This window comes from Photobacterium minamisatsumaniensis, from assembly GCF_050336695.1.
GTDB classification, from domain to species: domain Bacteria; phylum Pseudomonadota; class Gammaproteobacteria; order Enterobacterales; family Vibrionaceae; genus Photobacterium; species Photobacterium minamisatsumaniensis.
Map to the genome: position 1 here is coordinate 1 of NZ_JAKJSI010000052.1, position 55,801 is coordinate 55,801.

At 45.3% G+C, this 55,801-nt stretch carries 51 protein-coding genes; 30 read left to right on the forward strand and 21 right to left on the reverse strand.

Translation table 11 applies throughout. The features are described 5' to 3' along the window. Positions 1-1,233: 1,233 nt before the first annotated feature. Both L4D78_RS24000 and L4D78_RS24005 read right to left on the reverse strand, forming a co-directional pair. The gene (locus L4D78_RS24000) at positions 1,234-1,536 is read right to left on the reverse strand and encodes a DUF3301 domain-containing protein (protein ID WP_428459175.1); all 303 of its coding nucleotides are present in this window, start codon (positions 1,534-1,536) and stop codon (positions 1,234-1,236) included. Positions 1,537-1,554: 18 nt separating this feature from the next. Next, entirely contained in the window at positions 1,555-2,607 is a 1,053-nt protein-coding gene (locus L4D78_RS24005) for a DUF3549 family protein (protein ID WP_428469269.1), read from the reverse strand. A 95-nt stretch (positions 2,608-2,702) separates the two neighbouring features. Between L4D78_RS24005 and L4D78_RS24010 the strand changes: the two genes are divergently transcribed. The 3 genes from L4D78_RS24010 to L4D78_RS24020 all read left to right on the forward strand — a co-directional run bounded on the left by L4D78_RS24010 (position 2,703) and on the right by L4D78_RS24020 (position 4,322). Next, a complete protein-coding gene (locus L4D78_RS24010; protein ID WP_428459173.1) occupies positions 2,703-3,023 on the forward strand; it encodes a YqcC family protein in 321 nt (106 codons plus the stop codon). 5 nt (positions 3,024-3,028) lie between these two features. Beyond that, positions 3,029-3,775 carry a tRNA pseudouridine(65) synthase TruC gene (gene truC, locus L4D78_RS24015; RefSeq protein WP_428469270.1) on the forward strand — a complete coding sequence of 249 codons (747 nt, stop codon included), beginning with the start codon at positions 3,029-3,031 and terminating at the stop codon, positions 3,773-3,775. Between the two features lie 85 nt (positions 3,776-3,860). After that, positions 3,861-4,322, forward strand: a complete 462-nt coding sequence (locus L4D78_RS24020) for a flavodoxin (protein ID WP_428469271.1) — start codon at positions 3,861-3,863, stop codon at positions 4,320-4,322. Between the two features lie 48 nt (positions 4,323-4,370). On the opposite strand, the gene L4D78_RS24025 is transcribed toward L4D78_RS24020, so the two are convergent. From L4D78_RS24025 to map, 3 genes are all read right to left on the reverse strand, one after another. Then, positions 4,371-4,751 (reverse strand): DUF3461 family protein, encoded by a 381-nt coding sequence (locus L4D78_RS24025; RefSeq protein ID WP_428469272.1) that lies wholly within the window; start codon positions 4,749-4,751, stop codon positions 4,371-4,373. Between the two features lie 72 nt (positions 4,752-4,823). Next, positions 4,824-7,442, reverse strand: a complete 2,619-nt coding sequence (gene glnD / locus L4D78_RS24030; RefSeq protein ID WP_428469273.1) for a bifunctional uridylyltransferase/uridylyl-removing protein GlnD — start codon at positions 7,440-7,442, stop codon at positions 4,824-4,826. A 113-nt stretch (positions 7,443-7,555) separates the two neighbouring features. Continuing rightward, positions 7,556-8,383: a type I methionyl aminopeptidase gene (gene map / locus L4D78_RS24035; RefSeq protein ID WP_428469274.1), complete on the reverse strand. Its 828-nt coding sequence runs from the start codon at positions 8,381-8,383 to the stop codon at positions 7,556-7,558. 325 nt (positions 8,384-8,708) lie between these two features. Here map and rpsB point away from each other — a divergent pair, with 325 nt between their 5' ends. From rpsB to L4D78_RS24135, 20 genes are all read left to right on the forward strand, one after another. After that, positions 8,709-9,437: a 30S ribosomal protein S2 gene (gene rpsB, locus L4D78_RS24040; RefSeq protein ID WP_428469275.1), complete on the forward strand. Its 729-nt coding sequence runs from the start codon at positions 8,709-8,711 to the stop codon at positions 9,435-9,437. A gap of 110 nt (positions 9,438-9,547) precedes the next feature. Continuing rightward, on the forward strand, positions 9,548-10,396 hold the full coding sequence (gene tsf / locus L4D78_RS24045; protein WP_428469276.1) for a translation elongation factor Ts: 849 nt from the start codon (positions 9,548-9,550) through the stop codon (positions 10,394-10,396). 91 nt (positions 10,397-10,487) lie between these two features. Then, entirely contained in the window at positions 10,488-11,216 is a 729-nt protein-coding gene (gene pyrH / locus L4D78_RS24050) for a UMP kinase (protein ID WP_428459165.1), read from the forward strand. 57 nt (positions 11,217-11,273) lie between these two features. Next, a complete protein-coding gene (gene frr, locus L4D78_RS24055) occupies positions 11,274-11,831 on the forward strand; it encodes a ribosome recycling factor (protein ID WP_428469277.1) in 558 nt (185 codons plus the stop codon). 76 nt (positions 11,832-11,907) lie between these two features. Then, positions 11,908-12,672, forward strand: a complete 765-nt coding sequence (uppS, locus tag L4D78_RS24060) for an undecaprenyl pyrophosphate synthase (RefSeq protein ID WP_428469278.1) — start codon at positions 11,908-11,910, stop codon at positions 12,670-12,672. A 152-nt stretch (positions 12,673-12,824) separates the two neighbouring features. Beyond that, on the forward strand, positions 12,825-13,673 hold the full coding sequence (locus L4D78_RS24065) for a phosphatidate cytidylyltransferase (protein ID WP_428469279.1): 849 nt from the start codon (positions 12,825-12,827) through the stop codon (positions 13,671-13,673). Positions 13,674-13,786: 113 nt separating this feature from the next. Then, entirely contained in the window at positions 13,787-14,986 is a 1,200-nt protein-coding gene (gene ispC, locus L4D78_RS24070) for a 1-deoxy-D-xylulose-5-phosphate reductoisomerase (RefSeq protein ID WP_428469280.1), read from the forward strand. Then, positions 14,980-16,335, forward strand: a complete 1,356-nt coding sequence (rseP, locus tag L4D78_RS24075) for a sigma E protease regulator RseP (RefSeq protein ID WP_428469281.1) — start codon at positions 14,980-14,982, stop codon at positions 16,333-16,335. Before ispC ends, rseP begins: the two co-directional genes overlap by 7 nt. 38 nt (positions 16,336-16,373) lie before the next feature. Then, the gene (bamA, locus tag L4D78_RS24080) at positions 16,374-18,782 is read left to right on the forward strand and encodes an outer membrane protein assembly factor BamA (RefSeq protein ID WP_428469282.1); all 2,409 of its coding nucleotides are present in this window, start codon (positions 16,374-16,376) and stop codon (positions 18,780-18,782) included. Between the two features lie 19 nt (positions 18,783-18,801). After that, positions 18,802-19,311, forward strand: coding sequence for an OmpH family outer membrane protein (locus tag L4D78_RS24085; protein WP_428469283.1), 510 nt, complete (start codon positions 18,802-18,804; stop codon positions 19,309-19,311). Between the two features lie 224 nt (positions 19,312-19,535). Next, complete coding sequence (gene lpxD, locus L4D78_RS24090; protein WP_428459157.1) at positions 19,536-20,564, forward strand: UDP-3-O-(3-hydroxymyristoyl)glucosamine N-acyltransferase; 1,029 nt, start codon at positions 19,536-19,538, stop codon at positions 20,562-20,564. Positions 20,565-20,661: 97 nt separating this feature from the next. Next, complete coding sequence (fabZ, locus tag L4D78_RS24095; protein ID WP_428469284.1) at positions 20,662-21,114, forward strand: 3-hydroxyacyl-ACP dehydratase FabZ; 453 nt, start codon at positions 20,662-20,664, stop codon at positions 21,112-21,114. Beyond that, positions 21,114-21,902, forward strand: coding sequence for an acyl-ACP--UDP-N-acetylglucosamine O-acyltransferase (gene lpxA, locus L4D78_RS24100; RefSeq protein WP_428469285.1), 789 nt, complete (start codon positions 21,114-21,116; stop codon positions 21,900-21,902). The genes fabZ and lpxA overlap by 1 nt, the downstream gene beginning before the upstream one ends. 1 nt (position 21,903) lies before the next feature. Next, positions 21,904-23,070 (forward strand): lipid-A-disaccharide synthase, encoded by a 1,167-nt coding sequence (gene lpxB, locus L4D78_RS24105; RefSeq protein ID WP_428469286.1) that lies wholly within the window; start codon positions 21,904-21,906, stop codon positions 23,068-23,070. After that, on the forward strand, positions 23,045-23,650 hold the full coding sequence (gene rnhB / locus L4D78_RS24110; protein ID WP_428469287.1) for a ribonuclease HII: 606 nt from the start codon (positions 23,045-23,047) through the stop codon (positions 23,648-23,650). The genes lpxB and rnhB overlap by 26 nt, the downstream gene beginning before the upstream one ends. Before the next feature lie 128 nt (positions 23,651-23,778). Further along, entirely contained in the window at positions 23,779-27,258 is a 3,480-nt protein-coding gene (dnaE, locus tag L4D78_RS24115) for a DNA polymerase III subunit alpha (protein ID WP_428469288.1), read from the forward strand. A 56-nt stretch (positions 27,259-27,314) separates the two neighbouring features. Beyond that, the gene (gene accA / locus L4D78_RS24120) at positions 27,315-28,274 is read left to right on the forward strand and encodes an acetyl-CoA carboxylase carboxyl transferase subunit alpha (protein ID WP_428469289.1); all 960 of its coding nucleotides are present in this window, start codon (positions 27,315-27,317) and stop codon (positions 28,272-28,274) included. Positions 28,275-28,409: 135 nt separating this feature from the next. Continuing rightward, positions 28,410-29,729, forward strand: a complete 1,320-nt coding sequence (gene tilS, locus L4D78_RS24125) for a tRNA lysidine(34) synthetase TilS (protein WP_428469290.1) — start codon at positions 28,410-28,412, stop codon at positions 29,727-29,729. A gap of 96 nt (positions 29,730-29,825) precedes the next feature. Further along, on the forward strand, positions 29,826-30,134 hold the full coding sequence (locus L4D78_RS24130) for a c-type cytochrome (RefSeq protein ID WP_428469291.1): 309 nt from the start codon (positions 29,826-29,828) through the stop codon (positions 30,132-30,134). A gap of 215 nt (positions 30,135-30,349) precedes the next feature. After that, the gene (locus tag L4D78_RS24135; RefSeq protein WP_428469292.1) at positions 30,350-31,561 is read left to right on the forward strand and encodes an aromatic amino acid transporter; all 1,212 of its coding nucleotides are present in this window, start codon (positions 30,350-30,352) and stop codon (positions 31,559-31,561) included. A 122-nt stretch (positions 31,562-31,683) separates the two neighbouring features. Here L4D78_RS24135 and L4D78_RS24140 read toward each other — a convergent pair whose 3' ends face one another. The 9 genes from L4D78_RS24140 to metN all read right to left on the reverse strand — a co-directional run bounded on the left by L4D78_RS24140 (position 31,684) and on the right by metN (position 39,702). Beyond that, positions 31,684-31,872, reverse strand: a complete 189-nt coding sequence (locus tag L4D78_RS24140) for a DUF4250 domain-containing protein (RefSeq protein ID WP_428469293.1) — start codon at positions 31,870-31,872, stop codon at positions 31,684-31,686. Further along, positions 31,872-32,078 carry a YaeP family protein gene (locus L4D78_RS24145; RefSeq protein WP_428469294.1) on the reverse strand — a complete coding sequence of 69 codons (207 nt, stop codon included), beginning with the start codon at positions 32,076-32,078 and terminating at the stop codon, positions 31,872-31,874. Before L4D78_RS24145 ends, L4D78_RS24140 begins: the two co-directional genes overlap by 1 nt. Positions 32,079-32,217: 139 nt before the next feature. After that, positions 32,218-33,072, reverse strand: a complete 855-nt coding sequence (locus L4D78_RS24150; RefSeq protein WP_428469295.1) for a GGDEF domain-containing protein — start codon at positions 33,070-33,072, stop codon at positions 32,218-32,220. 91 nt (positions 33,073-33,163) lie between these two features. Continuing rightward, positions 33,164-34,288 (reverse strand): patatin-like phospholipase family protein, encoded by a 1,125-nt coding sequence (locus tag L4D78_RS24155; RefSeq protein ID WP_428469296.1) that lies wholly within the window; start codon positions 34,286-34,288, stop codon positions 33,164-33,166. A gap of 147 nt (positions 34,289-34,435) precedes the next feature. Continuing rightward, entirely contained in the window at positions 34,436-36,151 is a 1,716-nt protein-coding gene (locus L4D78_RS24160) for a proline--tRNA ligase (protein WP_428469297.1), read from the reverse strand. Positions 36,152-36,285: 134 nt separating this feature from the next. Then, positions 36,286-36,984 carry a tRNA (N6-threonylcarbamoyladenosine(37)-N6)-methyltransferase TrmO gene (gene tsaA, locus L4D78_RS24165; RefSeq protein ID WP_428469298.1) on the reverse strand — a complete coding sequence of 233 codons (699 nt, stop codon included), beginning with the start codon at positions 36,982-36,984 and terminating at the stop codon, positions 36,286-36,288. A gap of 113 nt (positions 36,985-37,097) precedes the next feature. Then, the gene (locus L4D78_RS24170; protein ID WP_428469299.1) at positions 37,098-37,913 is read right to left on the reverse strand and encodes a MetQ/NlpA family lipoprotein; all 816 of its coding nucleotides are present in this window, start codon (positions 37,911-37,913) and stop codon (positions 37,098-37,100) included. Positions 37,914-37,991: 78 nt separating this feature from the next. Continuing rightward, complete coding sequence (locus L4D78_RS24175; protein ID WP_428469300.1) at positions 37,992-38,678, reverse strand: methionine ABC transporter permease; 687 nt, start codon at positions 38,676-38,678, stop codon at positions 37,992-37,994. Beyond that, on the reverse strand, positions 38,668-39,702 hold the full coding sequence (gene metN, locus L4D78_RS24180; RefSeq protein WP_428469301.1) for a methionine ABC transporter ATP-binding protein MetN: 1,035 nt from the start codon (positions 39,700-39,702) through the stop codon (positions 38,668-38,670). Before metN ends, L4D78_RS24175 begins: the two co-directional genes overlap by 11 nt. A gap of 328 nt (positions 39,703-40,030) precedes the next feature. Here metN and gmhB point away from each other — a divergent pair, with 328 nt between their 5' ends. Together gmhB and L4D78_RS24190 are read left to right on the forward strand one after the other, a co-directional pair. After that, positions 40,031-40,585: a D-glycero-beta-D-manno-heptose 1,7-bisphosphate 7-phosphatase gene (gene gmhB, locus L4D78_RS24185; RefSeq protein WP_428469302.1), complete on the forward strand. Its 555-nt coding sequence runs from the start codon at positions 40,031-40,033 to the stop codon at positions 40,583-40,585. Between the two features lie 216 nt (positions 40,586-40,801). Next, a complete protein-coding gene (locus L4D78_RS24190; RefSeq protein WP_428469303.1) occupies positions 40,802-41,107 on the forward strand; it encodes a hypothetical protein in 306 nt (101 codons plus the stop codon). Positions 41,108-41,209: 102 nt separating this feature from the next. On the opposite strand, the gene L4D78_RS24195 is transcribed toward L4D78_RS24190, so the two are convergent. The 7 genes from L4D78_RS24195 to L4D78_RS24225 all read right to left on the reverse strand — a co-directional run bounded on the left by L4D78_RS24195 (position 41,210) and on the right by L4D78_RS24225 (position 48,878). Beyond that, positions 41,210-42,430, reverse strand: coding sequence for a hypothetical protein (locus tag L4D78_RS24195; protein WP_428469304.1), 1,221 nt, complete (start codon positions 42,428-42,430; stop codon positions 41,210-41,212). Between the two features lie 9 nt (positions 42,431-42,439). Then, positions 42,440-43,072, reverse strand: coding sequence for an energy transducer TonB (locus L4D78_RS24200; RefSeq protein WP_428469305.1), 633 nt, complete (start codon positions 43,070-43,072; stop codon positions 42,440-42,442). Between the two features lie 4 nt (positions 43,073-43,076). Continuing rightward, a complete protein-coding gene (locus L4D78_RS24205) occupies positions 43,077-43,484 on the reverse strand; it encodes an ExbD/TolR family protein (protein WP_428459134.1) in 408 nt (135 codons plus the stop codon). Between the two features lie 26 nt (positions 43,485-43,510). Beyond that, a complete protein-coding gene (locus L4D78_RS24210) occupies positions 43,511-44,038 on the reverse strand; it encodes a MotA/TolQ/ExbB proton channel family protein (protein ID WP_428459133.1) in 528 nt (175 codons plus the stop codon). A 9-nt stretch (positions 44,039-44,047) separates the two neighbouring features. Next, entirely contained in the window at positions 44,048-45,409 is a 1,362-nt protein-coding gene (locus L4D78_RS24215; RefSeq protein ID WP_428469306.1) for a MotA/TolQ/ExbB proton channel family protein, read from the reverse strand. Continuing rightward, positions 45,409-46,176, reverse strand: a complete 768-nt coding sequence (locus L4D78_RS24220; protein WP_428469307.1) for a DUF3450 domain-containing protein — start codon at positions 46,174-46,176, stop codon at positions 45,409-45,411. The genes L4D78_RS24215 and L4D78_RS24220 overlap by 1 nt, the downstream gene beginning before the upstream one ends. 68 nt (positions 46,177-46,244) lie before the next feature. After that, positions 46,245-48,878 carry a TonB-dependent receptor gene (locus tag L4D78_RS24225; protein WP_428469308.1) on the reverse strand — a complete coding sequence of 878 codons (2,634 nt, stop codon included), beginning with the start codon at positions 48,876-48,878 and terminating at the stop codon, positions 46,245-46,247. Between the two features lie 833 nt (positions 48,879-49,711). Here L4D78_RS24225 and L4D78_RS24230 point away from each other — a divergent pair. The 5 genes from L4D78_RS24230 to L4D78_RS24250 are packed head-to-tail and all read left to right on the forward strand — an operon-like array spanning position 49,712 to position 55,406. Beyond that, positions 49,712-50,737, forward strand: coding sequence for an ABC transporter permease subunit (locus L4D78_RS24230; RefSeq protein ID WP_428469309.1), 1,026 nt, complete (start codon positions 49,712-49,714; stop codon positions 50,735-50,737). Between the two features lies 1 nt (position 50,738). Then, complete coding sequence (locus tag L4D78_RS24235; RefSeq protein WP_428469310.1) at positions 50,739-51,779, forward strand: ABC transporter permease; 1,041 nt, start codon at positions 50,739-50,741, stop codon at positions 51,777-51,779. 38 nt (positions 51,780-51,817) lie between these two features. Then, positions 51,818-53,653, forward strand: a complete 1,836-nt coding sequence (locus tag L4D78_RS24240) for an extracellular solute-binding protein (protein WP_428469311.1) — start codon at positions 51,818-51,820, stop codon at positions 53,651-53,653. 13 nt (positions 53,654-53,666) lie between these two features. Beyond that, positions 53,667-54,533, forward strand: a complete 867-nt coding sequence (locus L4D78_RS24245; protein WP_428469312.1) for an ABC transporter ATP-binding protein — start codon at positions 53,667-53,669, stop codon at positions 54,531-54,533. 36 nt (positions 54,534-54,569) lie between these two features. Then, positions 54,570-55,406 carry an ABC transporter ATP-binding protein gene (locus tag L4D78_RS24250; RefSeq protein WP_428469313.1) on the forward strand — a complete coding sequence of 279 codons (837 nt, stop codon included), beginning with the start codon at positions 54,570-54,572 and terminating at the stop codon, positions 55,404-55,406. Positions 55,407-55,801 lie beyond the last annotated feature (395 nt).

The following is a 55,801-nucleotide window of genomic DNA, read 5'->3' on the forward strand; positions in this document are numbered from 1 at the left end:
TATCGTAAGAAAAAAGCGTAATCTGCGTAATCTTATTGGTGTCGGAAGGAACTGACGGAACGGAACAGGAAAAAGCCACGGAGTGGTAGTCTTAGGATGAGACCGGTGTACTAGGATGGTATATCGAACATGGACTGTGAAGGGATAGCCTAGGATAGGCAAAACAGTAAGCAGGATGTTTACTGGTCAGGATGACAAAAGGATCACTTCAGGACGAAGTTAGGGACACCTCCAGGACGGATGATGAGAATCAGGACAGGATGTGCTGATGGGTCAGGAAGGCCGAAGGACAACTTCAGGATGAAGTCAAAAGGACAATGCTGACGGATTACAGCAGTCAACGGAATGATGCAGGGAGCACCATAGTAGCGGGATTGCTGCACGTAAGACCTAAGGGCGCAACGCAAGTTGCGCCCGCTCTTTTTTCGGCCTCGCTTGTTTCTGCTTCAACTACCCAGTTCGCCCCCTTTATCTCCAACGCGTTATTCCAGAACCACTCAAACTTACACACCAGCCATACCTCGTTGTATTTGAATTTTTATTTCTACCTCTACCTCTACCATACGCCTATCTGGCTGTTAGCTTACCGCATGGTTTTCAGCTTTAATCGCACTAGCTTGTGAGAGATCTCTTACAACAGCGTGGGATAAATCCGGTTCTACAATCAGATATAATCATTCGATTAAGTGTAACTTGTTGATTTTATAACTATTGGCATGGTTGTGGTTGAATAACTATTTTATTACAGCGGATAAAGTTGTTTTGAGTGGGTTCATTCTTTTAGTCAAAAGCGTAATCTTATTGGTGTCGGAAGGAACTGACGGAACGGAACAGGAAAAAGCCACGGAGTGGTAGTCTTAGGATGAGACCGGTGTACTAGGATGGTATATCGAACATGGACTGTGAAGGGATAGCCTCGGATAGGCAAAACAGTAAGCAGGATGTTTACTGGTCAGGATGACAAAAGGATCACTTCAGGACGAAGTTAGGGACACCTCCAGGATTGGATGATGAGAATCAGGACAGGATGTGCTGATGGGTCAGGAAGGCCGAAGGACAACTTCTGGACGAAGAATTAAAGGAATTTGCTGACGGATTACAGCAGTTCAATGGATTGATGCAGGGAGCACCGTAGTAGCGGGATTGCTGCAAGTAAGACCTAAGGGCGCAACGCAAGTTGCGCCCGTTCTTTTATGGGCGCAATTTGTTATAAGAGCAACTTGGGCTTAGCCGTTAATCAGGCATCCGATGAGGTGGTACATTAAATGCGACGGGTCTAAACCCTTTCATAACGACATGCCCTTGATAAGCATCTTGCCCATCCGCTGAAAACTCGAACCAATACAACGTGTGCCAGCACCAGTTTCCATCCTTATCACGCAGTTTGTGCGAGCCTCGGGCTGTATTCAAAAGCTGTAAACCAAGCCGCTCACACCGCAAGTTTATAAACTGCTGTGCCAGCTCGGTTTGTCGGCGTTGCTGCCAAAATAAATAACCGAGCAGTGTTAGCCCTAAAATCCCCAGTAAATTATCCATAATATATACCGTAATCCTTTATGGTTGCTGGCTTCGAGTTTGCTGTTGTAACTTGGCAATGGCTTCAACAAGCGCAGGGTTTGCTTGGCTGTGCAGTACTTGCAGCATGATCCCCCTTAGAATAGGTAGCATCACCAAATCAGAAAATAGTTGGTTAAACAGGGTTTGATCGCCTGTTTCAGCTAAGCGTAACAGGAACAGGCCTGCTGTCTCGGTAGTTGCTAAGCCATTCCAACAGCGTCCTGCAATAGCCACCATCACTTCTGGATGGCACAGCGCAGGTCGAGCTAATACGCGCTCTAGCGTTTGGCCAAGCAATGCATTGTTTGCACCTGATAGCGAACGTAGTAGTGCGCTGACGAGGAAGAGATCGACTTCTTCTGCGGCTATTTCAGTCTCAATACGCTCGGCAATGCGAGAAGATAAACTATCGGGTAGTTCGCAATGCTCTAGGCAACCGAGCAGGGCATATAATGGTGTTAGCGGAAGGTGGTTGAGTGACTTGCGAAGTAGTGTCGTGTTGTTCGCTTGCTTCATTCGTGCACAAACATCAGCCAATCCTTGAAGACCAATACCTTGCCATTTATCCCAGCCGAGTTCTCCGCTTAAAAAGTGCTGCGCATGTTCATAGTAATGGCTGGCAGATAGTGATAACTCTTGGCGGATCTGGGCGTGGAAAATTGCCATTTTGTCATCATTGGGTTTAAAGGTGTAAGGGTTTGCTGCGAGCTTTTCCTGTTCTTCTTCGGTTGGCGTGGTGTTAAGTGTTGCGCCCATCGCTTCAATGACATATTTGATGAAGTCGCCAACAGCAGCCTGCTTTAGAAGGCCACGCTCGTCGAGTGGTAAGCGCAAGAACCAAATCCATGGTGGGGTATTTTCCTGCCAAAACGAGATGGAGAGATTAGCATGTTGCTGCAATGGCCATGGATAGGGCTGGCGGTTGTCTTCAACGGCCTTGAATTGTTCGACGTCGATCTCAGCTACGCGGCGGCCAAGGTCAAAAATTTTATAATGACAGCCAGCATTGTCTAATAGTTGGGTGAGGGTATGAAAATTATCCATGGACATCTTTGATTACTCCTAAATGGTTTTTTGATTATATGGACTCTGGGTGCGAGATGGTATCCTTGCGCGCCTGAATTCATCGAGCTGGGAGTAAAAAGGTGAATAAGTACCTTTATTGCCAACAATTGTTGGTGAAACTGCAACAGACTATGCAACAACAGCAGCTATGGGAAACAACGGAACCAAGTGCGCAGGCGTTAGCCAGTGTTGAACCATTTGCGATTGATACCTTATCGTGTGCCCAGTGGTTACAGTGGATTTTTATTCCTAAAATGAATCAACTTGTTCAGCTGGGGTTGCCGTTGCCAACTCAATTTGAGATCGCTCCATACGTGGAAGAAGCGATGAAAGAAATTGTAGGGGGCGATGCCGTTATAACGGTGTGTCATGAATTCGATAATTTAATGAAAGCGAAGTGAGTGCAATGGAACTCGAAATTTTATTCCAAGATGAATATTTAGTGGCGGTGAATAAGCCCGCGGGTATGTTAGTGCACCGTTCTTGGCTTGATAGCCATGAAACACAATTTGTGATGCAAACCCTGCGTGATCAGATTGGTCAGCATGTTTTCCCTTTGCACCGCCTTGACCGTCCTACTTCTGGTGTGCTGATTTTTGGTTTATCCAGCGAAATTGCGGCACAGATGATGCCACTGTTTGCTGGTCGTGATATTCATAAAACTTACCATGCCGTCGTGCGTGGTTGGATTAAAGAAGCGGCGGTATTGGATTATCCGTTGAAGAAAGAGTTAGATAAAATCGCCGATAAAAATGCGAGTGAAGAGCAAGAAGCGCAAGAGGCGGTTACTGCTTATCAGCCGTTGGCGACGGTGGAAACCAATATTCCGGTTGGGCGCTATAATACCAGTCGTTACTGCTTGGTAGAAATGAAGCCAGAAACAGGCCGCAAGCACCAGTTACGTCGTCATATGCACCATTTAAGCCATCATATTATTGGTGATGTTAACCATGGTGACGGTCGCCATAATCGTATGTTCCGTGAAAATTATGATTGCCACCGTTTGATGCTACATGCATCGCGTTTGCAGTTTGAGCACCCAGTTACTGGGGAAGCTTTAGATATTCGAGCAACGGTGGATGAGCCTTGGCTACGGGTGATGGATGCTTTTGAGTGGGATAATGTATTGATGAGTCCTGATAAAAAACAATAAATTTGCATCAAACCGTATCAACGGCCACAGTTATTATTAGTTGGTTAACTAAATTGCTTAATCGCACAAAGGATGGTGTTGCATTATGGCTAAAATAGGTGTGTTTGTTGGTTCGGTATTTGGTGGTGCTGAAGAAGTTGCCGAGGACGTTACGCGGTATTTAACTGAGGTTGGGCATCAAACGCAGCTATTTATTGAGCCAACGTTAGAAGAATTTCTGGCTTATCAACGCGATCTCATTTTAGTGATCACCTCGACCACAGGACAGGGGGAAATCCCCGATACTCTGCTTCCGCTTTATCAGGCACTCAATGATACTTTTCCGCTAATGCCACAATTACGCTACGGGATCATTGCCTTGGGTGACTCCAGTTATGGCGAAGATCGGTTTTGTGGTGGCGGGCGGCAATTTGATGAATTATTGCAACAATTACAGGCTAAGCCATTAGCAGAGCGCTTAGATGTGGATGCCTGTGTTCATTTTGATGCGCTGGAAGTCGCAATGCCTTGGGTAGTCGGTTGGACGAAGTTGGCGGATGCGGCTTAACAGTGACAGAGGAGCCCAGTGCAGGGCTCTTCTCTAATTAGGTTTCGATCACTTTAATTTATCCAGATCAGCTTCGATCTCGGCGATCTTATGGGTTACGACTTGTTCTAAATGACGTAAATCACCCAATATTTTTTTCTTAATATCAACATCACTGTGTTTACGATTAGTAATTTGGTCGAGCTCATCAATGATAAACGTTAAGCTACGGTTGATTTCAGTTACTTCCTTGTATTCACGGCTGCCGCTGTTTACCACGACAGTCTTTCGTTGGCGGGGAAATTTAAACTTCACGCTTTTGGCGAATAGCTCCCCTTTTTGCTTAGTAAAATAGATCTTTAGAATGTCGTTTGTCGCTTCTTGGCGAAGGCTGTAACGTTCAATACTTTCTGGCTTTTCAATGCCGATACTGGTGAGGTTTGGGTACATACAGGCCTCATAAGGTTATTGGTTTCACTATATTGGAGAAGCAGAGGTGTTTAGCCTCTGCTTAACGTTTTATTATTTTTTCTCTAGCTGAGTAAACAAAGCCTCTTTTAACTGTGCTTGCTGCTCTTCGGTAAGTTGTGCGCCTTCTTGGTTGGTGACAATGAAGAAATCTTCTGCGCGTTCACCAATAGTGGTAATTTTAGCAGCCTGTAGGCTGATATTTTGCCGTGCAAAGACAGCGCTAATCCGAGCCAATAGGCCTGGCATATCCAGTGCAACAAGTTCAATCATGGTTTTCTTACCAGACTTGGTTGGCAAAAAGTGCACCTGAGTTTTTACATTAAAATGCTGTAGTTTGTGTGGTGATCTTTTTTTCTTGCGGTCTGACTTCAGGTGGGTCAGGGCGCTGACTAATGCGCGGCGTACGGTATTATGCCGATTCTCATTGAGTGCTTTACCGCTAGGATCAAGCACCATGAAGGTATCAAGAGCGTAACCGTCTTTGCTTGTCATAACCTGGGCATCATGTACGCTTAAGTTCTTCTTATCGAGCTCTGAAACCACAAGTGCGAACAGCTTGGTTTTATCCTTACAATACACAAATACTTCAGTACCGCCGCGTGTTGGTTTCTTGCTGAGCAAGATCAGCGGCTTTTCATGATCGTCATGATTAAGGATAGCCTCTGCATGCCAAGCAATTTGCTTGTGGGTATGGCGTAAGAAGTAATCTGCTTTGAAGCGTTGCCACAGTACTTCAATGTCACGCGGGGCAAAATTTTGACTGCGTAATAGGGCTGAAGCCATTTGTTGATTATGGCGGATTCGCTCACGTACATCTGGTGGATTTTCCAGCCCTCGTCGTAACGCTTTTTGGGTGGAGTAATAGAGTTCGGCCAGTAGAGTGCGTTTCCAACTGTTCCATAACTCTTGGTTCGTGGCACAAATATCGGCTACGGTAAGGCAGATAAGGTGGTCAAGGCGCTCTTCATCACGAACGGTTTTGGCAAATTCCGTGACGACTTCAGGGTCATATATATCACGACGCTGAGCGGTTACCGACATCAACAAATGCTGGTTCACTAACCATTTCACTAAATTGGCTTCTGGTTTTGATAGCCCATGCTGGATACAGAAATCGTAGGCATCGACACCGCCTAATTCGGAGTGATCGCCACCACGGCCCTTAGCGATATCATGGAACATCGCGGCAAGGATCAAAATTTCTTTTTTGGCTATTCGCGGGTAGGCCTCGCAACAAATAGGGTGCCGCTCGCGATTTTCTGGATCGTTAAATTTATTGAGGTTCTTTAAGACCCTGACGGAATGTTCATCAACGGTGTATACATGGAAAAGGTCGAATTGCATTTGCCCGACTATCTGGCTCCACTGGGGCAGGTAGGCGGAAAGCACCCCGTGGCGATGCATTAGGCGAAAGGCTTTCTGCAAGCAGTTCGTCTGGCGAACCAGCTCCATGAACTTATCTCGCGCTTCTGGAATATCGATAAGAAACCGGTTAAGCCGTCGGCGAGCAGTACGCAGTTGGCGTAATGTTGGTGCGGCAATGCCTTCGATATCTGAGTTGCGGGCGATGTGCAGGAACATGTCCAAAATTGTTTCAGGGCGTGCTTGAAAAAGAGCAGGCTTGGTGGCTTCAATTAAATGGCCCCTAAGCTGAAAATCCTCATCAAGCAGGGTCGGGGCTAGCACTGTATCTTGGGGTAATATTGCTTGGTCGAAAAGCTGCAGTAGCATTTTGTTCAATTCGGCGACCCGGCGCAAAGTGCGGTAGAAATCTTTCATCATCATTTCTACCGCTCGATTTCCTTCACCGGTATAACCGAGCAGCTCTGCGACAGAAGCTTGATGGCCAAAGGTAAGGCGGTTGTCGTAGCGGCGTAATTCACAATGCAAGGCAAAGCGGATCCGCCATAATGAATCTTGGCATTCCACGAGCTCACGGTATTCGGCATCGGTTAGGAAGCCAAATCGACTCATTTCGAGCAGGCTGGTGGCACCAAAATGGCGGCGGGCTACCCAACTAAGGGTGTGAATATCACGTAGACCGCCAGGGCTCGATTTTATGTCAGGCTCAAGATTGTAGGTGGTATCGTGATAGCGGGCATGGCGTGTTTTTTGTTCATTGAGCTTTGCTTGATAAAACTGCTCACTTGGCCAAAAATGACCGGCATTAATTTGTTCTTCCAACTGTTGGAAGAGATCACTGTTTCCACATAACCAGCGTGATTCTTGTAGATTGGTCGCGACGGTGAGATCTTCCATGCCGATTTGAATGCAGTCGGCTATGGTTCGGACGCTGTGGCCAATATCTAATTTGAGATCCCACAAGAGGGTGATAAAGGCACTGACTGTTGCTCCGGTCGCGTCGTCGAGTTGTCCTTCACTTAATATTAAGATGTCGACATCAGACAATGGGTGTAATTCACCACGGCCGTATCCACCAACGGCAATTAAGGCCAGCTCTGGTTTGTTAAATAAACCAAAGTGCTCCCATAAACGTTTGAGCAAATTATCAATGTAATGTGAGCGCGCCTCAACCAAGGTGGTTATTGGAGCGTGCTCAAGAAATTGCTGTTTTTGTTGCGCTGTAAAGTGCTCAAGTTCTTGACGCAAATATTCCGGTGAAAAGGCATCGGCCGTATCGGATGCTGGAATGAAGGAAGAGTCTGTCATTGCCGTCCATGCATGTTGTGGAGTCTTGTATTAACATTATCACGGATATTATGATAAATCTTGGATACAAAAAAACCGACCTAAGGTCGGTTTTTTTATTATTAAAGGGTGCTTTAGTTATGCATGACGCGCGGGATAGTTTCGTCTTCGCGCAATGTTAGCACTTCACAACCGGTTTCAGTCACAAGCAGGGTGTGTTCCCACTGTGCTGATTTTTTGCCATCAACGGTGTACACCGTCCAACCATCGCTATCATCGACATCACAGCCAAACTTGCCAGCATTGATCATCGGCTCGATGGTGAAACACATACCGGCTTTGAGTACGGTACGATCGTTGTTCTTATAGTGAACGACTTGCGGTTCTTCATGGAATTCGTTACCGATGCCGTGACCGCAGAAATCTTTTACAATCGAGAAACGGCTGTTGCCATTTTTGATGAATTTTTGGATCGCTGTACCAATTTCACCAAGTTTTGTACCTGGTTTCACTTTTTTCATCGCTAGGTACAAGCTTTCTTGGGCAATTCGACATAAGCGTTTGTCTTCGAGTGACACTTCGCCAACTTCAAACATCTTCGAAGTATCACCATGGTAACCATCTTTGATCACTGTGATATCGATGTTAACGATGTCGCCGTCTTTCAAAACCGCGGGCTTATTGTATTTACCGTTAACGGCTACATCTTGCTCAGCAGGGATACCGTGGCAGATCACATGGTTAATCGACGTACAGATTGATTTCGGGAAACCATGATAATTAAGCGGTGCAGGAATCGCACCTTGCTCAGTAGTAATGTATTCGTGACAGATACGGTCGAGTTCTTCAGTCGTTACGCCCGCTTTTACGTGCGGCTCGATCATCTCAAGTACGTTGGCAGCTAAACGACCTGCAACGCGCATTTTTTCAATTTCATCAGCCGTTTTGATCTTGATGCTCATTCAATCTTCTCTGCATTGACTGTTTTCTATTCTTTACATGTTAACAGTGAGGGAGCTTGATGGAAACCAAGTTTAGGCTGGTTAGTAACATTTAAACTGGATTTCGTTTGCTAAAATATGGTATAAAGCGCGCCGTAATTGGGTAATTCGATCTCGATTTGGTTATTCAGATTACACTTAAACTTTATTATTAATCACTCACACATATCGGCACATCTTCCGGGGTGCTCAAACAATCTTTCGCGAGATTGTAACGTCAATGGGCGTTTTATTGGGTCGGTCAAGATGGGATATGTGGACGCCTAACCCCATAGAGGATTATTCAATGGCAACTGTATCAATGCGCGACATGCTTAAGGCTGGTGTTCACTTCGGTCACCAAACTCGTTACTGGAACCCAAAAATGAAGCCATTCATCTTTGGTGCTCGTAACAAGGTACATATCATCAACCTTGAGAAAACTGTACCAATGTTTAACGACGCTCTAGCAGAAATCAACAAGATTGCTGCTCGTAAGGGTAAAGTTCTTTTTGTTGGTACTAAGCGTGCAGCCAGCGAATCTATCAAAGAAGCTGCAGTTAACTGTGACCAGTACTACGTAAACAACCGTTGGTTGGGTGGTATGCTGACTAACTGGAAAACTGTTCGTCAGTCAATCAAGCGTCTAAAAGATCTTGAAGTTCAGTCTACAGACGGAACTTTCGACAAGCTAACCAAGAAAGAAGCGCTAATGCGTACTCGTGAAATGGAAAAGCTTGAAAAATCTCTTGGCGGTATCAAGAACATGGCTGGTCTACCAGACGCTATGTTCGTAATCGATGCTGATCACGAACACATTGCAATTAAAGAAGCTAACAACCTGGGTATCCCAGTATTTGCTGTTGTAGATACTAACTCTAACCCAGACGGTGTTGATTTCGTTGTTCCTGGTAACGATGATGCAATCCGTTCTATCCAGCTATACACTGGTGCTGTTGCTCAAACTGTTACTGAAGCTCGCAACCAAGATATCGTTGTTCAAGCTGAACAAGACGGTTTCGTAGAAGCTGAATAATAACCGGCTCATTGAGCTTCTTAAGTTACCTTGTGTAAACTAAGTATGGTTACCAGGGGCCTATTTCGGCCCCTGATTTTTATATTCGTATTTAAACTGAGGATATAACGATGGCAACAGTTACAGCTGCCCTAGTTAAAGAACTGCGCGAACGTACTGGCGCAGGCATGATGGAATGTAAAAAAGCGCTTGTTGAAGCGAACGCTGATATTGAACTAGCGATCGAAAACATGCGTAAGAGCGGTGCTGCTAAGGCTGCTAAAAAAGCAGGTAACGTTGCTGCTGAAGGTACAATCCTAATCAAAGACGCTAACGGCGTTGCTGCTCTTCTAGAAGTTAACTGCCAAACTGACTTCGTTGCTAAAGATGTAAACTTCCTAGCATTCGCTAACGAAGTTCTTGACGTAGCTCTAGCTGAGCGTCTAGAAGACATCGCAGCACTTCAAGCTAAGTTTGAAGACGCGCGTATCGCTCTAGTAGCTAAAATCGGTGAGAACATCTCTATCCGTCGCATTCAGTTCATCGAAGGCGAGAACGTTGCTTCTTACCGTCACGGCGACCGTATCGGTGTTGTTGTTGCTGGTAACGGCGATGCAGAAGTAATGAAGCACGTTGCTATGCACGTTGCTGCTTCTAAGCCTGAGTTCGTTACGCCTGAAGACGTACCGGCTGAAGTTGTAGAGAAAGAAAAAGCAATCCAAGTAGCTATCGCTGTTGAATCTGGCAAGCCACAAGAGATCGCAGAGAAAATGGTTGTTGGCCGCATGAAGAAATTCACCGGCGAAGTTTCTCTAACTGGTCAAGCATTCATCATGGACCCATCTCAAACTGTTGGTCAAATGCTGAAAGCTAAAGGTGCTGCAGTAACTAACTTCGTTCGTTTAGAAGTTGGCGAAGGTATCGAGAAAGCTCAAGAAATGAGCTTTGCTGAAGAAGTAGCAGCAGTACAGAAGGGTTAATCCTTCTTGCTAAGAACTCCAAAGACCGTAGCCAAGGCTGCGGTCTTTTTACAACTCCATATCTCTATTTGTAAGCCTGGAAGGTAAACTAATGACCACGAATCCTAAACCGAGTTATCAACGAATTCTGCTTAAACTTAGCGGAGAAGCGCTACAGGGCGATGAAGGTTTTGGTATTGACGCGCAAGTTCTTGACCGTATGGCTCAGGAAATCAAAGAACTTATTGAACTAGGCGTTCAAGTTGGCCTTGTTATCGGTGGTGGTAACTTGTTCCGTGGTGCAGGCCTTGCAGAAGCAGGTATGAACCGAGTTGTGGGCGACCACATGGGTATGCTAGCGACCGTGATGAACGGTTTGGCAATGCGTGATGCACTACACCGTGCCTATGTGAACGCTCGAGTGATGTCTGCAATCCCTCTAAACGGCGTGTGTGATAACTACAACTGGGCTGACGCTATTAGCCAGTTGCGTCAAGGCCGTGTTGTAATTTTCTCTGCCGGTACTGGTAACCCATTCTTCACAACAGATTCAGCGGCATGTCTACGTGGTATTGAAATTGAAGCAGATGTGGTACTAAAAGCAACGAAAGTTGACGGTGTGTTCACAGATGATCCAGTTAAAAACCCTGATGCTGTTCTTTGTGATAAGCTGGGCTACAATGATGTTCTTGAAAAAGAACTGAAAGTGATGGACTTAGCTGCATTTACCCTTGCTCGTGACCACAGTATGCCTATCCGTGTTTTCAACATGAATAAGCCAGGCGCTCTTCGCCGTGTGGTAATGGGTGAGCAAGAAGGCACTCTGATCACTAACGACTAATTTTCATAGGGGGCTTAAGTGCCCGCTATAGTGACCGAATAATCAAGGATATTAATCGTGATTGATGCAATTAAACAAGATGCGCAAGAGCGCATGGGTAAAAGCGTTGAAGCGCTAAAAAATCAACTAGCTAAGATTCGTACTGGTCGTGCGCACCCAAGCTTGTTAGATACTATTTACGTTGAATACTACGGTGCAAACACACCACTGAAGCAACTTGCAAACGTTGTTGCTGAAGATTCACGTACGCTAGCAATTACTGTTTTCGATAAAGAGCTAACGCCAAAAATCGAAAAAGCGATCATGATGTCTGATCTGGGTCTTAATCCAATGTCAGCGGGTACTGTGATCCGTGTTCCACTTCCTCCACTAACGGAAGAGCGTCGCCGCGATCTTGTTAAGATTGTACGTGCTGAAGCAGAGCAGGGCCGTGTTGCCATTCGTAACATTCGCCGTGATGCGAACGCTGATGTTAAAAGCCTTCTGAAAGACAAAGATATTTCTGAAGACGATGATCGTCGCGCACAAGACGAAATCCAGAAATTGACAGATCTTGCTGTAAAAAATATTGATTCTGTTTTAGAAGTCAAAGAAAAAGAGTTGATGGAAGTTTAATCGACTTTCTAGCTCAACTTGATCAGGTTTTAGGGCGCTGTGCGTGCAGCACAGCGTTTTTTTTTGAGGGAGATGTATGGCAGAGCATGCAATCGATACTGCACTTTTTGCTGAGAGTTTACCCAAGCATATTGCCGTCATTATGGACGGGAATGGGCGCTGGGCGAAAGCAAAGGGCAAGGCTCGAGTGTTTGGCCATAAGGCTGGCGTAGAAGCTGTACGCAAAACTGTCTCGACAGCAAATCGCTTTGGGATCAAGGTCGTCACTTTATTCGCTTTTAGTAGTGAAAATTGGCGCCGTCCAGAGGAAGAGGTTTCTGTGTTGATGGAGCTATTCATGGTCGTGTTAGGTCGTGAAGTAAAACGTCTTCATAAGAACAATATTCGACTTCGAATTATTGGTGACACCACTCGATTTAGCGAGCGTTTACAACGGAAAATTGTAGAAGCCGAAGCCCTAACAGAGCACAACACTGGTATGGTGCTTAATGTTGCTGCTAACTATGGTGGTCAATGGGATATTCTACAGGCGGCGAAGCGTTTAGCTCACCAGGTTGCTGACAGCGGTTTAACCGCTGAAGATATTACCGAAGACATGTTAGCCGATGGTTTATCAACGGCAGGTCTGCCTGATGTTGATTTGCTTATTCGTACGAGTGGCGAATGCCGGATCAGTAATTTTATGCTGTGGCAAGCAGCTTACGCTGAATTGTACTTTACAGAGCAGCACTGGCCTGATTTTGATGAAGCCAGTTTTGCGAATGCCGTAGCATGGTTTGTGAACCGAGAACGCCGCTTTGGTTGTACTGGTGAACAGCTACAAGCTTTCATTGAGCAGTAATCGGCAGTTGGCACCGAGTGTCTAATTGTGGTTTATCTTTAGGGCATCTGACATTTGGTTTTGATGCCTTTTTTACTGGTTGCCAGTATGGCAACACTAGGCTGGAATAAACCTTCTAGCTAACCCTAAAAATAATATTGAGAGGACGCAGTTTGCTTAAGCAACGTATTATTACCGCAGTCATCCTCGCTCCCCTAGTTATCGCAGGAATTTTTCTTTTGCCATTTCCTGCTTTTGTAGCCGCACTTGCAGGAATTACCCTGATTGGCTTTTGGGAGTGGACACAATTTGTAGAAGCAAAATCGCGTGTTATCGCAATGGTGCTACCGACTGTGGCACTTGCCGTGTCAATTGTCTTTATGCCAACCGAGGCTGAGGCTTTGTCAACCTTAGCCACATCGCATCAATCAATGCTACTGGTGGGAGGCATTTGGTGGGCTATCGCTTCTGCGTTAGCAATCACTTACCCACGAAGTGCCACGCTCTGGTCAAAATCTATCCCTTTGAAATACCTTTTTGGTTTGTTGACCCTACTGCCATTCTTTTGGAGCGTGTTGATGCTACGCGCTGTCGATTACCTTGAATCGCCTTATCACGGTGCAAAGCTTGTGATGCTAGTATGCTTCTTGGTATGGGCTGCAGATACTGGTGCATACTTTTCAGGTAAACGCTTTGGTAAACATAAAATGGCACCAGCTGTCAGCCCAAACAAAACCATTGAAGGTTTAGCGGGCGGTGCACTACTTGCTGTTCTTGTTACATGGAGTGGCGCTGCACTGATGGATATTCCATTTGTGAACTTAGGCAGCTTACTATTCATTGCCATCATTACTGTTATTGCTTCGGTACTCGGCGACCTCGTCGAAAGTATGTTTAAGCGTGTCTCTGGCATTAAAGATAGCGGTAATATCTTACCAGGCCATGGTGGAATATTAGATCGTATTGATAGCCTAACCGCTGCCCTTCCTGTTTTTGCCTTACTTTATCTTTGGTTAGTGTAAACTACACTATTGTGCTCCCAATGAATTCACTGACATAGATATTACTTGTTGGTGTTCATTGGGGGTGCCATGCTTTATATGCCAAACGAATTTTTGTGTTGTTAAGTGAGAATATGCGTAAGTTAACGATCCTTGGTGCGACGGGTTCTATTGGTAGCAGTACGCTTGCTGTTGCTGCTCAAAACCCAGATTTATTTGATGTTGTTGCCTTGGCTGCTGGAAGCAATAGCCAAAAAATGTTCGAGCTATGTGTTCAATGGCGGCCAAAGTTTGCGGCAATGGCATCAGAGTCAGCGGCAAGTGAACTTGCAACACAATTAAAGCAGCATAATATTGATACGGAAGTGCTGGCCGGAGATGAGGGGCTATGCCAAGTTGCTGCACTTGATGACATTGATACTGTCATGGCTGCGATTGTTGGGGCTGCTGGCTTATTACCAACCATGGCTGGTGTTAAAGCGGGTAAGCGCATTTTGCTGGCTAACAAAGAAGCCCTGGTGATGTCTGGCCAGATGTTTATTGATGCATGTCGCGAACATGGTGCAGAGCTGCTCCCTGTTGATAGTGAACACAATGCTATCTTCCAGAGCTTACCAGCCGATATCCAGCGTTCAATGGGGTATTGCGACCTTAATGCTGCTGGTGTCAGTAAAATATTGCTGACGGGCTCAGGTGGCCCATTCCGTTATACGGATGTCGCTGAACTTGACGCAGTAACCCCTGCTATGGCAATAGCCCACCCTAATTGGTCTATGGGGCCGAAAATTTCTGTTGATTCGGCAACAATGATGAATAAAGGCTTGGAGTATATCGAAGCCCGCTGGCTATTTAATGCTTCTCGAGAGCAAATGGATGTCATCATTCACCCGCAATCTGTGATCCACTCCATGGTGCAATACAGAGATGGTTCGGTACTGGCGCAAATGGGGCTGCCGGATATGAGAACCCCGATTGCTTGTGCAATGTCCTATCCTGAAAGAGTAGGAGCTGGTGTTGCACCGCTTGACTTCAGCCAAGTGGGTGAATTTACTTTCCTTAAACCTGATTTTTCTCGTTATCCATGCTTAAAATTAGCAATGGATGCTTGCTATGCAGGACAAGCGGCAACTACGGCGTTAAATGCAGCCAATGAAGTGGCAGTTGCAGCTTTTCTGAATAATCAAATTGGTTTTACGGATATTGCTCGTATAAACCAACAAGTGCTTGAAAAAGCCCCAATGCGTGAACCAACTGACTTGGAAAGCGTACTTGAGCTGGATAGAATAGCTCGCCAATTAGCGGAAGATGTCATTTGTAAGGTACAGATATGTTAGGGATTTTGTGGAACCTAGGTGCATTTTTACTTGCTCTTGGGATACTGATTGCAGTTCATGAGTTTGGACATTTTTGGGTTGCCCGCCGCTGCGGGGTGTACGTAGAACGCTTTTCTATCGGTTTTGGTAAATCGCTTTGGCGTAAAGTCGGCAAAGATGGCACTGAGTACACCCTTGCGATGATCCCGTTGGGTGGTTATGTCAAAATGCTCGATGGGCGAGTTGATGACGTGCCTGCTGAAAAAAGCCACATGGCGTTCAATAATAAAAAATTGTGGCAACGCAGTGCGATTGTTGCTGCTGGTCCTTTAGCGAATTTTATTTTTGCGGTCTTTGCTTACTGGATGGTTTACCTCATTGGTATGCCCGCGGTACGCCCTGTTATTGGTGAAATTGCTCCACAATCAATTGCGGCACAAGCAGGAATTGAAAGTGGGATGGAACTAAAATCCATTTCCGGAATCAAAACCGCTGATTGGGAATCCGTTAATCTGGCGATGATTTCTCATATCGGTGATAAAGAAATGGTCTTAACGGTGTCTGATGTTCAGGGTGGCTTTGAAAGCCAGCGTACGTTAGATTTAACGGCTTGGACATTTGATCCAGAGCGTGAGCGTGTGCTTACAACGCTGGGTATTACACCATACTCACCTGAAATAACCCTGACAATCTCACAACTTGTGGATGGTGGGGCAGCAATTGCGGCAGGATTGAGTTTAAATGATGAAATTGTGGCAATCGATGGGCGTGCTGTAACTCAGTGGCAAGAGGTTGTTGATGCGGTACGTTCGCACCCAGAACAAGCCTTAGTGCTTGAGGTATTGCGAGATAACGAACGAGTATCATTAACGCTTACACCAGGCGCTCAAGATGGCCCTGACGGTGAAGCGATAGGCTATGCTGGTTTTGCTCCTAAAGTCGAGGCATGGCCTGAATCTTATCGTATTAATTTGCAATTCGGCCCGATTGAGGCAGTAGGCAAAGCTACGGAGAAAACGTGGCAACTCGTAACATTAACCTTTGATATGGTGACCAAACTGGTCACGGGTGATGTTGCGATGAAAAACCTAAGTGGCCCGATATCGATTGCGAAAGGGGCGGGCATGACTGCTGACTATGGCATCGTGTATTTTCTTGGCTTCTTAGCGTTAATCAGTGTCAACTTGGGGATAGTTAATCTGTTACCGCTTCCTGTATTGGATGGTGGACATTTAATGTTTTTTGCCATTGAAGCGGTAACACGTCGTCCTGTTTCTGAACGTGTTCAGGATATAGGTTATAGAGTAGGATCAGCCATTTTGGTTGCGTTAATGGCCGTAGCGCTATTCAATGATTTTACCCGCCTTTAATATAAGAGCGTTTTTAGCAAGGAATAATCAGAACAGTAATGGCGATGAAAAAACTGTTGATCGCATCACTCTTGTTTAGCAGCAGTGTTGCGTATAGTGCGGAACAATTTGTAGTAGAAGATATCCGTTTTGAAGGTCTACAACGAGTCACCCTTGGTGCCGCATTGCTTAAAATGCCGGTAAGGGTTGGCGATAATGTAGATGACCGTGATGTTTCAGAGATGATCCAAGCTCTGTTTGCATCTGGCAACTTTGAAGATATTAAAGTCTATCGAGATGGTAATACCTTACTGGTTAAGGTATTAGAGCGCCCAACGATTGCGAGCATTACCTTTTCAGGTAACAAGGCGATCAAGGAAGAGCAGCTGAAGGAAAACCTCGATGCTTCTCGTGTCCGTGTTGGGGAATCGCTGGATAGAACAACCCTGAGTAAAATCGAAAAGGGGTTGGAAGACTTTTACTACAGTGTTGGTAAATATAATGCATCGGTTCAGGCCGTGGTTACTCCGCTACCACGAAACCGTTCTGACTTGAAATTTGTATTTACGGAAGGTGTATCTGCTGAAATTCAGCAAATTAACTTTATCGGTAATGATGTCTTTTCTAATGCAGAGCTACAAAGCAAGTTTAACCTTCAAGCGGAAGTCGCTTGGTGGAACTTCCTTGCTGATAAAAAGTATCAGAAACAGGTATTGGCGGGGGATCTCGAAACTCTACGCTCGCTGTACCTCAACAATGGTTACCTAAAATATAAGCTCGATGCGACTCAGGTTGCTATTTCACCGGATAAAAAAGGCGTATACATTACCTTAAAGCTTGATGAAGGTGCTCAGTATACGGTTGAGGGTGTTCAGTTACGTGGCAATCTTGTTGGCAAAACCAGTGAGTTAGAAAGCTTAGTCGCGATTGATTCCGGTGATATTTATAACGGCGCAGAAGTAACCGCGTTGGAAGAATCGCTTAAGCGAAAGCTTGGTGAGCTGGGTTATGCCTATCCACAGGTTAATACCATTCCTGACTTTGATGATGATAATCAGCAAGTATCGTTGATCGTCAATGTCGAACCGGGCAAACGAATTTATGTGCGTAATATTGCCTTTACGGGGAATACCTCAACGAAAGATGAAGTATTACGTCGTGAAATGCGTCAGATGGAAGGGAGCTGGTTAAACTCTCGCTCTGTTGAACGTGGTAAAGAGCGTTTGAACCGAACCGGTTTCTTTGAAACGGTTGATGTTCAAACAGTTCGAGTGCCAGGCTCAGACGATCAAGTTGATATTAAGTATGACGTGAAAGAAGCGAATGCGGGTAACGTCAACTTTGGTATCGGCTACGGTACAGAGTCGGGGATCAGTTTCCAGGCGGGTATCCAACAAGATAACTTCTTAGGCACTGGTAACCGTTTTGGTATTAATGCCATGATGAACGATTATCAGAAAAACGTGAGCTTGGAATACCGAGACCCGTATTTCACACTAGATGGTATCAGCTTGGGTGGTAAGGTTTACTACAACGAGTTTGAAGCTTCTGATGCAAATATCTCTGACTATACCAACCAGAGCTATGGTGCGAGTTTGACGTGGGGTTTCCCATTCGATGAATTGAACTTCTTCGAGTTTGGTGTGGGCTATGACCACAACAAGATTTCGAATACCCAAGAATACTACCAAATCGAAAAATTCAAGCAGATCCATGGCTTTGACCGTGGTGATAACGTCATTGAGTTGGATGATTTTGACTGGTCTGTATCTTGGACACGTAATAATTTGAACCGAGGTTACTTCCCTACGGCAGGTAACCATCAGCGTGCCTCATTCCGAATGACGGTACCGGGCTCTGATGCCCAGTACTTCAAGGTTCAATATGACGTTCGCCAGTACTACCCAATTACGGAAGATCATGGCTATAGCTTATTGCTACGTGGTCGTGTTGGTTATGGTAATGGTTATGGCACCACCGATAACGGCAGTGATCAGCTGTTACCATTCTACGAAAACTACTATGCGGGTGGCTTTACGTCACTACGTGGTTTCCGTTCAAATACCGTGGGTCCGAAAGCAGTTTATCTTGAACCAGGTCCTGGCGGCAGTAATAATCCTGAGCTAGTTGGCTCTGATTCTGCAGCTGGTGGTAACGCCGTTGCGTTAGCGAGTATGGAGCTGATTGTTCCGACGCCGTTTGCGTCCGACGAGGTTCGTAACCAAATTCGTACCAGTGTATTTGTCGATGCTGGTACGGTATGGGATACAGAATATGATTTGAAAGAGACGGATGGTAAGTACATCCATGACTATTCTGACCCATCATTGATTCGTGCGTCTTATGGTGCCGCATTACAGTGGATGTCACCAATGGGACCTCTTGTATTCTCGATTGCACGTCCAATCAAGAAATACGAGGGTGATGATGAAGAGTTCTTTACCTTCACCATTGGTCGAACATTCTAATTTTTTAAGGAGATACCCTGTGAAACAGTGGATTAAAGCGGCTGGTCTTAGCCTTGTTATTCTTTCTTCATCTATGTATGCCCAAGCAGCTGAAGCGGCACAAAAAGTGGGTTATGTGGCAACAGGCCAAGCGATGCAGGAACTTGCTCAACGCTATAATGTCGCTGAAAAGCTTCGTGGTGAGTTCAAAGATCGTATCGATGAACTACGTGGCATTGAAAATCGCATGAAGACGAAAGTTGATAAAATGCAGCGCGATGGTGAGCTAATGAGCTCAAGCGAGCGTACGAAACTTCAGCGTGAAATGGCATCACTAGAGTCTGATTACAAACTAAAAGCCAAAGCACTTCAGGAAGATCAGCGTCGTCGTGGTGCTGAGGAAGAGCAGAAATTAGTACAGAAAATCCGTAAAGCGATTCAAGATGTTGCTAAACGTGAAGGTTATGACATCGTGATTGATGCGAATGCAGTCTTGCATGCAAATCCGAAAGATGATTTATCGTCGAAAGTGATTTCTGCCGTTAGATAAGGCTGTGGCCAAAATAACGGATGAGAATAAGGGCGTTAGACCCTAATCATGAGTCGAAAGTATAAGGGGTACATTGGTACACTTTTTACTTTCGACTTGTTTTATTTGGGGCTTATATTAACTGGTCTTACCAAGCGGAATGATATTCTGCTGGTTCAGAATAAAATTACCAGTTGGAAGATGTATAAAGCACCAACAGAAGTATTGATAAGAAAAGGTTACAGATGGCTGGAATTACTCTTGCTGATATAGCAGCACGATTGGGTGCAGAACTTCGCGGTGATGGCACGGTTGTTATTGAATCTATTGCGGCGATGGATCAAGCTGACGAGGGGCAAATTACCTTCTTGTCGAGCAGTAAATACCGCAAGCACTTGGCAGAATGTCAGGCATCTGCGGTTATGCTGAAGGCGGGTGATATTGAGTACTTTTCGGGTAATGCCCTTATTATGGCAGACCCTTATTTAGGGTATGCATTGGTGGCTCAACTGCTGGATACCACGCCTGTTGCAGCTTCTGATATTGCGCCTTCTGCGTATATTGCAAGTGATGCCATTATTGGTGAAGGCGTTGCGATTGGCCATAATGCTGTTATCGAATCAGGTGCTCAGATTGGTGACAATGCGCAAATTGGTGCGGGCTGCTTTATTGGTAAGAACGCTCAAATTGGTGCAGGTACTAAGTTGTGGGCGAATGTAACCATCTACCACCGTGTCGTATTGGGCGAACAATGCTTGGTTCAGTCAAGTACTGTGATTGGTGCCGATGGTTTCGGTTATGCGAATGATAAAGGCGAGTGGGTGAAAATTCCTCAGCTGGGCACGGTACGCATTGGCAACCGTGTTGAAATCGGTGCATGTACTACCATTGACCGTGGTGCACTTGAAGATACCATTATTGAAGATAATGTGATTCTTGATAACCAAATGCAAATCGCCCATAACGTGCAAATCGGATATGGTACCGCGATGGCGGGTGGTACAATTGTTGCGGGCAGCACCACAATTGGTAAATATTGTATTATTGGTGGTGCATCGGTACTGAATGGCCATATCAATATAGCGGATGGTGTCACTATTACCGGTATGGGCATGGTTATGCGCAGTATTGAAGAAAAAGGGATGTACTCATCAGGTATCCCACTTCAGCCAAACCGCGAGTGGCGTAAGACAGCGGCACGCACAATGAAGATTGATGAGATGAATAAACGTCTCAAAGCAGTTGAAAAGAAGCTGGAAGAGAACGGCGAATAGCGCCCCGCCAGTAAACAGAAAAGATGCGCCCGCATGATGTGGGCCGCCTTTCATTTCAACTGTACATTTTACTAATTTACTAGACAGGAATTCAGTTTTGACTAGCGAAAACAAAACACTGAATATCACGGAAATACAAGAACTTCTTCCTCACCGTTACCCATTCTTAATGATTGATCGTGTAACGGATTATGATGAAGGTAAAACGCTAACAGCGATTAAGAACGTTTCTGTAAATGAACCTCAGTTCACTGGTCATTTCCCTAAAATGCCGGTGTTTCCAGGCGTTATGATTTTAGAAGCAATGGCTCAGGCAACGGGTCTATTGGCATTTAAAACGTTTGGTGCGCCAACAGAAAATGAATTGTATTACTTTGCTAGCATTGATAATGCTAAATTCCGTAAGCCAGTAGGGCCGGGTGATCAGATGATCATCGAAGTGGAATTCCTGAAGGAGCGTCGTGGTATTGCTATGTTTAATGGTGTAGCAAAAGTTGACGGTGCTGTGGTTTGTTCAGCTGAGCTGAAATGTGCAAGACGAGAATTTTAATGATCCACGAAACTGCGAAAATTCATCCATCGGCGGTTGTTGAAGACGGCGTAAAGATTGGTGCTAACGTCACAGTCGGACCTTTTACTTATATCGGTAGCGATGTAGAAATCGGTGACGGTACTGAGGTCATGTCGCATGTTGTCATTAAAGGGCCAACGGTTATTGGTAAAGATAACCGAATATTCCCTAATGCAGTCGTCGGTGAAGAGTGCCAAGATAAAAAATACAACGGCGAACCAACGCGTTTAGTTATTGGTGACCGTAATGTGATCCGTGAAAGCGTTCAGCTTCACCGTGGTACCGTGCAAGATAAAGGCGTAACCACTGTTGGTGATGACAACCTACTTTGCGTGAACGCACACGTAGCCCATGATGTTGTCATTGGCAATCATACTCATATCGGTAACAACTCTATCCTTGGTGGGCACGTTACGGTTGGTGATCATGCCGGTGTTATGGCACTGTCTGCGATTCACCCGTTTTGTACTGTGGGTGCTTATAGCTACGTTGGCGGCTGTTCTGCTGTGGTTCAGGATGTTCCTCCTTATGTGCTGGCGCAAGGCAACCATGCAACACCATTTGGTTTGAACCTTGTTGGCTTGCAGCGTAATGGCTTTGAAAAGCCTGAGCTTCACGCCCTACGTCGTGCATATAAAGAAATTTATCGCTCTGGTAAAACGCTGGCGGAAGTTAAGCCGGTGTTGGCTGAAATGGCGGAAGAATGGCCATCTGTTAGCTTGTTGCTAGATGCATTGAATAACACAGAACGCGGTATTATTCGCTAATATGACGAAGCCACTTCGAATAGGAATTGTCGCCGGGGAAATCTCCGGCGATATTTTAGGTGCCGGCTTTATCAAGGCGGTTAGACAACAGTATCCCGATGCCGAGTTTGTCGGCATTGCAGGTCCGCGCATGCAGGCCGAAGGTTGCGAAACGTTGTTTGATATGGAAGAGCTAGCAGTGATGGGGATTGTGGAAGTCCTTGGTCGCCTGCCGCGCTTATTCAAAGTCAAAGCTGAGCTCGTTCGTTATTTTAGCGATAACCCACCTGATGTCTTTGTCGGTATCGATGCCCCTGATTTTAACTTACGCTTAGAGCGCGACTTAAAACTACAAGGTATCAAGACAGTACATTATGTCAGTCCATCGGTATGGGCATGGCGGCAGAAACGTATTTTCAAAATTGAGGCGGCGACCAATTTGGTCTTGGCGTTCTTACCATTTGAAAAAGCGTTTTATGACAAGTTTAATGTGCCTTGTGAGTTTATCGGCCATACCATGGCAGATGCTATACCAATGGAAACGGATCAGCATGCTGCACAAGCGCTGCTAAATCTCGACAGTAGCAAGCGTTGGCTCGCGGTACTACCGGGTAGCCGAGGTAGCGAACTGGAGATGCTTGCCGCCCCTTTCATTGAAACGTGCAAGCTATTGAAACAACAGCATCCTGATTTAGGCTTTGTGGTCGCACTGGTGAACCAAAAACGTCGTGAGCAATTTGAGCAAGCCTGGCAAGAAACCGCCCCCGATCTTGATTTTGAACTGGTTGATGATACCGCCCGTAACGTCATGATTGCTGCCGATGCAGTATTACTCGCATCGGGTACGGTGGCATTGGAATGTATGCTCGTTAAGCGCCCAATGGTTGTTGGGTATAAAGTGAAGCCATTAACGGCATGGCTTGCCAAGAAGATGCTCAAAACGAAATATGTCTCCTTGGCAAATATTTTGGCTGATCGTGAATTGGTGCCCGAATTGCTACAAGAGGATTGTGAGCCTGAAAAACTCGCAGCCGAAGTCAATCGTTTGTTAGTGGCAGATAACCGCGAGTTGATGGCAGAATTTTCCCGTTTGCACCAACTTATTAAGTGTGACGCAGACAAACAGGCTGCGGCCTCTGTATTGAAGTTGATAGATAAAGAATATGGCGATAATCCTAGAACCGTTTGAATACCCTAAAGCAAATTGTATTGCGGGTGTGGATGAAGTAGGGCGCGGCCCATTAGTGGGTGCCGTGGTCACTGCGGCGGTCATTCTTGATCCGAATAATCCAATTGAAGGGCTGACAGACTCCAAGAAGTTGACCGAAAAAAAACGTAATGTGCTGTTTGATGAGATCAAAGAGAAAGCATTGGCGTGGTCACTAGGGCGATGTGAGCCAGAAGAAATCGATCAATTGAATATATTGCAAGCCACGATGGTTGCCATGCAGCGTGCTGTTGCTGATCTGCCGGTTACGCCTGATTATGTATTGATTGATGGTAACAAAGTCCCCGAGTTACCGATGGCAGCACAGGCTGTGGTTAAAGGCGACTTGCGTGTTGCTGAAATCAGTGCTGCTTCTATTTTGGCGAAGGTTACTCGTGATCGTGAAATGGAAGAACTTGATGCTGAATACCCGCAATATGGTTTTGCGAAGCATAAAGGTTATCCAACCAAAGCACACTTTGAAGCTTTGGATCAACATGGTGCTATTGAGCAACACCGCAAAAGTTTTAAGCCAGTGAAGCGTATTCTCGGCTTGGAATAGAGTCCCTTTCTATTTAACGGCTGGTTTTTCACCGTAAAAGGTGTAAATAAGCTGATCACGGTGATGGTTGTGGCACTTTGAGCTATAATCGTCACCTTGTTTTATGCACATATCAAATCTGGTTAGTCATGGCAGATCCTCGCTTTATTCATCTTCGTGTCCACAGTGACTTTTCTATGGTCGATGGCTTATCAAAAGTTCCGCCACTGGTGAAAACCGTGGCAGGGATGGGTATGCCGGCGATGGCACTAACGGATTTTACTAACCTATGTGGTTTGGTGAAGTTCTATTTTGCTGCGCATGGCGCAGGCATGAAGCCCATTATCGGGGCGGACTTCAAAGTCATGTCTGACGAACTTGGCGATGAACTGTGTGATTTAACGGTTTTGGCTGCTGACAATGACGGTTACCAAAACCTCACCATGTTGATCTCTAAGGCCTATCAACGTGGCCATGTACAACATTTACCCGTAATGGATAAAGAATGGTTGGTTGAGCATAAAAAGGGCCTGATCTTACTCTCTGGTGGCAAAACCGGTGATGTAGGTAAGGCATTGCTCAAGGGCAACCAACAGCTAGTCGATAAATGTGTTGAGTTTTATCAGACCCATTTTGAAGATTCCTATTATTTGGAATTGGTCAGAACGGGTCGCCCAGATGAAGATGCCTATTTACACTTCGCGATTACCCTTTCAGAAAATGTGGGCTTGCCTGTTGTTGCTACGAACGATGTGCGCTTTATAAAGGCCGATCAGTTTGATGCTCACGAAATACGGGTAGCGATTCATGATGGCTACACCATGGTCGATCCTAGCCGACCAAAGCTTTACAGCGAGCAACAGTATTTACGTACTGAAGAGGAAATGTGTGAGCTGTTTTCTGATATACCAGAAGCATTGGAAAACAGTGTTGAGATAGCTAAACGCTGTAATGTCACCGTTCGTCTTGGGGAATACTTCCTGCCCAACTTCCCGACGGGCGACATGACCATTGAAGAGTTCTTGGTGGTCGAGTCACAAAAAGGGCTTGAGCGTCGTTTAGCTTTCTTATTCCCTGATGAAGAAGAGCGGAATAAGCGTCGCCCTGAATACGATGAACGCCTTGATATTGAACTGAAAGTTATCAACCAGATGGGGTTCCCAGGTTATTTCTTGATCGTTATGGAGTTTATCCAGTGGTCGAAAGATAATGCAGTGCCTGTTGGTCCTGGTCGAGGGTCTGGTGCCGGTTCATTGGTAGCTTATGCGCTAGATATTACTGATTTGGATCCGCTTGAATTTGATTTGCTGTTTGAGCGATTCCTTAACCCTGAACGTGTCTCCATGCCCGATTTCGATATCGATTTCTGTATGGATAAACGTGATCTGGTTATTGATCACGTGGCGGAAATGTATGGTCGAGATGCCGTATCTCAGATCATCACTTTCGGTACGATGGCGGCAAAAGCGGTTATTCGAGACGTTGGGCGTGTGCTTGGTCACCCATATGGCTTTGTTGATCGTATCTCTAAACTGGTACCTGCTGAACCGGGCATGACGTTGGCGAAAGCGTTTGAGGCTGAGCCGCAATTGCCACAGGTTTATGCTGCCGATGAAGAAGTAAAAGATCTGATTGATATGTGTCGCATCCTCGAAGGTGTAACACGTAATGCGGGTAAGCACGCTGGTGGTGTTGTTATTTCACCCACCACGATCACTGATTTTGCCCCGCTGTATTGTGATGCCGAAGGCGCAAACCCCGTCACCCAGTTCGATAAGAATGATGTTGAAACCGCAGGCTTGGTCAAGTTTGACTTCTTAGGCCTGCGTACACTGACGATCATTGACTGGGCGCTTGGTATGGTCAACCCGCGCTTAGAGGCGCAAGGGAAAGAGCCGATAAATATCGCGTCTATTCCTATGGATGATGCGAAGTCGTTCGCCATGCTTCAGCGTTCAGAGTCTACTGCGGTATTCCAGCTTGAATCTCGTGGCATGAAGGACTTGATTAAACGCCTTCAGCCCGATAGCTTCGAAGATATGATCGCACTGGTTGCCTTGTTCCGTCCGGGGCCGCTCCAGTCGGGCATGGTAGACAACTTTATCGACCGGAAACATGGCCGAGAAGAAGTTTCATACCCAGATGCGACTTGGCAGCATGAATCGCTAAAAGAAATTCTTGAACCGACCTATGGCATTATCCTGTATCAAGAGCAGGTTATGCAGATCGCTCAGGTTTTATCTGGCTACACCTTGGGTGGCGCAGATATGTTGCGCCGTGCAATGGGTAAGAAAAAACCAGAAGAGATGGCTAAGCAACGTACCACCTTTGAAGACGGCGCAATCAAGAATGGGGTTGATGGCGAGCTCGCCATGAAAATCTTTGACTTGGTTGAAAAGTTCGCGGGTTACGGCTTTAACAAGTCTCACTCAGCAGCTTACGCCTTGGTATCGTATCAAACGCTGTGGCTAAAAGCGCACTATCCGGCAGAATTCATGGCGGCGGTAATGACTGCCGATATGGATAATACCGATAAAATTGTTGGTCTGGTTGATGAATGTCACCGGATGAAGATTACCTTGTTGCCGCCTGACGTAAACAAAGGGCTATATCGTTTTAACGTTGATGATAAAGGTGCCATTGTTTACGGTATTGGTGCGGTGAAAGGGGTCGGTGAAGGTCCGATTGAGAATATTATTGAAGCCCGAGAAAAAGACGGTCACTTCAAAGACTTATTTGATTTCTGTGCCCGTATTGATACCAAGAAAGTGAATAAGCGAGTATTGGAAAAACTGATCAAGTCAGGCGCAATGGATCGCTTAGGGCCAAACCGAGCAACCATGATGGCAACGCTCAATGATGCGATTAAGGCAGCGAGCCAGCATCACCAAGCAGAAGCTTTTGGCCAAACGGATATGTTCGGGGTACTCACCGCTGCACCTGAAGAGGTGGAGCATGCGTATGCCAATATTCCTGAATGGCCAGAAAAAGTGTGGCTGGAAGGTGAGCGAGATACACTTGGTTTATATCTAACTGGCCACCCAGTTAATGCCTACGTCAAAGAGTTGAAGCACTATACGACTTGGCGTTTGAAAGACGCTCACCCAACAGGCCGGGATAAAGTGGTGACGGTTGCAGGCTTGGTGATTGCAGCACGTGTTATGACAACCAAGCGCGGTACGCGAATTGGTTTAATGACACTCGATGATCGCAGTGGCCGAATGGAAGTCATGCTGTTCTCAGAGCCACTTGAACGGTATATTGATTTATTAGAAAAAGATAAAATATTAGTTGTTTCTGGACAGGTCAGCTTTGATGATTTCAACGGTGGCCTTAAAATGTCCGCCCGGGAAGTGCTAGATATCTCAGATGCACGAGAAAAACACCTCCGGGGACTTGCTATCTCAGTCACTGAGAGGCAAATTGATGAACAGTTTTTTGAACGCTTTAGCCGTGTGCTGGAGCCACACCGGGCAGGTACTGTACCGGTAAATTTGTATTATCAGCGCTCGAATGCGCGCGCTAAGCTGACCTTAGGGACAGAATGGCGCGTTACCCCAGCAGATCAACTCATCTCCGATCTGAAATTATTGCTGGGTGAGAAGCAAGTAGAGCTTGAGTTTAATTAAATTAGCCCATAGTTATTGAATAATAAAATGATTATGAGCAAAAGGATTGAAGTGGTATGAGCCTGAACTTCCTTGAGTTTGAACAGCCGATTGCTGAACTAGAAGCAAAAATTGAAGCGCTACGTGACGTATCACGTCGCGATGGGTCTGAATCGGTTGATTTAGACAAAGAAATTGAACAGCTTGAGAAGAAAAGCCTAGAGCTAACCAATAAAATTTTTGGTGATCTAGGTGCTTGGCAGGTTGCACAATTAGCGCGCCACCCACAACGTCCATATACCTTTGATTACGTTGAACATATGCTTACCGAGTTCGACGAACTCGCAGGTGATCGTGCGTTTGCCGATGATAAGGCACTGGTTGGTGGTATTGCGCGTCTTGATGGTCGTCCTGTGATGGTTATTGGCCATCAGAAAGGCCGTGAAACCAGAGAAAAAGTACTGCGTAACTTTGGTATGCCTAAGCCGGAAGGTTACCGTAAAGCCTTACGCCTAATGAAAATGGCAGAGCGCTTTAAAATGCCGATTATCACGTTCATTGATACTGCGGGTGCATACCCAGGTGTTGGTGCCGAAGAACGTGGCCAATCAGAAGCGATTGCAACCAATCTAAAAGCCATGGCTGGTTTAACCGTGCCAGTGATCTGTAACGTTGTTGGTGAAGGTGGATCGGGTGGAGCATTGGCGATTGGTGTCGGTGACTGCGTTAATATACTGCAATACTCAACGTACTCGGTGATATCACCGGAAGGGTGTGCATCGATACTATGGCGTGACTCAGACAAAGCCCCACAAGCGGCTGAAGCGATGGGCATGACGGCAGATCGCTTAAAAGAGCTTGAGCTTGTCGACAATATTATTGAAGAGCCACTAGGCGGCGCACACCGTGATCCTGTTGCTATCGCAGGTTCACTGAAAGCGCAGATTCTAGCAACGTTAGCTGAACTTGATGCACTAGATACTGAAGCACTACTTGAGCGCCGTTACCAACGCTTGATGGGCTACGGTTACTGCTAAACCTTGCGATACGTATAGGTATCTCTGAAAATCAGATATTAACGGGTCAGCGATTTCGCTGGCCCGTTTTTTTATCCATTTTGTTCAACGTTGAATTTGGTATCATGTCCAACGCGTTTTTTATTGGATCCCCTCATGCTTTACACCCATCTAACCAATGAACTTCAAATCCACCAGCCGTATACCACTCACTTTATCCTTGCACTAAGTGGCGGGATGGACTCTCGAGTACTACTGCATTTGATGGGGCGCTATTTAAAGGACAACCCTCATGTACATTGCCATGCTGTACATGTGCACCATGGCTTGAGCCAGCATGCCGATCAATGGGCAGGGCAGTGCTTAGCGTGGGCGAAAGAGGCAAGTATTCCATGTGTTGTAGAGCGTGTGGTGCTTGATCTTGGTAAGGGTAAAAGCTTAGAGCAAGAGGCACGTGTTGCCCGCTATGAAGCATTAGCGAAGCATATACAGCAAGGCAGTACACTGTTAACGGCTCAACATGCTGATGATCAGCTTGAAACCGTGTTACTTGCGCTTAAGCGAGGTAGTGGCCCTGCTGGACTGTCTGCTATGCCTGCGTTAACACCGTTTGCTAAAGGCGAGCACTGGCGACCTTTGCTTGGGGTGACCCGGGGTGATGTTGAGCAATACGCGGCATTGCAGCAGTTACAATGGGTTGAAGACGAAAGTAATTGTGATCAGCGTTATGACCGTAATTTCTTACGCCATAGTGTGACGCCTCTACTGACTGAGCGCTGGCCTGGAATACGAAAGTCGGTAGTGCGCAGTGCTGCATTGTGTGGTGAGCAAGAGGCATTACTGCAAGAATTGTTGGCAGATAAATTAGCCCATGCGTTACATCCAGATCAAAGCTTAAGCATTGCGGGATTAGGCAGTGAGCGACAAGGGAAAGCACTGATACGTCAATGGCTCTCTTTGCAAAAAGTACTGATGCCTTCTCAAGCCCAACTTGAACAAATATGGCACAACGTTATTTTGGCAAAAGCGGATGCTAACCCTAAACTTTGTTGGAGCCAATATGAGGTACGCCGTTTCGAGCAGCGCTTGTATCTTCTGGAGCAATGGCCTGATGTGAGCTTGCAGGTACTAACGTGCCAACTCGAGCAGCCATGTTGTTTACCGCATGATTTAGGGACGGTGACGTTAGCGAAAAGTGAACATGGCACATTGCGGTTGCCAGCAAAAAATGAGCCTGTGACGATTAGGTTCGAGCCCGCTGGGTTGGCTGTTCAGCCTGTTGGCCGAGTCGGTAAGCGTAAGCTTAAAAAACTGTTTCAAGAATATGGCGTCCCAAGCTGGAATCGACGCCGAACCCCGTTGTTGTTCTATGGTGAGGCGCTAGTTGCGGTTGCTGGATTGTTTGTTGTTGAGGGTTTTGCAGGTAATGATTGTGACTTAGAGTGGCGTAATTCTGCATTCAAGGTGCAATGTTAAGTGAAAAAAGGCACAATTTAATTGGCTCTATCGTGACTTAGATGCTTAGTTACGATTGAAGTGTATGGATAACAAACAATAAGAAAAGAGGACCTGATGAAGAAAGTTTTTGCGATAGCAATGTTAGCAGCCGTAGTTGCCAGTCCAGTAATGGCGGCAGGTGACGCCGATGCCGGTAAAGCCAAGGCGGCAGTATGTGCCGCCTGCCATGGAACAAATGGTATTGCTGTGATCCCTGGTTACCCAAACCTAAAAGGGCAGAATGAGCAATATCTTGTGAATGCCTTAAAAGCGTATAAAAACAAAGAACGTACTGGCGGGATGGCTATGGTTATGCAGCCGCAGGCATCAATGCTCAATGATAATGATATTGCCAATGTCGCCGCTTATTTTGCAAAAATGTAAAAACGCCGCCTCGATATAGCCAATACATTAAAGACCGTACAAAGACCTTTAAACGGGTGTTTGCTGCGGTTTTTTTATGTCGATAATAACTGTAAAGCAAAATTTCCATCTACCTGTTCATCTTTCATCCAAATGAATCCTCTACGGTTGCGTAAAAAGTCAGAACACATTATTGTACTAGCACGCTGATACGTTAATGTTATTTAGGAGTCATTATGAGTAAACCATCCACACTTGGGGGCGCGTGTATTATCGCCAGTGTTTGTGTTGGGGCAGGCATGCTTGGGTTACCAAGCGCGGGTGCGGGTGCGTGGACGTTATGGAGTGTGGTTGCCATTTCTGTCACGATGATCATGATGACGTTGTCCGGATGGTTACTGTTAGAAGCACTTAAGCATTACGAGTTTAAATCCTCATTTAATACTGTCACTAAAGACTTGCTAAGCAAAAAAGTTAATTTTATTAATAACTTATCGCTTTATTTTGTAGGTGGCATTCTGCTCTATGCGTATATTTCATCATCAGGTATGATTTTTAGTGAAATACTAGGTGTCACGCGTGAATTGGCTTCTGTTTTGTTTGTTGCAGTCTGCTCGGCCTTTGTCTTGCACTCTACCCGTGCGGTGGACCGTATTTCTATTGTGCTGATCCTATTTATGATCATCAGTTTTGTGCTGGGTATTTCTGGTTTGGCTTCGAATATCAGCGTGCCGGTGCTGTTTGAACAAGGCCAGCTTGAAACCCCTTACTCGGCCTATGCGTTAGCCTTGTTGCCCGTCGCGTTAACGTCATTTGGCTACCACCATTCGGTGAGCACGATGCGTGATTACTACCAAGATGAGTACATAGCCAAAAAAGCCATTCTTGGCGGTACTGTCATAGCCCTTACGTTCTATTTGGGGTGGGTGATCAGCATTTTTGGCAATGTACCCCGTGAGGCGTTTGGTCCTGTTGTGTCAGCTGGTGGTGGTGTGGATGCCTTGATGTCAGCACTTACTTCAGCGATAGATTCAAATAGCATTAAACAAGCACTGCATATATTCTCGATTGCCGCAATTGTCTCATCTTTCATCGGTGTTGGTCTGGGTGTGTTCGATTACTTGGCTGACTTCTTTGGCTTTGGCGATACCAAGCAAGGACGACTAAAAACCTGGGGGGTGACCTTTGTTCCGCCATTGGTGTTCTCGTTAGTTGCACCGTTTGGTTTTGTCGCTGCGATTGGTCTGGCTGGCGCTGCTGCTACAATTTGGACCTGTATTATCCCTGCGATATTGGCAAAAACATTACGTCAAAGAGTACCTGAACAAGAAGGATTTGTAGTACCTGGCGGGAATGTGACGATTTATGTAGTGATCGCGTTCGGGGTACTGACGGCCGCCTTCCATATGCTGGCGATGGCGAATCTACTGCCTGTCTTTAAAGGCTAGATTAACGGGAAGTAAACACTGAGTCATGTATTAGTACAATAAAAAACGGAAGCCTTGGCTTCCGTTTTTTTTCTTATATATGGTATCTAACTTTATTTATATTTGGTGATAACTTCGCGGTATTAGCGAAACTGCTTGGCTTCCGGCAGGTAATCAAACCCCGCACCGGCGAGTTTGGTTATCAGCTTGTCTTTATCGAGATCGTAGTATTTGACCAAGTTATCCAGATCGCCAAATTCATCGCGGATCTTCATGTTGACGATACTCATCAGCATGACAGGATCCATGCTCTCAAAGTTGTTCAAATCCATTAGACGTCCTCGTGATCGCTCATCAATAAGTTAGCGGCAGCAAAAGCGGCGCGGTCACGCACATCTTTTGGTAGCTCCTCATTCGCGGCAATAAAGTCGAGGGTTTTGACTGCACAATGAATCGCATTTGGGATGTAGCCCAGTTCGCCACCGCCAATTTGGGCGTAAGTCATACGGATCAGTTCACAGCACTCAAAAACTTTCATTGGGTTTCCTTACATAAACAGTGATTTCGTCAGTATGTTTGTTTTGGAAAGAGAAAGATCAAACAAGACTGATGAAATAACTATCGCTTTCACTATACCAGATTGATCGGAGGTGGGCAGTAAAGGTGGTTTGAAGTGGTTACTTATTGCGCTTATGACTATATAAATGGCGGTCAGCTCGATCAACCAATAACGTACTGCTATCACCTTTTTGGTAGGCGCTAAAACCACAAGAGTAACCGATTTTTAGCGTGCGTAGAATCGCATCTTCAGCCATGAACCGATCGACCCGTTGGATCACATGAGCGGCTGATTTATCTGTCGCTGGTTGAAGAAGCACGGCAAACTCATCGCCACCAATACGGTAGCAGCGATCTGAAGCGCGTACTGAATTTTTAATTAGGCGTCCAAAATGGCGAATGACTTTGTCACCGTCAGGGTGGCCAAAACGGTCATTCACTTGCTTGAAGTTATCCAAATCAAACATGACCATCACCAGCCCAACATTGCGTCGCTCACTGATCGCAATAGCATGGGTAATGTCTTGCTCGAAACAGCTACGGTTACCAAGCCCAGAGAGGTAATCACGCAGTGCCATGTTTTTGACGCGGCGGTATTCAATGGCACTCATTAAAGGGCCAGCAAATAGGCGGTGGTATGTATGAAGAAGGTTTACTTCATCTTTATCAAGCGGGTAAGGGGTACAGTATTGTAATTTACCAAGCTCATTTGCACTAAAGCGGAGGATAAAGGTTTGACGGTACTCGGTTGCTGAGCCGCGTCGTACTGGGGTTGTCGTGTCATCAAACTCCCAGATCAAGCGGCTAATATCAATTTGCTTTTCGACTTCTCGGGCGAAGATTTCAAATAACACAGTAAGATCAAGTTTCCCCTGTAGCTTTTGCAAGATCAACAGGCGCTGATCAGCCCCAAGGGGTTTTTTCCTTGGTTTATGTTCATCTGCCAGAATGTTGTTCCAGAGGCTCAGATCCATATTAGCGTCAAATAAATGTTAGGAAGATTACTATAGGCAAAAATTAAGCCATTTCAATAGCTAGGTAACTTTTTTGTTAATTATTAACTGTTTATTTCAAAAAATCACGAAGGCTCGACTCTTTTTCGAGCGTATCTTCATAGCCCATATTGATAAGGGCTTGTATATAGGCTGGCTCAAATAAGATATAGCTAGTGATTGCGGCATCATCTTTTGGGCTGATCCCCGCGAGCCGCATAAGCGTTCGTGTCATGGGGGGAAGCTGGCAATAATAGTCTTGCGCTAAGGGCTCGAATGATTGGCTTGGTGATAAGTGAATATGATTGACAACTTTCATTCCTTGATCACGTTGAGCATCAAGCGGAAGGTGAGACAGCAAAGAATTGGTGCGTGATAGGTTTTCAAGATCTGCGGTCAGGGTATCACTGAATATGGTGTCCATGAGATGGCCACCCAATGTTGCCAGCCCTGGCGCTCGGGTATGATCACGCTTATCGAGTTTTTGATTGATTAAGTCGATGATCAGTATTTTATCAGCGCCCATTTTAAGCGAGGGACGTAGCGGGGCGAGTTGGTGAATAGAACCATCACCGTAATAAGCTCGGCCTATGCGCGTCGCGGGAAAAACAAGGGGGATGGCTGCGGATGCTAATAAATGCTCAGTGCTGATCAGTGCACGCCGCCCTTTTGACTTGGCGCGGTCCCACTCGCTAATTGCCTGCTGCCCTTGGAAAAAGCTGACAGAGTGTCCGCTCTTATAGCTTGAAGCCGTGATAGATATTCCGTGTAAATTACCCGCGGTTATTTGTTTTTCAAGGCGGTGATAATTATTAACCTGATTAAGTAATTGGCGCAATGGACGGTTATTGAGTAAACCAAATGGTGGCCTTTCATGATGTGATGATTGTAAACGGGCAAACCATTGGTTAGCGAGGTACCCTGTCATACCGGTAGGGCTCGTTTTGAAAATACGGCGGCTATGAAGGCGTGACCAAATCCATTCGAGCTTCTTTACGCCAAGCCGAAAGCAAGACGCATAACTGGCAATCGAAATTGCATTGATTGCCCCAGCAGATGTCCCACAATAGATACTAAAAGGGCTATGGTGAACGCGAGGGTACCACTCGGAAATGGCTTTTAATACGCCAACTTGGTAAGCCGCTCTGGCTCCCCCACCTGTCAGTAATAAACTGATCTTTGGCTGTTCCTTTGCCATTTATTATCCTTGTAATGCGCCTACTTATAACTATACACCGAACCTGAAGAAGGTGTTTATCCGCAAAAGAGCTTGTGAGTGATGTCCATAAAAAGAGGCAAAAAAAAGCCTCCATATAGGAGGCTCTCGAATCAGTTCTAATTGAGGTTAAGCAATTTTTTGCTTAACTAGCTCAACGATATCTGTAATAGCAACAGCTTCTTTAGTACCAGCACGACGGTCTTTGTATTCCATCTCGCCGTTTTCTAGACTGCGGTTACCAATAACGATGGTGTGAGGAATACCGATCAGTTCGTGATCTGCAAACATTACACCTGGGCGTTCTTTGCGGTCATCGAATAACACTTCGATACCCGCAGCGGTTAGATCAGCGTAAAGCTTTTCAGCGGCTTCTTTAACTTCTGCAGACTTCGCCATGTTCATTGGCACGATAGATACCTGGAACGGTGCAATCGCAGCAGGCCAGATAATACCGTTGTCATCGTGGTTCTGTTCGATAGCAGCAGCGACAACACGGGTACAACCAATACCGTAACAGCCCATCTCCATGATAGTGTTCTTACCATCAGGACCAAGAACCGATGCGTTCATTGATGTCGAGTAGTTGTTACCTAGCTGGAAGATGTGACCAACTTCGATACCACGTTTTAGTAGAAGTGTTCCTTGGCCACATGGGCTTGGATCGCCTTCAACGACGTTACGTAGGTCTTCAACTTGACCTAGTTCAACGTCACGACCCCAGTTAATACCGAAGTGGTGTTTATCGTCGATGTTAGCACCTGCACCGAAATCACTCATTACCGCAACAGAGTGGTCAACGATGAATGGTAGATCAAGACCGACAGGGCCTAGAGAACCTGGGCCAGCACCGATCAATGCACGGATTTCTTCTTCCGTTGCCATTTCCAGAGGTGAAGCCACTTCTTTTAGGTTTTCAGCTTTGATTTCGTTTAGCTCGTGATCACCGCGGATGATCAGGGCGACAAGATCAGCATCAACTTCATCTGAAGCTTTAACAAACAGTGTTTTGACTGTTTTTTCGATAGCGATATCGAACTGCTCAACCAACTCGGCAATGGTTTTTGCGTTTGGTGTGTCAACCAGCGTCATTTCAATTGTTGCATCAGCACGTGCCGCTGTTGGTGCGACAGCTTCAGCTTTCTCGATGTTCGCTGCGTAGTCAGACTCGGTAGAGAAGGCAATAAGATCTTCACCGCTCTCTGCAAGTACATGGAACTCGTGCGAACCAGAACCACCGATAGAGCCGGTATCAGCCAATACTGGGCGGAAATCTAGACCCATACGGCTGAATACGTTGCAATATGCTTGGTGCATTTCTGCGTACGTTTCTTCTAAACTTTCTTGGTTTAGGTGGAACGAGTATGCATCTTTCATGATGAACTCACGAGAGCGCATTACACCAAAACGCGGACGTACTTCATCACGGAATTTAGTCTGAATTTGATACAGGTTCAGCGGAAGCTGCTTGTATGACTTAACTTCGTTGCGAACCATGTCGGTGATCACTTCTTCGTGCGTCGGACCTAACACAAACGGGCGATCGTGGCGGTCAGCGATACGTAGGAGCTCGGGACCGAACTTGTCCCAACGGCCTGTCTCATGCCATAGATCAGCAGGCTGAACGACGGGCATAATCATTTCGACTGAACCGGCATTGTTCATTTCTTCGCGAACAATGTTTTCGACCTTACGCAGAACACGCAGACCTGTAGGTAGCCAGGTGTAAAGACCTGAAGCCAGCTTACGGATCATACCTGCACGTAGCATCAGCTGGTGGCTGATAACTTCTGCGTCGTTTGGAGTCTCCTTCAGCGTTGAAAGAAGATATTTACTGGTACGCATTGATGGTATCCGTTGGTTGATATAAAAGAGAATAAGGGGAGAATGCCCCAACCACTCAACGTGGTGATAACCGCATATACTACCAGCCATTTGGCTGTTCGCCAAAGGGAACAAGTGAGGGTACGAGGAATCTTTTAGCTGAGCTTAGCCTTTTCTAGTGAAGTCACCTGCACTTGTTCGCAGTTGACTGTGAATTTTACATTGTAGTCAAATAAATGCACGGCGTACTCTTTGGGGTCGGCTTTGCCTTTTTTATAGGCGGGGCGAGGATCTTGCGCCAGCACTTCTTCAATTACTGCACGTTGTTGTTGATGCTCATTGAGCTGTACTTCTACTTGTGCCGAAAAGACAACGGGTAAGGTGTCTGGCTGCTCGGTAGCAAATCCACCTTGTGCCTCAGGTAAGCTGTCTGAGTAAGGGATATAAGGCTTGATATCAACAATTGGTGTGCCGTCAACTAAGTCTACGCCCCCGAGCTCGATGATCACATCACTGCCTTGCTGGCGAACCCCTTTTAACTCTACCGCAGACATGCCGATACCGTTAGGACGAAAGGTTGCTCTACTAGCAAAAACGCCAATACGTTCGTTGCCACCAAGCCGAGGCGGCCTGACGGTTGGCCGCCAACCGGCATCAAGGTTTTGATCAAACAGGAAGAGTAGCCACAGATGGCTAAATTGCTCAAGACCTCGAACCGCTTCAATCACATTAGCTTCCCCTTGGAGGACGATCTCTGAGCGTGCACTAGGAACGAGTCCGGGCTGGCGTGGTACGGCAAACTTTTCTTTATAAGGGGAGCGGATAACACCGATCGGTTCAATTTGGTATGACATAACAATTTTGGCCAGTGGGGGAATGCGCAGAACATAGCATTATGGCCAAGGCAAAAAAAGCCCTAGCATAAGCTAGGGCAATTCAATATCAGATAGTACCGTTAAGAGGGAGATTACCAACCCTTAACCACACCACCTTGGAAGATTTCTTGCGCAGCGGTATAAACGGTATCTGACTGATACGCTTTGATGAACGTCTGCACATTTTCTGCATTTACGTTATCTTCACGAGCAACAATCAGGTTAACGTATGGTGAGTCTTTATCTTCAACAAATACACCATCACGCTCTGGCGTTAGATTGATGCTGCTTGCGTAAGTGGTGTTGATAATCGCAAGTTGAACATCATCTAAAGAACGCGGTAGCTGAGCGGCTTCCAGTTCAACAATTCTTAGGTTTTTCGGGCTTTCAACAATATCCAGTACTGTTGCGGTTAGGCCTGCACCTTCTTTTAGCGTTAATAGACCTTGTTGCTCAAGTAGTAGCAATGAGCGACCAAGGTTAGTTGGGTCGTTAGGCACTGCAATTTGATCGCCATCTTTTAGTTCATCAAGTGATGTGATTTTGCTTGAGTAAGCGGCAATTGGGTAAACAAAAGTATTACCTGCAACGGCAAATTTGTAGTTGCGGTCAGTGATTTGCTGCTCAAGGTATGGCTTGTGTTGGAAAGCATTAACATCAATAGAGCCTTCTTCCAGCGCTGCGTTTGGTGAAACGTAGTCGGTGAAAGTGATAAGCTCAACATCAAGGCCGTATTTATCTTTGGCTTCTTTTGCTGCCACTTCAGCAACTTGTGCTTCAGCACCCGCCATAACCCCAACTTTTATTTTGCTGTTATCGATAACGGCTTCTTTGTCGCCACAACCAGCTAGTACTAGCGCAGATGCTAGGCCTGCAACAGCAAAAAGATTCTTCAAGTTAAACGCCATGTTATTTCTCCTTAAATTGGGGTTTTCCGTAATTCTAGATAGTAATTGTCTTTTATATATCTTTTAAATCGTGTTCTTTTAGCGATGATCGAAACGCTTAACGAGGTGATCGCCAGCAGATTGAATAATCTGCACCAAGATGACCAGCATGACCACGGTGATTAACATGACTGTGCCATCGAATCGCTGGTAGCCATATCGGATACCGACATCGCCAAGGCCGCCACCGCCAACCGTTCCCGCCATCGCTGAATAGCTGACAAGGGTAACCAGTGTAATCGTAACTGCATTAACAATACCCGGTAATGCTTCAGGCAATAGTACCTTGCTGATGATTTGGCTTGGTTTTGCTCCCATAGCTTGCGCGGCTTCAACTAAGCCTGTTGGTACTTCAAGGAGTGCGCCTTCCACTAAACGGGCAATAAAAGGAATTGCACCTACGGTTAGCGGGACGATAGCCGCAGCGGTACCGATGGAACTACCGACAACGAAGCGGGTAAAAGGAATGATTGCCACAAGTAAGATAATAAACGGGATCGAACGGCCAATATTGGTCACGATACCGAGTACTTTGTTTACGAATGGATTTGCCAGCAAACCGTTTTCTTTGGTTAGGTGCAGTGCAACGCCGACAGGGATACCGATCAAAAAGCCAATAAGTCCTGATACAAAAACCATTACCAGGGTTTGGCCTAGGGCATCAATTAGCAGTTGAACGAGACGTTCGTTTTCTGTCCACCAGGTTACAACAGATTCAAGCAACATAACCTAATACCTCTACATTGACTTTATGATCACGAAGGAAGGCAATGGCCTGTTCCGCAGCTTGCTCGGTACCGAATAATTCAGCCAACATAAGGCCAAATTTAACGCCTCCAGCATAGTCCATATCTGAACTTAGAATACTGATATCAATATTAAACTCACGGGCAACTTGTGATATCAACGGCGCATCTACCGACGCACCAGTAAACTCTAAGCGTACTAATGGGTAGCTGTTATCGATACGGGTTTCAACCATGCGTGCACGGTAATCTTCAGGAATTGAGAGATCTAGCGTAGAACGGATAAACTCACGTGCAAGGGCTGTTTTGGGGTGAGCAAAGATATCACCGACAGGGCCTTTTTCGACCAGCTCACCATCTCCGATAATTGCCACTTGTGAACAAATACTTTTGACCACGTCCATTTCATGGGTAATAAGCAAAATGGTTAGGTTTAATTTACGGTTGATTTCTTTGAGTAACTCTAAAATAGACTGAGTTGTCGCTGGATCAAGTGCGCTGGTGGCTTCATCACAAAGTAGTACTTTCGGATCAGAAGCCAAGGCACGCGCAATGGCAACCCGTTGCTTTTGTCCGCCACTTAAATTTGATGGATATGTGTCGCTTTTATCGGCTAAGCCTACGAGTGTAAGAAGTTCATTGACCTTCATCTCGATGGCATCTTTTGACGCGCCAGCCAGTTCTAGTGGTAACGCGATATTCTTGAAAACGGTACGGGATGAAAGCAGGTTGAAATGTTGGAAAATCATGCCAATTTTTCGGCGAGCTTGGGTTAGCTCTTGGCTTGATAGCATCGTAAGATCGGTGCCATCAACAATGACATGACCGCTAGTTGGTTTTTCCAAAAGGTTAACACAACGGATCAGGGTGCTTTTACCTGCACCGGAAGAGCCTATTACGCCGAAGATCGTGCCTTGTTCAATGGTAAGGTTAATATCACGCAGCGCGTGGATCTCCCTTTCCCCCTGATAGAACACCTTGTTAACTCTATTTATTTCTATCATTGTTCATCCTGAATCATATGCCGTATATGTTATTACTTATCGTGAAGCGTTAATGGCATATTGTCATGTTGTTTTATGTGTTTGCATTATTTTTATCACGTGAGATAACAGTTAGCTAACCTCATCTATTGCGTTGATGCTATGGGCTAAGACAAATGAAGTCAATAGATATTTTTACGTCTAGACGTCCAAACGGCTTTGTGGCTATTTTGATTCAATGATTACTGAAATTGAATAACTGAGCAGCAACGGTGATAAAGAGGTGAATCCAGCTGCGACCCATGTCATAATTTGACGACTACAATACAGCTAGACAGAGGGCTGACGCTTGGCTAAACCAGCAGTTTTTATCGATCGTGATGGTGTGATTAATGTTGATCATGGTTACGTACATACCGTGGATGACTTCGAGTATGTTGAAGGTGTCTTTGATGCCTGCAAACAGCTAAAGGCGATGGGGTATATGCTTGTTCTGGTGACCAACCAAGCTGGGATCGCTCGAGGCATGTATACCGAAGATGACTTTCTAACCTTGACGGAGTGGATGGACTGGAACTTTGTCGATAACGGTGTTGAGTTCGACGGTATTTATTATTGCCCGCATCACCCAACGGAAGGCAAAGGTGATTACCTGCAAGACTGTGATTGTCGTAAGCCAAAGCCGGGCATGTTCATTTCAGCCCGTGATTTCTTGAAAATCGACATGGCGAACTCGGTGATGATTGGCGATAAAGCTGATGATATGGAAGCGGCTGCAGCGGCAGAAGTAGGGACTAAAATTTTGGTTCGTACGGGCAAGCCAGTAACTGAAGCGGGTGAGAGTATCGCGACTGTTGTGCTTGATAGCGTAGCAGATGTACCGACATGGTTGGCAGCACGCTAACTGCACGGTGACGTTGCTATATAAGAAGGTCGCTGAGGCGGCCTTTTTTATGGGCTAAACATTGGCGAATTACGCCATAATATGACTATATATTCACCACTGTTTATTTTCTTCATAAATGCTTTCCTTTATTTCCCTTTTGTTTCAGAAGCTTAATCCTTGGCATGTAAACTGCAATGTCTCAGTTTCTAATACTGGGAATGTAAGGAGAGAGACATGAATACAATAGCTGCTGGTTGTTTGGTGCTGTTTTCGACGATAAGTACCGCTTATGCACACGCCGATGAGAAGAGTGATGTACGGTGGCATGATGATCTTAACGTTGTAATGGCCGAACAAAAACGCGCTGTTGTTGAGTCGTTAAATGCAAAAAATCGTTATCAGGTCGTAATGTCGCTACAGCAATCCCATCAACAAATGATGAATGACGCTCTGATATCTCGCTCGGAAGATCCTATCTATGATACTCAGCCACGTATAGAGCAACCGGATACGGATAAAATCGAGATAGCGAGTAAGTAAACATATCGAGTAGAGATAAAAAACGGGAAGCTAATGCAGTGCAAAAGCTTCCCAAAAGAGTGTGACTGACTCACACACAGATCATTGGTAATCGTTGAAAGGTTAGCTTTGATCTTTTAGAAATGTTATCCACGGTATGGCTGCAGATTTCATTTCTTTTGATTTCGCAGCGGACTGCATCGCTTGCAAAGCACGGCTTGGTTGTTCAAGCTCAAAGTAAGCCATACCTCTCAGGTAGGCCAATTCAGCGTTATCATCCGAAGTAGCATTAGCAACAACGCGTTGGGTAAATACAGTTGCTTGTTGGTATTGCTGGGCTTGTATCATCAAACGGGTAATTTTCAGTTGCGCTTTTGCCGTTTGCTCAAGTTCGAAAGCGTGCTGGTACGCTAAAATAGCACTATCGATTTCCTTTGCTTGCTGCCAAAAGCTTGCCAGTCGCTCAATATTTTCCTTTGATTGAGTGACACGGCCTGTATCCATTTCAGCTTGCAGTGTTTTCGCTGCACGATAAGGGATCCCACGGTAGGCCTGGAAATTCACTAAACGCAGTATTTCTTTCTCACTCTCTAAGAGATCGAGTTTGTAAGCGGCTTCGAGAGTTGCTAACGAATTTCGCTCTTGGTTTAGCTCCATATAAATGCCTGAGAGCTGCATCCAGTAGCGCTTCTTCTGTGGGTACTTGTTGGTCAGCGTTTTTAGTACCCCTGCGACACTTTTAAACTGCTTCAATTCGTAATGCGATGCCATCAACAGTAAGTACCACGATTCACTGGGTGATGGACTCATTGCGATTGCTTGCTTCACCGGTGAGATGGCACTTTTATAGTCTTCCAATTGAACATAGGCGCTGGCCAGCGTGATGTAGGCATGGGCTTGTGGTTTCTCCTCTGTTGTTTCTGCCACTTTAAACCAGTGCTTCATGGTCTTAACCGATTGCTTAAACTGCTCTTCGGCTAAATACAACTGGGCCAAGCTATAGCGAACTTGCTGGGCAACGGGCACTGGAAGCGCGTCAAGGGCTAATGACTTTGCAAAGTACTCTGCTGCTTTCGGGTAATTATCACGCAATGAATATAAAAAACCCATTTGCTGTAGCAGTACAGCGCGGTCATATTTCTTGGCCTTGGTTCCCTCTAGTGCATCGCTTAGTTTCTCTATGGCGTCGTTGTAGCGTTCTGTCGCGATTAACTCCTGTACTTTATTAACGGTTCGAAAGGTGCGGTCACTGAGTTCAGGGCTGCTCTTGGCCACGGCCGGAGCCGCAAGGGCTCCGACTAGCAAGATCAATGAAGCCAGCAAATGTTGATAGTATTTCTGCATTGTGACTCCTTAGTTGATTGAGAACTCAATTTCCTGAGACAAACGTGCGCTTACAGGTTTTCCATCAACCTGTTTGGGTTTGAATGTCCATTTGGATACCGTTTTTCTGGCCGCTTTTCCAAGACCTAAACGGCGGGGATCTTCTTTTAAGACTTTGACATCTTCGACCGAACCACGGGCATTGACTGTAAATTCGAGTAATACCACGCCACTTTCAATACCAGCTCGGGCTGCTTTACGCGGCATTTGCGGCTGGAAAGTTGCCAGAGGAACGGGGCCGCCATTTCCGGCTAACTTCGCCCCGCCGCCTTGGCTGTAATGACCAAGTACTGAACCGCCTGTTACATTTACTGGAAGGTCCAGTTTGGGCATATCCATAGGGATTTGCTCCATCACTGGTTTCACCGTTGAGGTGACCTTCATTTCAGGCGGCGGTGGTGGCTTTTTCGGTGGTGGCGGCTTGGGTAGCTCGCGTTTTTTCTCCTGTACTTTTTCTTCTGATTTAACGCGAATGAAATCAACCATTCTCAGGTCATCATTCGACGCTAGCTCGTGACGCTCTTTATTAACGAGCTTGTCCATCCCCCAGAACAACCCAAGGGAGACAACGAGCGCCAGTGCTAATGAGGCCAGATACCGCATAAGCTTAATCCTTATTCGTTGCGGCGATGGAGATGCTTTGTACACCGGCCATTCTTATCTGGTCCATGACTTTCACGACGATACCGGATTTGGCCTCTTCGTCAGCTTGGATCACAACAGCACCGTCTGGGCTCTCTGCGCGTAGGCGTTCAATATTCGCGCGCACGGCATCCACTTCGATTCGACGTTTATCAACCCATACATCCCCGGCGGCGCCTACTGCAACCATGATGTTTCCTTTTTTCACGGTCTGCGCAGTGTTGGCGCTTGGGCGATTGACATCAATACCGGCTTCTTTAACAAAGGACGTTGTGACAATAAAGAAGATCAACATAATGAACACGATGTCGAGCATCGGTGTCATATCGATGGCTGCTTCGTCACTGCTTTCGCTGCTATAGCGTCTTTTCATGACTTATACCTCTAAATTCCGTTTATTTAGGCAAAATGCTTTAATGTGTCTTCCAACTTTTGCGTGGAGACTTTAGCTAGATGGTCGAGCCGTGAGCTGAAAAACAACCCAGATAATGATGCGACCATGCCAGCAAGCGTTGGGATTGTTGCCTTTGATATTCCCGAGGCCATTGCTCGGGGGCTTCCTGTTCCTATGATTGCCAGAATATCGAATACCTGGATCATTCCCACCACCGTGCCGAGTAACCCTAATAGCGGGCACAACGCGATAAGCACTTTGATAACGGGTAATCCACGTTTATTTTCGATGTCTTGGATCGAGACTATCTCTTGGCGGATCATTTTGGCGTTCCAGCTTTGGTGCTCTGAGCGGGCAGCCCATTTAGCTTCCGCTTTTTTTATTGACCGCGGCAGTACTGCGGCAAAGTAAAACCAGCGTTCAAGCAATACAGTCCAGAGCATCAGGCTAAGAACGAAGAGAGCCATTAAGACATCGCCGCCCATGCCGAGAAATCGTCGGATGGATTCCACTTCTTCAATTAACCACCACATAGTGCCTCCTTAGCTGTCGGCAGAATGCAGCTTTTCCTGATAGCGGGCGATAAAGCCTGCACTTTGCTCTTCCAATGTTTGTACTAAGCGGCGGCTCTTGCTATGGACAAGGGTATAGAAGAATAGCAATGGAATAGCGACAACAAGACCAAGCATGGTGGTAACCAGCGCTTCTGAAATACCGCCGGCCATCAGTTTTGGATCGCCAGTACCGAATAGAGTAATGGCTTGGAAAGTACCGATCATTCCCATGACTGTACCGAGTAGACCAAGTAATGGGGCGACCGAGGCAAAGAGTTTAATTGAGCCGACAAAGCGTTCAATGCGAGGCGCATTACGTAAAATTACCTCATCAAATTTAGCTTCAAGATCTTCGAGGTTATTACCGCTATGTCCAAGGTAAGCCTCCATAATTTCACCTAGAGGATTACCATTGATAACGCTTTCAGATTTGGCTTGTTTACTCATCTTGCGGCTAATAATTGTTAGGCGGAAGTAGCAAAAGATAGCAATAATTGCGCCTATCGCACCCATACCTAATATTACGTAGCCAACTAAACCACCTTGATCTACACGCTCCTGTACGGTTGGGCTTTGAACCAACAGAGACAGAATGACGCCGCGAGAAGGGTCGATAAACAATGGCTCATAGCTATTGTTTGCACTTTCAAAGTCAGGCACGTTACGCATGATGTTCTTGCTTGGCTGGCGTGATAGCTCTTCAAATTTTCCGGTTTGCGGTACATAGGTGATGTATTTACCGTCTGAAATGGCATTGAATTCACCGATCAGCGTAACGTCTTGAACGGCTTCTTTACCTTCGCCGTAAACGACCGTTGCTGGGGTGGTGGTGGTGTCACCAGAAACAACCACTTGTTGTAGAATAGTGTGCCAGAAGGCTTCTAGCTCAAGTGTTGATGGTAGCTCCTTGCTTTCGGCAAGTTTGGTGAGTAACGCATTTCGCTCAGGAAATTGGACTGCATTTTGTGATGCCGCAAACAGCCCTTTAAATTCCCCTGCATACTGGCGAACAACACCAAACATTTCACCTAGCGTACCAGAGCGTTGGCGTAGGGTTTCCGTTAATACGGTGAGCTCTTTATCGTTGCTATCAAAGGTTGCTTTGAGCTGATCGCCTCGCTGAGTCTCTGCTAACAATTCTGCCTTGGCTTGTTTCAGTAGCGCGGCTTGGTCGTTGCGGTCGATACGGAACTCAGCTTCTCGAAGCTTGCTTTCTTTTGATTCAACAATGCTATTAGATTTTACCGATTTTAATAACTCAGCCAGTGATGTTGGCGTTTCGGCTTGTGTGGGGCTAGCTAAAAGTAGCCCTGCAACTAAGGCTGCTGCCAGTGATTTGAATCCGTTCATTATCCTTCCTCCCCGGCAAAAACAGGTAGTTTGATCAGTGCTGGTGGTGCTTGTTTCTTGGCGATACGCAGCCCTTGCTGGACGGCAATACGGTAGCTTTGTGGCAGGGTTTCCCATTGGCGAGTTTGTTGATTCCACATTCCAGTTTCACCACCATCGGGTGATTGATAAAGCAGGGCGGTACGGCCAATGCGTAGGAAGTCGTAGGTAACAGTTTCGCCGTTACGCTCAAGGCTGGCTTTGTAAGATTCAATCGAACGGGAGAAGCCTTCTTCTATCTGATAGGCTTCCATTACTTTGCGGAATTTTTCTGAGGTGGTGACATCGGCGCGATCCATCAATTCTCGTAATTCATTGATCCGTAGTGCGCGCTCTTGAGATTGAAACGGCAAATCAAGCACCACAAACTCGTCTAAGGCATCAATCATTTTTAGTGTTAGTGGCACCACTTCCATTGCGGTTTGATCGATTTGCGCAATTTGACGATTCAGTGAATCCAGTTCACCTTGCTGGGAGTCGACCATCCGGCTAATTTGCGTGTTATACACGTTCATGCTGTCGATTTGGCGCAACAGGCCTTTGTATTCCGCTAGCATTGCTTCGGTGTCATCTGCGTATGTATCGATTTTAGTCTGTGAGGCTGCGGCAGACTTGTCTGCTTTGCTCTGGCTGGCAACGACCGAGCCAGTATTGGCCGCAAAGGCGGGTGCGCTGAGAGTGAGTATGGCGGCAGTGATTGCACTTACGCCAAAGTCCTTTAACGTCATAGTTACATCCTTGTCAAAGTGTTAGTCAGTCAGAAAAGGGCGCGAGCTGAACTCGCGCCTGATTGTTATTAGAATTTGACGTTGACATTGGCGTAGTAGAAACGCCCTGCTACGTCATAGGTGGTTGAGTCCGTATTTGCTGCAAGAGTATCTAGCATCAACGGTGGCTCTTTATCGAATAGGTTGTTGATGCCCAAAGATAGCTTGATATTGTCGTTCACAAGATATGAACCCGTGATATCGTGATAAACCACGGTTGGAACATTGAATTCATATTGGTCTTGATCAACCCCTGGTAGTTCGTAGGTTACGCTGTCAATAAGGCGTGTAGTCCAGTTGGCAGTCCAAAGTTCTTGCGATAAACCAAGGTTTAATGTTGAGCGGTACTGGGCAAAGTGGCCGATCTGATCACTGATAAACTTACCCGCGTAGTCGATAACGGTACCGTCAGGCTGTTCGACTTCGTATTTCAGTAGATAGGTGTTTTCCCAATTTGCTCTGAAGGTTAACTCGTCAAAGTCATAGCGGTAGCGAACGTTGAAGTCGATGCCGTCGGTTTTCAAGCCGCCAAGGTTGGTATAGCGCGCATCAATCGACCGAACATTGCCATTGTCAAAGCGGGTGATACTGTCACAATATTCGCCAGTGGCTTCACACTGATCGAGCATGAATTGGGGATCAACGTTATCTATCAGGTCTTCAAGCTCGATTTGCCAGTAATCAACTGTCATCGATAGGTTGTCGACAAAGGAAGGTGAGTAAACAAAACCAACTGATGCGGTATGGCCTTGCTCTGGCTTTAGGTCTTCATTCGAGCCGTATTGAACCGGGAACTGATCTCGGCCGGATGTATCTTGCCCTGATGAGTCGGTCAAATTATCGAAGCTCTCCTGCTGCCCACCGTAAAGCTGGCCAATAGATGGAGCCTTAAACACCTCTGAGTAAGTACCACGCAACATTAAATCGTCGAATGGTTGGTATAGTAGGCTATAGCCCATAGAGGTGTTACTACCAAACGACGAGTAGTCATCGTAGCGAGCAGAAACTTTGGCTTCTAAATATTCGGCAAACTGAACATCTGAAAGAAGAGGAATTAATAGCTCGCCATAGAGTGAATCTACCGAGTAAGTCCCCGATGTTGCAGACAGGGCGTTACCACTGGCATTACCTGATACTACAAGGGCGTCAGGCTGACTTTCGCCTTTTTCGGTGCGGGTTTGGTAACCAGCGGCGAAGGCAATTGTTCCCATTTCATAATCAAGAACATCACCCGTTACATTGAAGTCAATGACTTGTTGTTGGTTGAATCCAGTATCTTGGCGAGTAAAGGTAGTGTAATCCAGCGCCTCTTGACTAATGGTGCCGAAGATATCCATTGGCACACAGCCAGGAATGACGTTACCACCAGCATCTAGACATTGTCCATTTGATGAAGGCCCGAGTGCATTGTTCACCCGGTCTTTCATGAAGACATTGTTCTCTTGCTGTACCGTTTTGGTTTTACCCCAGTTAAAACTGGTATCCCATACCCAGCCATTAGAAAATTCACCATCCAGCGCGAATACGATGCGTGCAGTATCAGATTCAAACGCTCGGTTGCGTCCACCGGTTTCAACCATTCGACGGCGCCAGTCAACAATGTCTTCGCCTGTCGGGTTATATTCGTTGTCGGCAGAAATTGGGTTAAAGCCAGGAGTGAATGCACCAAACATAGGTTCTGCGGCTAATAGATAATCCGACTTCGAGTTGGCATAAAGTGCTTCGAATGAGGCAGTAACTGGACCCAAGTAATCATTTTCGGCAACGAGGTAATTACCGTTGGCACTCAAATAAAAACGCTCTGCTGGGCGCTTGAGGTAATTGTCTGGTGCGTAGTTATAAAGATCGGTTTCTGGGTTAAATGGGCGTAGAGCATTGCCGCCCTCAGGGCCAAATGTTTGGCCATCGTAGTAGCCCCAAGGAGTAGCAGAGCTGCCGCCAACAGAGCTGCCCCCAAATCCATCGTGATTTAAGTCTGTATTGGCAAAGCCACGATCACTGCCTTGGATTTTCTTTTCTTCGGTGTAACCTGCCGAGAACATTAGGCTACCACGGTCACTAGAAACGCCGGTTAGCATGGTGATTTCTGTTACTTGACCATCGCCTTTAGAGGTTTGTCCGGTTTTAACGCCAACTTCAAAGCCTTCGTAGCTTTGTTTGGTAATGATATTAACCACACCAGCGACAGCATCAGATCCATAAACCGATGAAGCGCCGTCTTTAAGAATTTCAATACGCTCAACCATGGCGGTTGGGATCATATTGAGGTCGACTGCTGCATCTGCGCCTGTACCACCGTTAACCATTCGGCGGCCATTAACCAGAACAAGGGTACGTTCTGCGGTAAGACCGCGCAGGTTGACTGTCGCAGCACCATTACTGCCGTTATTCATTGAGGTGCTTTGTACCGTTCCTGCTATAGCTGGGATTTGATTGAGGATATCGCCTAAAGAGACAAGGCCGGTATTTTCGATATATTCAGATGACAGCACTTGGACAGGTTCGGCACCTTCCATTTCAACCCGTGAAATACGAGAACCTGTTACTTTCATCTTCTGCAGTTTTTCAACTTGTTGCTCTTCGGCCTGCGCGATAGGGGCTGCTAATAATCCCCCCAGAGCGAGACTAATAGCCACCGATAGGGCTGTTGTCTTTTTATTCATCCTTGCTGCTCCATTTATTATTCTTCCTGCTTTTAATTTCGAGAGGTACTTAATTTTCGAAATAACCATTAACTTTTTGTTAACGGTGAGTCGCAAGATATACACGAAGCAAAAAGTTGAAGTCAAATGGGTGGATGATGGATGTGAAAATAACTAAAATAATATATATAACCAGAATTGTATAAATGTCGGTTTTTTATATTAACTAGTGGCAATATTTCGAGGTTAAATATTAAAAAGTAGTTGTGTTTTATTTGTCAGTGGATGTTGCAGCTATATATTAAGTAAGGTGTTAATACAGGTGTAATGATCTAAATATCAGTGCTAATGTGGTTTTTTATATTGAATGGTGAATTTTGTATTTTTATTCTTCATATTCTAATTTGGTATTTATTAATTATATCATTCAGTCCTTTTTTGAGATGGCTTGGCTGAAAATATATTTCAATATGGAATATTTAATTGTGATTATTTATTAAATAAAATGCGATTGACGTTGGAGTTAGATAGTTGTTGGTAATTTATAAAATGTTCTTTTAAAGTGAACTGTTTCAGATTTTAATGTTTTTTTAACGTGAAAAATTACCTATGGGATAAATGTGACAAAAATGGGTCAAAATAGTTAACCTTACTTGATGAAAGGAAGATTTAACTGTACATGTGGAGTTATAAGAAATAAGTGGTGTCGTTATTCGGCATGCATAACGCGAGATTGTTCAGGGTGAACAAGTGTTCGTAATGAGTAACTGCTGCAATGATTAGCTATTCTTTAATAGGTGAGTCTTTTGCCAGCCTCATGGAGTATTACGAATAGACATGGAGTGAGTGAATACATGCTGTCATATTTTCTACGTCGAATGGCATTGGTCATTCCAACGTTTATAGGGATCACAATCCTAATTTTTGCCATAACTCGGTTTGTGCCTGGAGGGCCTGTTGAGAGGATGCTTGCAAATATGCAGGCTCAAGGTGATGGTGCCGCTGCGATGACGTCTGCAGGAGGAAATACGGCGTTATCTGAGGATCAAATTGCCGATCTAAATGCTTTTTATGGTCTTGATAAGCCAGTATTTGAAGCTTATGCCGAATGGCTCAGTAAGCTGGTGGTCTTTGACTTTGGCGAATCAACACGTTATTACGAGCCCGTATCTGACATGATTGTAGAGCGTCTACCTGTCTCTTTGTTTTATGGTGGAATGACGTTTTTTATTAGTTACTTTATTTCTATTCCCTTAGGCTATTATAAAGCCATTAAACATGGCTCAGTGTTTGATTCTGGATCTTCTATTCTTATTTTTGTCGGCTACGCCTTACCAGGTTATGTGGTAGGGGTACTAATGATTACGCTATTCAGTTATCACCTAGAGTGGTTTCCGATGGGAGGCTTTGTTGGGGATGACTTTGATGATTATGAAACCGTTTATGAACAAGTAAAAGATCTCATGTGGCATGCGGTTCTACCGCTTATCTGTTATTTGATTGGTGATTTTGCCACCTTGACCATGACGATGAAAAATAACCTGATGGAAAACCTTTCCTCTGACTATATTCGTACAGCGATCGCGAAAGGACTGCCATTTAAGCAAGCGGTCCGTAAGCATGCCTTAAGAAATAGTTTAATTCCCATCGCCAGTCATTTTGGTAACTCTTTGTTGTTCTTTATGACAGGGGCATTTTTGATTGAGGTTATTTTTAATATCGATGGGATCGGGCTATTAGGTTATGAATCAATTATGGAACGTGATTACCCTGTTGTGATGGGTATTGTTGCTATCAACGCCATCATGTTGTTAATCGGTAATATCCTGTCGGATATTTGCGTGGCATTAGTTGATCCTCGTGTGAAATTTGGAGCGTAACATGTTCACTATAAACCCATTAACACAGAAGAAAATAAAACGCTTTAAAGAAATTAAACGAGGTTATTGGTCTTTTTTGATTTTAACGACGTTATTGCTACTTTCATTAGCTGCGGAATTACTTATTAATAGTAAGGCATTAGTAGTGAAATATAATGGGAGTTACTCTTTCCCTGTTTTCAGTGATGTACGGTTTGGACATGAATTTGGTCTAGGTTCTAGCAGTGAAGCGAATTACCGAGAGTTAAAAGTGTCTTTTGAACGAGATAGTGACAATTTCGTGATAATGCCAATCGTGCCTTGGAACCCTTATGAGCAAGACTTCAGTGGCGATTATCCACCAAATGCACCGAGCATTGATAATAAACACTACTTAGGTACCGATATTATTGGTCGTGATATTTTAGCTCGGCTTGTTTATGGCTTTCGAACAGCGATGGGGTTTGCGCTATTAACCATGGCAATATCTTACGCTATTGGGACCGCTGTTGGCTGTGCGATGGGCTTCTTTGGTGGGAAGTTTGATTTATTTGTTCAGCGGTTGATCGAGGTTTGGTCAATGGTGCCATTCTTATATGTCATTATGATTTTGGTTTCGATTATTCAACCGACTTTCACTCTATTTGTTGGGATCAATGTCCTTTTTGGTTGGATGGGAATGACATGGTACATGCGAACCATGACCTACAAAGAAAGTGCGAGAGAGTACGTCATGGCCGCAAAAGCAATTGGTGCATCAACAGGACGTATTTTATTTAAGCATATACTCCCAAATACCATGGTTATGATTGTCACCCTTGCCCCTTTTACAATTGCAGCCAATATTACAGCCTTAACAGCGTTAGATTATTTAGGGCTAGGGCTAATGCCACCAACCCCGAGTTGGGGCGAGTTGCTACAACAAGGTAAATCGAATCTTGATTCTCCTTGGATCGTCACATCAGTCGTGACCTCGATTGTACTAGTCTTAGTAATGGTTACGTTCATTGGTGAAGCGATTCGCGCCGCTTTTGATCCCAAGAAATTCACTCGCTATATCTAATTAGATCTTTCAGCATCGCAGTAACAAGGAAGTGAATAATGAATAAAAAATTGATGTTCCCGACATTGGCAATGGTAGCCGTATTCAGTGCTGAGACTTTGGCTACTTCGTTACCCTCTGGGCTAGAGTGGGAGTCAAATTTAAATGAACCACTGTTTGCTTCAAAAGAGGCGAAATTTGGTGGCACATTACGTACATATATGATGAGCTTTCCCCAAACATTACGCAGCGTTGGCCCCGATGCTAATTCAGGTTTACGGGCATACTTGATGGATGGCGTGCCCAAGTTAGCCGCAAGGCACCCAAATACGGGAAAATGGATCCCGCAGTTAGCCAATTCATGGGCGTTTGGTGACGATAATAAAACGGTTTATTTCAAACTGAATAAAGCGGCAAAGTGGTCTGATGGTGAGAAGGTGACCGCCGATGATTATTTATTTATGCTCAAATATTATCGCTCTAAAGATATCATTGATCCTTGGTATAACGATTTTTTTAAAAACCTGATTGAGCAGGTTGTAAAGTTTGATGATTATACTATTGCGATCACGTCGAAAGTTGCTAAAAGTAACGATGAACTAATGGTGATGTTCAACTTACCGAGCAACGGCCTGCAGCCTCGCCCAGAGCATTTCTTTAAACCGGCAAAAGACGAAAACAACGATGGCATCGATGATAACTTCGTTCGTAAATATAACTTCAAAGCAGAGCCAACAACGTCAGCTTATTATATGGATAAGATAAAGAAGGGTAAAAGTGTCACCTTCAAACATGTAGGGCAAGACTGGTGGGGATACAGTAATCGTTATTATCAAAATCGCTACAATGTAGAGAAAGTTCGGATCAAGGTGATTCGAGATAATGATATTGCGCGAAAGCATTTTGAAAAAGGTGATTTGGATACGTTTGGTTTGGTATTGCCGAGCTTATGGCATGAAAAGGCCAACACTAAACCTTACAAGCAGGGCTACATCAATAAATTCTGGGGTTACAATCAAGTTGTTCAAGGTGCGGGCGGACTTTGGATGAATACGGCGACACCGCTATTAATGGATCGGAATGTTAGGGCTGGTGTGACCTATGCGACTGACTTTGATGGCATGATCAAAAAGGTACTGCGTGGTGACTATGTACGAAAGCCTCACGGAATGGGTTTTGGTCATGGTGATTATGATCGCATAGACAACCAAGCCCCCGTGTTTGATCCAGAATTAGCCGTGAGCTACTTCGTGAAGGCGGGCTTTGAACAAGTTGGTTCAGATGGAATCAGAGTAAACAATAAAGGTGAGCGTTTAAGTTTTGCGATTACATATAGTAATCAACCCCACACCCCTCGCGTTGCTTATTTAAAAGAGCAAGCAAAAAAAGCAGGACTCGACTTTACCCTCAATTTAATTGATGGCTCATCAGCGTTTAAGTACATCCTCGAGAAAAAGCATGAATTAGCCTTCCTTACTATGGGAGGAGGGGAGTTACCTGCTTATTGGGAATACCTGCATTCGGTAAATGCAAAGCCACAAACTAATAATCACATGAACTACAGCTCTCCCAACATGGATAAGCTGATCGAACGATATACAGAAGAGTTTGATGTACCTAAAAAACAGGCTATTTCTCATCAGATTCAGAAAATCGTATCGGAGGAGTTTTTAATTGTTCCTGGTTATATGGTGCCGTATACCCGAGAGGCGCACTGGCGCTGGCTTAAATATCCAACACCAGCCATGACGAAGAAAACACAGGCAATGTTCTCTGCAACTGATTTATCGACCTTCTGGATTGATAAGCAGGTATTGAAAGAGACCAAATCAGCGATAAAGAAAGGGCAGACCTTTGAGCCTGTTACCGTGATTGATGACACCTACAAGTTATAAGCAGGAGGCATACATGACGGATGAGGTAATTTTAAGTGTTAGAGACTTAGAAACGGAATTTACTACTGATGATGGCGTGGTAAAAATTCTTCATGGAGTGAGCTTTGATGTATCTAAAGGTCGTACATTAGGGATCGTTGGCGAATCTGGGTGTGGTAAAAGTGTAACCGCAATGTCGATTATGGGATTGTTACCCAAACCTTATGGCCGTATTACTAAAGGACAAATCCTTTATAGAGGAACGGATCTTGTTACGTTGCCTGCCAATGAAATGTATGGCATGCGTGGAAACCGTATCTCGGTAATTTTTCAAGACCCGATGACGGCGTTAAACCCAGTGCACACGGTGGGAAAGCAGTTGAATGAAGTGCTTGAGCTACACCGTCCAGATTTAACTAAGCTAGAGAGGGACGCTTACTCACTGGAGATGCTGAAAAAAGTAAAAATCCCCCTGCCAGATAAACGGATCAATGAGTATCCGCATAATTTGTCTGGAGGAATGCGACAGCGTGTCATGATTGCAATGGCGTTAGCATGTAAGCCAGACATACTTATATGTGATGAACCGACAACGGCATTGGATGTGACCGTCCAGGCTTCAATTTTGACACTAATGAACGAATTACAGCAAGAAACGGGTATGGCAATGATTTTCATCACCCATGATTTGGGAGTAGTTGCTGAAATTTGTGATGACGTTGCTGTGATGTATGGCGGCAAGGTTGTGGAGTATGCAGATATCTACAATTTATTTGATAACCCCCAGCACCCCTATACCGAGCGTTTAATGGGACTCATGCCAAGTCTTGATAAAGAACCTAAACAGCCCATTGAGATTAAGCCAATTGATACAACGTTGTTTCCTGAGTTTAAAGGTTAACGGGTTCACATCATGGGGTCACTTAAAGAGGAAGCGATGACAGAAGTATTAAGGATAGAAAACCTTAAGCAGCACTTTGTGTCTGGCAAAGGAATTTTAAAAAAAGGCTATACCGTAAAAGCCGTTGATGGTGTGTCTTTTTCTGTTGCTCAAGGTGAAACGTTAGGTTTAGTAGGAGAGTCTGGGTGCGGTAAAAGCACATTAGGTCGGACCATTCTAAAATTATATGAGCCAACAGAAGGTAAAATTTTCTTTGAAGGAGAAGACATCACCGATTTCTCGACGAAACAGATGCGACCTTTAAGAAAAGATATCCAGATTGTTTTTCAAGACCCAATGGAGTCATTAAATCAACGGCACACCATCGGCATGATTTTGGAAGAGCCTTTCATTATTCATAAAATAGGCACAGCTCAGCAACGAAGCCTCTGGGTATCAGAGTTATTAGAAAAAGTAGGTTTACCTAGCGCTGCAGCGAATCGATACCCGCATGAGTTTTCTGGTGGGCAAAGACAGCGTATTGGTATTGCGCGAGCTATTGCGTTGAAGCCGAAACTTTTGATTTGTGATGAATCGGTGTCTGCGTTGGATGTGTCTGTACAAGCTCAAATCTTAAATTTGTTATTACAGCTACAGAAAGAGATGGATTTAGCGATCATTTTTATCTCCCACGATTTGTCAGTTGTTAAACATATCTCTGATCGGGTAGCAGTGATGTACTTTGGTAAAATCGTCGAGTTGGGCTTGGCCACGGATATTTATAACGATCCTCAGGCTGAATATACCAAAACGCTATTATCAGCGATTCCAATTACACATCCTCGCGACCGTAAACGGAAAAAGCCCAGGCCGGTGAATAACCAAGTAGCTTAAGAGTATGCACAATAAAAACACAGGAGCACTGCGGGAGTAGTGCTCCTGTGTTTTTATTGTTCAAAAAGGCATGGTCTGTATGGTTTCTAGACGTTCAGTCTGTTTTTGTTAGGAAATAGAGTAAAACCTATTGCTTCATTCTGAATGCTCCCTATAATGCGACCTCACTGACACGGAGAACGGCAACTTAAGCCACTAACCAATCAGTTTGTTCTTTAACAATTTGACCATGCAATCTGTGTGGGCACTCGTGAAAAAGTTAAGTCAAAAGATTTATCAATGAACTGAGTGACCAATACGAAATAGCTTCGGCTATATCGGCACAGTCAATTCGAATGTCATGACTAGCTTCTAGTTATTGATGTTCAATCAGTATTCGTTGAGCCGGTCGAGAG

What these genes read in the sequence shown, in the direction of transcription:
- L4D78_RS24145 (WP_428469294.1), bottom strand. Translation starts at nt 32,078, where the DNA reads ATGAAAGTTTTTGAGTGCTGTGAACTGATCCGTATGACTTACGCCCAA.
- L4D78_RS24245 (WP_428469312.1), top strand. Translation starts at nt 53,667, where the DNA reads ATGACGGATGAGGTAATTTTAAGTGTTAGAGACTTAGAAACGGAATTT.
- L4D78_RS24195 (WP_428469304.1), bottom strand. Translation starts at nt 42,430, where the DNA reads ATGCAGAAATACTATCAACATTTGCTGGCTTCATTGATCTTGCTAGTC.
- L4D78_RS24250 (WP_428469313.1), top strand. Translation starts at nt 54,570, where the DNA reads ATGACAGAAGTATTAAGGATAGAAAACCTTAAGCAGCACTTTGTGTCT.
- truC (WP_428469270.1), top strand. Translation starts at nt 3,029, where the DNA reads ATGGAACTCGAAATTTTATTCCAAGATGAATATTTAGTGGCGGTGAAT.
- L4D78_RS24220 (WP_428469307.1), bottom strand. Translation starts at nt 46,176, where the DNA reads ATGACGTTAAAGGACTTTGGCGTAAGTGCAATCACTGCCGCCATACTC.
- L4D78_RS24240 (WP_428469311.1), top strand. Translation starts at nt 51,818, where the DNA reads ATGAATAAAAAATTGATGTTCCCGACATTGGCAATGGTAGCCGTATTC.
- L4D78_RS24150 (WP_428469295.1), bottom strand. Translation starts at nt 33,072, where the DNA reads ATGGATCTGAGCCTCTGGAACAACATTCTGGCAGATGAACATAAACCA.
- uppS (WP_428469278.1), top strand. Translation starts at nt 11,908, where the DNA reads ATGGCAGAGCATGCAATCGATACTGCACTTTTTGCTGAGAGTTTACCC.
- map (WP_428469274.1), bottom strand. Translation starts at nt 8,383, where the DNA reads ATGAGCATCAAGATCAAAACGGCTGATGAAATTGAAAAAATGCGCGTT.
- L4D78_RS24200 (WP_428469305.1), bottom strand. Translation starts at nt 43,072, where the DNA reads ATGCGGTATCTGGCCTCATTAGCACTGGCGCTCGTTGTCTCCCTTGGG.
- L4D78_RS24140 (WP_428469293.1), bottom strand. Translation starts at nt 31,872, where the DNA reads ATGGATTTGAACAACTTTGAGAGCATGGATCCTGTCATGCTGATGAGT.
- L4D78_RS24025 (WP_428469272.1), bottom strand. Translation starts at nt 4,751, where the DNA reads ATGTACCCAAACCTCACCAGTATCGGCATTGAAAAGCCAGAAAGTATT.
- L4D78_RS24225 (WP_428469308.1), bottom strand. Translation starts at nt 48,878, where the DNA reads ATGAATAAAAAGACAACAGCCCTATCGGTGGCTATTAGTCTCGCTCTG.
- L4D78_RS24190 (WP_428469303.1), top strand. Translation starts at nt 40,802, where the DNA reads ATGAATACAATAGCTGCTGGTTGTTTGGTGCTGTTTTCGACGATAAGT.
- L4D78_RS24235 (WP_428469310.1), top strand. Translation starts at nt 50,739, where the DNA reads ATGTTCACTATAAACCCATTAACACAGAAGAAAATAAAACGCTTTAAA.
- accA (WP_428469289.1), top strand. Translation starts at nt 27,315, where the DNA reads ATGAGCCTGAACTTCCTTGAGTTTGAACAGCCGATTGCTGAACTAGAA.
- L4D78_RS24205 (WP_428459134.1), bottom strand. Translation starts at nt 43,484, where the DNA reads ATGAAAAGACGCTATAGCAGCGAAAGCAGTGACGAAGCAGCCATCGAT.
- L4D78_RS24170 (WP_428469299.1), bottom strand. Translation starts at nt 37,913, where the DNA reads ATGGCGTTTAACTTGAAGAATCTTTTTGCTGTTGCAGGCCTAGCATCT.
- L4D78_RS24135 (WP_428469292.1), top strand. Translation starts at nt 30,350, where the DNA reads ATGAGTAAACCATCCACACTTGGGGGCGCGTGTATTATCGCCAGTGTT.
- L4D78_RS24020 (WP_428469271.1), top strand. Translation starts at nt 3,861, where the DNA reads ATGGCTAAAATAGGTGTGTTTGTTGGTTCGGTATTTGGTGGTGCTGAA.
- lpxB (WP_428469286.1), top strand. Translation starts at nt 21,904, where the DNA reads ATGACGAAGCCACTTCGAATAGGAATTGTCGCCGGGGAAATCTCCGGC.
- lpxA (WP_428469285.1), top strand. Translation starts at nt 21,114, where the DNA reads ATGATCCACGAAACTGCGAAAATTCATCCATCGGCGGTTGTTGAAGAC.
- glnD (WP_428469273.1), bottom strand. Translation starts at nt 7,442, where the DNA reads ATGACAGACTCTTCCTTCATTCCAGCATCCGATACGGCCGATGCCTTT.
- L4D78_RS24155 (WP_428469296.1), bottom strand. Translation starts at nt 34,288, where the DNA reads ATGGCAAAGGAACAGCCAAAGATCAGTTTATTACTGACAGGTGGGGGA.
- rpsB (WP_428469275.1), top strand. Translation starts at nt 8,709, where the DNA reads ATGGCAACTGTATCAATGCGCGACATGCTTAAGGCTGGTGTTCACTTC.
- L4D78_RS24130 (WP_428469291.1), top strand. Translation starts at nt 29,826, where the DNA reads ATGAAGAAAGTTTTTGCGATAGCAATGTTAGCAGCCGTAGTTGCCAGT.
- bamA (WP_428469282.1), top strand. Translation starts at nt 16,374, where the DNA reads ATGGCGATGAAAAAACTGTTGATCGCATCACTCTTGTTTAGCAGCAGT.
- L4D78_RS24000 (WP_428459175.1), bottom strand. Translation starts at nt 1,536, where the DNA reads ATGGATAATTTACTGGGGATTTTAGGGCTAACACTGCTCGGTTATTTA.
- L4D78_RS24175 (WP_428469300.1), bottom strand. Translation starts at nt 38,678, where the DNA reads ATGTTGCTTGAATCTGTTGTAACCTGGTGGACAGAAAACGAACGTCTC.
- pyrH (WP_428459165.1), top strand. Translation starts at nt 10,488, where the DNA reads ATGACCACGAATCCTAAACCGAGTTATCAACGAATTCTGCTTAAACTT.
- lpxD (WP_428459157.1), top strand. Translation starts at nt 19,536, where the DNA reads ATGGCTGGAATTACTCTTGCTGATATAGCAGCACGATTGGGTGCAGAA.
- rnhB (WP_428469287.1), top strand. Translation starts at nt 23,045, where the DNA reads ATGGCGATAATCCTAGAACCGTTTGAATACCCTAAAGCAAATTGTATT.
- tsaA (WP_428469298.1), bottom strand. Translation starts at nt 36,984, where the DNA reads ATGTCATACCAAATTGAACCGATCGGTGTTATCCGCTCCCCTTATAAA.
- rseP (WP_428469281.1), top strand. Translation starts at nt 14,980, where the DNA reads ATGTTAGGGATTTTGTGGAACCTAGGTGCATTTTTACTTGCTCTTGGG.
- L4D78_RS24005 (WP_428469269.1), bottom strand. Translation starts at nt 2,607, where the DNA reads ATGTCCATGGATAATTTTCATACCCTCACCCAACTATTAGACAATGCT.
- L4D78_RS24215 (WP_428469306.1), bottom strand. Translation starts at nt 45,409, where the DNA reads ATGAACGGATTCAAATCACTGGCAGCAGCCTTAGTTGCAGGGCTACTT.
- dnaE (WP_428469288.1), top strand. Translation starts at nt 23,779, where the DNA reads ATGGCAGATCCTCGCTTTATTCATCTTCGTGTCCACAGTGACTTTTCT.
- L4D78_RS24230 (WP_428469309.1), top strand. Translation starts at nt 49,712, where the DNA reads ATGCTGTCATATTTTCTACGTCGAATGGCATTGGTCATTCCAACGTTT.
- L4D78_RS24210 (WP_428459133.1), bottom strand. Translation starts at nt 44,038, where the DNA reads ATGTGGTGGTTAATTGAAGAAGTGGAATCCATCCGACGATTTCTCGGC.
- tsf (WP_428469276.1), top strand. Translation starts at nt 9,548, where the DNA reads ATGGCAACAGTTACAGCTGCCCTAGTTAAAGAACTGCGCGAACGTACT.
- L4D78_RS24160 (WP_428469297.1), bottom strand. Translation starts at nt 36,151, where the DNA reads ATGCGTACCAGTAAATATCTTCTTTCAACGCTGAAGGAGACTCCAAAC.
- tilS (WP_428469290.1), top strand. Translation starts at nt 28,410, where the DNA reads ATGCTTTACACCCATCTAACCAATGAACTTCAAATCCACCAGCCGTAT.
- ispC (WP_428469280.1), top strand. Translation starts at nt 13,787, where the DNA reads ATGCGTAAGTTAACGATCCTTGGTGCGACGGGTTCTATTGGTAGCAGT.
- metN (WP_428469301.1), bottom strand. Translation starts at nt 39,702, where the DNA reads ATGATAGAAATAAATAGAGTTAACAAGGTGTTCTATCAGGGGGAAAGG.